This window comes from Pseudofrankia coriaricola (genome assembly GCF_001854805.1).
Taxonomy (GTDB): Bacteria; Actinomycetota; Actinomycetes; order Frankiales; family Frankiaceae; genus Pseudofrankia.
Genome location: NZ_MBLO01000219.1, coordinates 1 through 54,745, shown reverse-complemented (window position 1 = coordinate 54,745; position 54,745 = coordinate 1). Strand labels below are relative to the sequence as shown.

The window sequence follows — 54,745 nt, the reverse complement described above, 5'->3', positions numbered from 1 at the left end:
ACGCCGGGTGGCTCCAGCTCGGGCACCGGCAACGGCGTCGCGGCCGGGATGTTCCTCGGCGGGCTCGGCACCGACACCGGCGGCTCGATCCGCTGSCCGGCGGCGTTCAACGGCATCACCGGGATGAAGCAGACCTTTGGCCGGGTGCCGAAGTCGGGCTGCACCCCGCTCGGCTACAGCTACGACCACATCGGACCGATGGCCCGCAGCGCCTACGACTGCGCCGTCATGCTCGGGGTCATGGCGGGGCACGACCCGTCCGACGCGACCAGCGTCGACGTACCGGTACCCGACTACGCCGCCGCGCTGACCGGCTCGCTCGAGGGCGTGCGCATCGGCCTGGACATGCTTGACGGCCTTCTCGACATCGAGCCCGACCCGGCGCTGGCCGGGCTGATGCAGGCCGCCGTCGCGGTGCTGACCGCCGCGGGCGCCGAGGTCGTGCCGGTGCGCATCCCCCTCTACCGTGAGCTGTTCACCGCCACCATGACGGGCCTCGGGCACGAGGCGCTGGCCTACCACCGGGGCGACCTCGTCAGCCGCTGGGCCGACTATGGCCGGGGCGCCCGGCTGTCCATCGGCGCCGCGGCGCTTACCAGCGGTGCCGACTATGTCCAGGTCCAGCGGGTGCGCCGGGTCGGGCAGCGCCGGATGGCCGAGCTGTTCACCGACCTCGACCTCGTCCTCACCCCGACCGCGGTGCGCGGTGCGCCGCGGATCGCCGGGACGGGGCTCGACGAGCTGCTGCAGGTGGTGCAGACCGGGGTCTGGAACGCGGTGGGCTACCCCGCCCTCTCGCTGCCGATCGGCTTCGGCGAGGGCGGCCTGCCGCTGTCGCTGCAGCTCGCCGGCCGGCCGTTCGAGGAGGCGGCCGTTTTCAACGCCGGCCACGCCTACCAGCTTGCGACCGACTGGCACCTGAAGGTTCCGCCGATCGTCTCGGCGGCGGAGCCCGCGTTCGCCTGACGTAGTCAGGCGTTCCCAGGCCTACCGTTCCCAGGCCCGCCGTTCCCAGGCCTACCGATCCGGCACTGACGCCGTCGATGCGCCACCGCCACCGCCACCGCCATCGTCACCGTCCGTTCGGGCGCCGGCCCGAACGGACGGCCGGACGCATCGCGGCGCACCCAGGTCGTCGACGCGCCGGGCCCCGAACGCCGGCGGTGTTCCGTGTTCCGCACCCCTCGTCCCACACCGCCCGCCCAAGGGAGTTCACGACGTCATGACCGACCACCCCAGCACGCTGACGATCAGCGACGCGGCGGCCGCCCTGCGGTCCGGCGCGACCACCAGCGTCGCCCTGACCCAGGCGTCGATCGACGCCGCCGACCGTCACGACGCGGACCTCGGCGTCTACCTGGCCCGGTTTGACGAGCTGGCGCTGGCGGCGGCGGCGAAGGCGGACGAGGAGCTGGCCGCCGGCGTCGACCGCGGCCCGTTGCATGGGATCCCTCTGGGCGTCAAGGACATCATCGCCGCGGAGGGTGGCCCGACCACCGCGCAGAGCCTCATCCTGGACCCCGCCTGGGGCGAGGGGATCGGCGACGCCGTCGTCGTCGCCCGGCTGCGCGCCGCCGGCGCCGTCATCACCGGCAAGACGACGACGTCCGAGTTCGCCACCGGGATGCCCGACCCCGAGAAGCCGTTCCCGATCCCGCGCAACCCGTGGAACCCCGCGGCGAGCCCCGGCGGCTCCAGCGCCGGCACCGGCAACGGGGTGGCGGCCGGCGTGATCCTCGGCGGGCTCGGCACGGACACCGGCGGCTCGGTCCGGCTGCCCGCCGCGTGGTGTGGCATCTCCGGGATGAAGCAGACGTTCGGCCGGGTGCCGAAGTCCGGCTGCGTGCCGCTGGGCTACAGCTACGACCACATCGGACCGATGGCCCGCAGCGCTCACGACTGCGCGCTGCTGCTCCAGGTGATGGCCGGGTTCGACCCGTCCGACGCGACCAGCGTCGACGTGCCGGTACCCGACTACACCGCCGGCCTGACCGGCTCGCTCGAAGGCGTGCGCATCGGCGTCGACCTGCTCGCCGGCGTGGCCGAGACCGACCCGGCCCTGCCGGCGGCGATGGCCGCGGCGCTCGACGAGCTCGCCGCCGCGGGCGCGACGCTCGTCCCCGTCTCGCTGCCGCTCTACCAGGAGCTCACCGACGCGACGATGATCGGCCTCTACGGCGAGGCGCTCGCGTACCACCGCGGGGACCTGGCCGGTCGGTGGGCCGACTACGGGGCCGGCGCGCGGCGGATGCTCGCCGTGGGCACGCTGGTGACCGGGGCCGACTTCGTCACGATCCAGCGGGTGCGCCGGGTCGGGCAGCGCCGGATGGCCGAGCTGTTCACCGACGTCGACCTGGTCGTAACCCCGAGCACCGCGGTCGCCGCGCCGCCGATCGATCTGACCGAGACGGTCCTCAGCATCGCGCCGATCTTCACTCCGATCTGGAACGCGACGGGTCACCCCGCGCTGTGCGTGCCGGCCGGGTTCAGCGCGACGGGGCTGCCGCTGTCGATGCAGATCGTCGGCCGGCCGTTCGACGACGCGGCCGTGCTCGCCACCGGCTTCGCCTACCAGCAGCGCACCGACTGGCACCTGCGGGTGCCGCCGCTGGTGACCCGCACTCCGACGGCGGCATCGGCGACCTCCCGGGGGTGACCGCGCGGCGCGGGACCGTTGGGCGGTCTTGGACTCGTCGGTCAGGAGCGCATGGGCGCTGAGCCCCATCCCCGCCTACCCGTCGGCGGGGACCCGCGGAAGGGCCGGGGTGGAGGAGCGGGTGGAAGCGCGACGCGGCTGTCAGAGTCGGTAGAGCTTGCGGGCGTTCTCGCCGAGGATCTTGGCCTTCGCCTCGGGCGAGATCGTGTTCATCTTGTCCTCGACGGCCTCGAGCGGGCCGGGGTAGAGGCAGGTCGGGTGCGGGAAGTCGGTCTCGAACAGGATGCGGTCCTCGCCGACCGCCTCGACGAGCGCCGGCAGCCTGCCCTGGTTCTTCTCGAACCAGAACGTCGCGTAGATGTTGCTCTTGAAGTATTCCGACGGCATTTTCTTCATCCCCGCCAGCTGGCGGGGCGCGTTCTCGCTCATCTCGTAGTCGAGCGTCTCGAGAATGAACGGGATCCAGCCGACACCGCTTTCCACCGACACGGTCTGCAGGCCAGGATGCCGGTCGAAGATGCCGGAGAGAATCAGGTTCGTCACCACCCGGGCATTGCCGATGAACAGCAGCGTGCCGCCGATGGCGAGCTTGGTGTTGGCGTCGTGTGACGGCCACGGGTACTTGCCGTAGAACGTCATGCCGGTGACGCTCGCGCCGATGTGGAAATGCACCGGCAGGTGGAGCTCGGTGCAGACCTCCCAGAAGGGGTCCCAGGCCGGGTCGCCGAGATCGGGGGAGCCGAGGTCCTGCGGGTCCGAGGTCATGTTCACGCCGCGCGCGCCCAGCCCGGCCACCCGGCGCGCCTCGCTGACGCAGGTGTCGATGTCCCAGGCCGGCATCAGCGGGAGCGGGAGCAGCCGGTTGCCGGACTGCTCCTGGATCTCGGCCATCTGGTCGTTGTAGATCTGGATGGTCAGCCTGGTGAGCTCGGCGTCGTCGACCGATCCCAGGTCCTGGCCGCCGAGGCCGATGGTGCTGGGGAAGATGATCTGCGCGTCGATGCCGAGATCGTCGAGGACGCCGATGCGGACCTTGGGGTCGTGCGCGCCCAGGTGGATCTCGTCGAACGTCCAGTGGAACAGGGCCTTGTCGGCCTCTTCCTTGGAGCCGTCGCGGGCGATGACGCCGCCCGGGCTGAACCGGCCCATGGCGTGGCCGTCCATGACCCAGGTCGGCACCCCGTTCACGTCGCGTGGCTGGGGTACACGGTCTTTGTAGGCGGCTGGCGCGCGGCTGGTGAAAAGATCGGCTCGTTCGGACCAGTGGGAGTCGGCGTCTACGATAAATAAGCCGTCCTTTGACATAGACATCAATGTTAGATTCTCCCCATGGCATACGCAACCGTAGACGGTTTATCGATCTCCTATGAGATCGTCGGCTCGGGCGACGGTCAGGCATGGGCGGTCACGCCCGGTGGCCGTTACAGCAAGGACACGCCCGGTATCCGTGAGCTGGCCACGGCACTCGCCGAGGGCACCGGCGGGCGCGCACTGATCTGGGACCGGCCCAACACCGGAGCCTCGGATGTGTGTTTCACCGGCGAATCCGAGTCCCAGATGCAGGCCGACGCCCTGGGTGGCCTGATCCGTCAGCTCGGGCTCGGGCCGACGGTCATCGCCGGCGGTTCCGGCGGCTCCCGGGTCTCGATGCTGACCGCGGCCCGCCACCGTGACATCGCCGCGGGGCTTGCGATCTGGTGGATCAGCGGCGGTGTCTACGGGCTGATGAGCCTAGGCGTGCACTACTGCTCCGGTTCGTTCGTCGCGGCGTGGAACGGTGGTATGGAGGCTGTTGCCGCGCTGCCCGAGTGGGCCGAGGTCATCGAGGGCAACCCGGGCAACCGTCAGCGCATCCTCGACCAGGACCGGCAGACGTTCATGGCCGCCCTGGAGCGCTGGATGGCGGTCTACTGCCCCGACGACACCGCGCTGGTCCCTGGCCTGTCGGACGAGGAGGCCGCCAAGCTCGACCTGCCCACGCTGGTGCTCCGCAGCGGCGAGAGCGACATCCACCACCGCCGCGAGACGTCCGAGAAGATCGCCGCGGCGCTGCCGAACGCCGTGCTGCGCGAGCCCCCGTGGGGCGACACCGAGTGGGCCGACCGCCACACCCCCGAGGCGGTCAAGGAGGGCCTGTTCGCCCGTTGGCCGCTGCTCGCCCCGCAACTTCTCGACTGGTACCGCAAGACGAAGATCTGAGCGGTTCTCGAACAGGTACCAGGCTCGCCGCCACGGGGCCTCTGGAGACCGGTGCGCACCGGTCTCCAGAGTGGCGGCGTCTTCGGCGTCTTTCGCCGGCGCGAGAGCGACGCCGGGAGAGGAACGGGTGTTGTATGGCGGCGCCGCTGCGGGTGGGATTCCTCGACGATCTGACGGATGCGCCGCCGAGCCCGACGGACATCGAGTACTGGCTGCGGCTCGCGGCCGACGAGTACCGCGCGGCCGGCCGGCTGGACCGGGATGTCGAGATCGTCGGGTCGCACGGGCTCGGGCTCCCGAGCGGGACCGCGGCCGCGGTAGAGCGGGCGTTCGCCCGGCTCGTCGACGCCGACGTGCTGCTCGTCGTCGGCCCGGCGATCGGCGACAACGCGCTCGTGGCCACCCCGCTCGCCGAGCGGCACCGGATCCCGACCATCAACTGGGCCGGCACGGAGCGGGCCCGTGGGGACTGGATGTTCCACCTGCAGGTCGGCTCGCACGAGGACGAGAGCGTCGTGCTCGCCCGGCACCTGGCGGACCTCGGCGCGCGCCGGGTGGGCATCGCCTACGACCGGTCCCCGATCGGGCGGCGCTACCTGCACTACCTGACGGCCGAGGCGGAGATCATCGGGCTCGCCGTGGCCGCGACGGTCGGGCTGTCCCCGCTCACCGAGGACGCGGCCGCGCAGGTCGGCGAGGTGCTCGACGCGAAGGTGGACGGGCTCGTCTACCTCGGGCTCGGCCGGTCGGCGTCGGCGGTGGCCCGGGCGGCGGCGGGCGCCGGCTGGGACGGACCTCGGGTGATGAACTCCGCGGGGATGTTCGGCCGGCAGCCCGAGGTCGGCCGGGCCCTCGACGGCTGGGTATACATCGACATGTACTCCGACGGGAACGCGACGCTGACCGCGTTGCTCGAACGCCTGGCGGTCCCGCCGGCGCGGGCCGCCGCGGCGGCGAAGGGCTACGACCTGGCCCGCCTGGCCGTCGACGGCCTGGCCCGCGCGCCCGAGCTGACCCGGGCCGGCGTCCGCGAGGGCCTGGAACAGATCAAGTGGCTCCCCGCCGCCGAAGGTCAGGACGGCACCCAGCTCTCCTTCGGCCACCACGACCGCGGCGCCCTGCACGGCCGATACCTCGTCCTGCGCCGCTGGTCCGCCGGCGACTCCGTCGAGGTCCGCTGAGGGCGCCCGCGGCCACGGACGCCCCCAGTCTCATCCGAGGGTCCGCCGGTGGCCGCGCCGGTCAGGAGATCATTTCGATCGCCGGTGGATGCCAGGCGTTGGTCAGCGCGGGCTCGGTGGGGATATACGCGCGGATCATCAGGTTGAAGGGCCCGTCCGGCGCGGGCAGCCAGTTGGCGGTATGCCCGGCCGGCGGGGTCGCCGAGAGGTAGATGTCGATCGAGCCGTCCGCATTCACGGTGAGATCACTGCGATCCCCGAGGGCATAGCGTCGGAGCGTGTTCGGGACGAGGAACATCTCCTCGTCGTACATCGTCACCGACCAGAACCCCGCGGCGTCGACGGGTGGCAACTGTCCGGCGCCAAAGCGCATCCGGTAGGTGTGGGCGCCGGTGAGCGGCTCGCCGTCGAGGTCGGGGCCGGACCAGTAGTAGAGCGATTCCTGCGGAACGTTCGCCCCGAGTCCGACGACGGCGACCGCCGAGCGCACCAGGTAGTCGGTGCCGTAGGTGCCGCCGTTGAAGCTTCCCAGCCAGCTGCCGGACGGGACGAGGACGTTCTCGGCCGCGGCCTGGACCTCGGCTTCGCCCGCAGTGACGCCGGCTTCGAGCGCGGCGACGGTCGCGGGGTCCCCTGTCGACGGAGTCGTACCGGGGACGACGCCGATGCTGGCGAGCGCGGCGAGCGCGGGATCGTCCGCGGCCGGCGGCGGATCCGCGGCGAGCACCGCGGCGAGCTCGTCGAAGAACTCCGCGCCGCCGTCGTTCGGGGTCTGCGGGTCAGGCGGGTTCGCGCAGTCCACTGGGGGCAGCGCGGGCGGAACCGGCCCGGACGCGCCGAGGCCGCTCGTCGCCACGGTGTACTGGCGCTGGACGGCACGCGCGGCGGACAGGTCCTCGTCGCCGTTCACCAGGGTGCGGCCCAACGCCCACACGTCCCAGCTCGGCGCGGCGACCGCGGTGGTGCCGGCGGGCACGGTGCCGTTCCAGCCGGGCGGAGTGATCAGATAGTTCCCGGGCTGTGACCCGTTCAGCCGGGTGCCGATGTCGGCGAAGACATTGGAGTAGATGTCCAGCAGCTCGAACACCACATAGCGGTCGGTCGTGTCGGGCAGCGTCAGCTGGACCGGCCCCTCGCGCAGGTCCAACCAGGCGACCGAGTAGAGCGTGTCGACGTTCGGTGCCACCACGCTCTGGCTCAGCGGAGTGGACAGGACGGGAACGTTGAGGAGCGCGTTCGTGCCGCCGTGACAGACGTGGTCCGCGCGGGTTCGGGCCATCGCCACCGGGCTGTAGCCGTAGACGTAGCCATCCGCGGCGGTTTCCTCGGCCGAGCCGGCTGGCGCTGCCGAGCCGGTCGGAATATTTGTCGCGGTTGCCGCGGCGGATGCGACGGTGGGCGCCGGTGCTGTCGCCGATGACGTCGCCGGCGCCAGGTATCCCAGCGGAGCCGCGTGCGGAGCCGACGCGTCGCCGGCCGCGTGGGTCCGTCCGGCGACGCCCGCCGCCGCCATCGTCAACGCGACCACCCCTGTCGCCGCCAGTCCGACGACGACGGGACCGCGTGTTCGGAGTCTCCGTCGACGGGGTGACGAGGCACCTCCCCGTGCTCGTCCGTGCCCCGATCCGACCTGCCACCGGTCCAGCATCCGCGCTCCCATCCTCGGCGACGCCGTCGCACGAAGCCTTCGCCGCGATCGTGTGAACCGCGTATGGCCGCGGCCGGAAACGCATGTGGCCACAGACAGGAACGACACGACGAGAGAACCGGCCTGGGCGCGGACGGCGGTCGCACCTGCCGCATCACGGCGCCGCGTAGCAGGCCCGGGCCAGCGTCGTCGCGCTGCGTGCCGCCTCGTCGAACGGCTCGAGCGTCCCGGCGGCGCGGCACAGAACATGGGCGCCTTCGAGCAGCATGATGAGCGCCGTAGCGAGGCCGGCCGCCTCATCGCCGCGGTCGGCCAGGCCGGGCGGCTCGCCGACGCCTGACGGCCCGCGAGCCCGGGCCCCTGCCGCCGCGCACGGGGTCCGGGCGAACGGCTCGGTCAGCACCGCCGGCCGGAGCCTCCGGCCGGTCCGCGGGCCGTCGCCGCGGCTCGGGCCCGGTTCACGTCGCGGATGACTACTGGACGGTCCCGGGTCAGGTGCGCGCCGCATGGGCGTTCGTCGTCGTTGCTTGGCTGGTGCGGCGTGCCGGCGTCGAGGGCCGACGTCGCCCCGCTGGAGGACCTGTGGAGCGTCGCACCGAAGACTTCCCCGCCGAGGATCCGACCGCCGAGGACCTGGCCGCGGCGGACCGTCCGGCCGCCGCGCCCCGGCGCGCGATCGGCCGCCGGGGCGTGATCGCGGGCCTGGCCGCCGCGCCCGTCCTCGTCGCCGCGTCCGCCTCGGCCGCCGCCGCGACCGGGTCGGGCCCGGCCGGCGGGCAGGGGGCGCCGGGCCGGCCCGCGACGCTGGTGATCGGGCACCGCGGCGCGTCCGGCTACCGCCCGGAGCACACCCTGGCCTCATACGAGCTGGCCGCCCGGCTGGGCGCCGACTTCGTCGAGCCGGACCTGGTCGTCACGAAGGACGGCCACCTCGTCTGCCGGCACGAGCCCGAGATCGGCGGCACGACCAACGTCGCCGACCACCCGGAGTTCGCCGCCCGCAAGGTGACGAAGACGCTCGACGGTGTTGCCCTGACCGGCTGGTTCACCGAGGACTTCACGCTCGCCGAGCTCAAGACGCTGCGGGCCAAGGAGCGGATCCCGGACGTCCGCCAGCACAACACGCTCTACAACGGCCGCTTCGAGATTCCCACGCTGATGGAGGTGCTCGACCTGCGCAAGCGCCTGTCGGCGGAGCTCGGCCGTCAGATCGGCGTCTACCCGGAGACCAAGCACCCGACCTACTTCCAGAAGGCCGGGCTCGCGCTGGAGAAGCGGCTGCTGGACACGCTGGTCCGCTACGGCCTCAACGACAAGAACGCGCCCGTGTTCGTGCAGTCCTTCGAGACGAAGAACCTGGGCCAGCTGCGCAAGCTCGGCCTGAAGACCCGCGCCGTGCAGCTCCTCAGCGCCGCCGGCGCCCCGTTCGACCTCGTCGACGCCGGCGACCCGCGCACGTACGCCGACCTGATCACCCCTGCCGGCCTGAAGACGATCGCGACGTACGCGAACGGCATCGGGCCGGACAAGAACCAGATCATCCCGCGGGACGCGGGCGGCAACCTCGCCACCCCGACCACGCTCGTCGCCGACGCGCACAAGGCCGGCCTCGTCCTGCACCCGTACACGTTCCGCGCCGAGAACAGCTTCCTGCCCGCCGACTACCGCGTCGGCACGGTGGCCAGCGACTACGGACGGGCCATCGACGAGCAGGTGACCTTCCTCAAGACCGGCATCGACGGCCTGTTCACCGACAACACCGACGTCGGCATCCTCGCCCGCGCCGCGTTCCTGGGCGGCTGACCGCGCGAGCCTTCCAGCACGATGGCGGCCGGCCGGGACCGTCCACCGGATTCCCGGCCGGCGTGCCATCCGTCAGCGCACGCGTGGCCGGACGGAACCGCCGCCTCCCGCTTGGCGGCCGCCGGCATGCGGCTTACCCGACAGGCCGGACGATGATCCGTACCACGACTCGCTGCCGAGAGCAGGGACATGCCGTCTTCGAGAGGCTGGACGCTGACCCCGCGCTGGGCGCGAGCCTCCTTGCGCCGCCGACCAGCGGCGTCCGGGTCGATCCGGGCCACCATCCGGCGCAGCTTGCGCCGCCACTGCGCCGACGACTTCAGGCGGCTGCCGACCAACATCTGGGCTTCAACTGTGGCGCGCTGCTCGTCGGACAGTGCCTGGGTGGTGTCGTGCAGGGCGAGCAGCCGGGGGTAGTCCAACCGGCCAGCGGTGAGCGCGTCGAGTGCGGCGGGTAGCTGGTGGGCGATGTCCCAGGCCCGGGCCAGTCGGTCGGACAACGCACGCGGCGACTGGCCCAGCTCGGCGGCCAGCTCGTCGGCGAGGAACTCCGAGTAGGGCCCGCCGCCCAGCTCGCCGTCGCCCGCCGGGGCCGGCCGTAGCCGGGCAAGCGCGACCTGTGCCTGGATCGTGAGCCCCTGCAGCCGGGCGGCCAGCCGGGCCAGGCCCGCGACCAGGGCAAACGCCGCCTCCTCCGCGCAGTCCGCCAGCTGGGCCACCGCCACGTCGAAGGCAGCCTCTACCACCGCCAACGGCCCCACCAACCCATCGTCGGTCCCGGCAGCTGTGCCCGTGACCTGGGTGTCAGTACCGGAAGGATCTGAACGGGCCGAAGCACCGGGGCCGCTGGGGGCGGCAGGGGCGGCAGGGGCGGTGGTGTTCGGGAAGTCCGGTAGGCCTGAGGCGTCCAGGCCGGCGGCCGAGGTGCCGGAGGCGGTCGGAAATGCGGAGCGTCCTGCCCCGCCACGTCCTGTTCTGACCCGCGCCCGCCGGGCAGACGTTGCACCAGACCTGTCCGACGCGACCGCGGGAGCCGGCACGGCGTCAGTGGCCTGTGGGCAGGCGTACGCCGCCGGACGCGAGGACGACCGATGCGGCGCTGGCGCCGAAGACCGACGCGGTCCGGACCCCGCGGGCCGGGACCCGTGCCCGGAGGCGGCATCCCGCCGCGGCGGCGCCTCGCACACCGCGGCCGCCCGCGGCTCAGGCGACCTCGAAGCAGGCGACCTCGGAGCAGGGCCGCCACAGATATCGAACATGCGTTCACAGTAGCTCGGAACGGAAGAAAGGCAAGCACCTCTGAATGCGGCCCACGTCCGCCTGAAAACGCCGAAGTAGGCAGTCGCGCTGCACCCCCCGAGAAAGACGGAGGGTGCAGCCAGGTAGGGGCCCCAAATGATAGGTGCGCTTTTGCCGAGATCCTCACGTTCATTTCGGCGACAGGAGATGACGGCGGTCGTTGGGCATCGCGACTTTCATCGAGATTGCAACGGGGCGGTGGTGGCGGGCAGCTGACCAGCGAGATTGTCAGCCCGATCGTGTCTTTGCGAGATGGCCAGGAGCTCCAGGGATAGTGACGTGGCCGAAGCTGAGCCGACCTGCTCCGGCACCACCGGCCGGGTGGGACCGCCACGCTCCCGATCCCACCCGGCCGCCCGGGCAGTACTCGTGTTTCGCCGGCCGTGCCAGTCAGCGGGCCCGGGGCAGGTGGCGAGTGTGGGTGAAGGTGCCCTTGCCGAAGGCGAGGATCTTCGTCGGCCTGACCGCGAAGACGAGCGCCAGGCCGCCGCGCTGCTGGTGGAAGCCGTCGTCGGCGACGTCGAACCGCCAGCTGCCGTTCCACTTGGTTCGCCAGGCGGCGGCGAGCCGCGTGAGGGCCGCCCGGTCGGTGACGCGGACCGCCTCGCCCTCGACCATCACGTCGACTCCCCGGTCCCAGGTGTCGCGGCCGGTGGTCAGCACGACGTTGGGGTTCGTGGCAAGGTTGATCGCCTTCTGCTCTGTCGGGCCGGTGCTGAAGTGGAGTGCTCCGTCGAGCCACACCGCGACCAGTGGCGTGACGTGCGGTCGTCCGTCGGCCCGTACGGTCGATATCCAGGTGATCTGGGCCGTCTCGAGCACCTCACGGGCCGTGGCCCAGGTGGTGGGCTGGGCGTCGGGATCGCTGAACCGCTCGTCGAGCTGGGTCACCAGGTCATCCATCGTCGCTCCCATCGTCCGTCGCTCCCATCGTCAGCCGTTGGTCTGCCCGCGCGAGCCGGCGGAGCCGGGAAACGCGTCGGCCACGATCCGGTCGATCTCGGCCGCGGCGGACAGGTCCGGGCTGAACTGGTTCCGCATGACCGCCACGGCGACGCCCGAGTCGATGTCGGCGTACGCCGCCGAACCGTTCGAGCCGACCATGCCGAAGGCCGATCCGGGCCGCGAGGCGACGCCGCCCGGACGGTAGGGGCTGAACCCGAACGCCCAGGTGGCGGGCATCCCCATCACCTCGTCCGGCCCGTCATGGCTGAGCGCGGCCATGGCCGCGAGGCGCGTCGGCGACACCAGGGCGCCGCCGCCCGCGCCGCCGTCCGCCACGCCGCCGAGCAGAGCCGCGTAGACGCGTGCCGCCCCCCGGGCGGTCATGGTGCCGCTGGAGACGATGTCGGCGGTGAGGACGTCGCGGCGGTTGGCGAGGTCCGCGTCGGGGCGGATGCCTGGCGGGACCGCCCGGTCGGCAGGCGAGCCGGTCTCCGGAGGCTCCGGTGGTGGTCCGGTCGGTCGGTGCTGGTGCGCGACTCGGCCGAGCAGGGGCTCGGGGACGCCGAAATGCACGTGGTCCTCGATCCCGAGGGGGATCGTGACCGCCTCACGCAGCCACCACGACAGCGGTCGGCCCGAGGCACGGCGGACGGTCTCGCCGAGCAGGAAGCCGAAGGTCTGGGCGTGGTAGCCGAACCGCGTGCCGGGCACCCACCACGGCTCGGAGCCGGCCAGCGCCGCGCACATGTGGTCCCAGTCGCACAGCTGCTCGACGGTCGTGTCGTATGGCGGCGCCGGCACGCCCGCCGTGTGCAGCAGCACGTGCCGCAGCGTCGTGTGCTGCTTGCCGTGGGCGCCGAACTCGGGCCAGACGTCGGCGATCCGCAGGTCGTCGGTGAGCACGCCCCGCTCGACGAGTACGTGCGCTGTCGCCGCGGCCACCCCCTTGGCGGTGGAGGCCGCGTAGAACAGCGTGTCGGGCAGGACCGGATGCCGCCGGCCGGCGTCGCGCGCGCCGGCCACCGCGTCGACGACCAGGTGGCCATGCCGCACGACGGCCACCTGCAGCCCCACCTCCGCGCCGTCCCGCACCATCCGGTCGATCGCGGCCTGCACGCGTGTCTGGATGTCGTTCGCGCTCATGCGCTCGCCCATACCCGTTGGACCGTCGCGGCCCGCGTGACTCATCGGTCGGGCCAGTCGTCGGCGAGGGGAGTGGGATCGGGAGCGGGCGGGGTGGAGCCGCGCTACTGGGGGGTCAGGTCGTCGCGGCGGGCGCGCAGGATCGAGTCATGAGTGGCCGCATGTCCCCCGGGAACCCCGGCGAAAGGACGGGTCTCGGCCGTTTCGATGGTCCAGCCGGGGCCCAGGGAGGCGGCGACGTCTCCGGCGGTCCAGGCGACCTCGGCCGGGTGGGGGTCAGGAACCGTGGCCCGCGGGCCGTCGGCCCCGCCGTGGGCCTCGTGCGCCGGTCCGTCGTGGTCGTGCCCATGCTCGTGGCCGTGTCCATGGGTCTGGCTTTGCCCGTGCGCGCCGTTCCCATTGCCGTGGCCGTGGCCGTGCCCGCTGCCGTGACCGTTCTCATTGCCGTCACCATGCTCGTCGCGGCGGGCGTGTGCGTGGCCGTCGCTGTCGCCGGGCGCGTGGCCGACGAGGAGGAGGGTGCCGCCGGGGGCGACGGCGGCGGCGAGGTGGGCGAACAGCGTGCGCCGCTGCGCCGGCGGCAGGCACAGGTAGTGGGCGGTGACCAGGTCGAAGGTGCCGGGGGCCGGCTCAACGGCGAGGTCCGCGTGGACCCAGGTGATGTCGTGGCCGAGCCGGGTCGCGCGGGCCTCGGCGCGTTCCAGGGCTTCCTTCGACAGGTCGACGGCGGTGACCTTCCAGCCGCCGGCGGCGAGCCAGCAGGCGTCCGCGCCCGTGCCGGCGCCGGCGTCGAGTGCCGTGCCGGGCGGCAGGTCGACGACCGTCGCGGCCAGCGTCGGGCTCGGGTCGTCGCTGTCGGGGTGCGCGGGCCCGCGCGCCCGGTGCCGGTCGCTCCAGGCCTGCTCGCTGAAGACCCGCTGGTAGCGGTGCGCCTCGACGGCTCGGCGGGTGTCCTCGGCGATGAGGTCGGCGTTGAGCGCGGCGGCGGTCATGACGCCCGAGGCGGCCGACGAGATGACCTGTGCCTGGACGTCGGCGACGTTGCCCACCACCCACACCCCGGCGACCGAGGTGGCGCCGGTCGGGCCGGCCTCGATCCGGTCGCCGATGACCAGTTCGCCCATCCGCGCCTCGACCGGCCGCAGACCCAGCGGCGCGAGCAGTCCGGCGCGCGCCGCGAGTCGCGACGCGACCGTCACCGCCTGGCGTGGGACGACCTCGCCGGAGCGCAGGCGGACGCCGACGAGCCGGTCGTCGGCCACCTCGAGCCCGGCGACCTCGCCGTCGACGACGGCGATGCCGCGGGCGGCCAGCTGCTCGGCCTGCTCCTCGGTGAGGTCGGGCGCGGTGTGGCGGAACAGGACCACGTCCGGGCTCCACTGCCGCCACATCAGCGCCTGGTGGACCGCGAGCTCGCTGGTCGCGAGCACGCCGACCGCCTGGTCGCGGACCTCCCAGCCGTGGCAGTACGGGCAGTGCAGCACGTCGCGGCCCCACCGGTCGGCGACACCGGGCACGTCGGGCTGCTCGTCGACGAGGCCCGTCGCGACGAGCAGCCGGCGGGCCCGTACCGTCCGGCCGTCCGCGAGCGTGACCCGGAAACGCGGCCCGACTCCGTCGCCCACGTCGTCGCCGACGCCCTGGGCGTCGTCGAGGCGCTCGGCGGCGGTGACCGTCCCGGTGACGACCTCGCCGCCGTAGCCGGCGACCTCGACGCGGCCGATGGCGAGCAGCTCGGCCGGTGGGGTGCCCTCACGGCCCAGGTAGTTGTGCACGCCGCCGGCGCGAGCGTTGCGCGGCTCGCCCGCGTCGACGACCAGCACCGCGCGCCGCGCCCGCGACAGGGTGAGCGCCGCGGAGAGCCCCGCCGGGCCACCACCCACGACGAGGACGTCGTACGCCCGCTCCTCGGCTGTCACGGCGTCGACCGACGGGTCGTGTCCGGTCTCGATCGTCATGTGCTCCTCCTCGGATCCGCGGCGACGCGGGCGGGCCGGCGTCGCCGGCCGGCGCCGTCGTCGACGCCCTCGGCGCGGACGTCGCGCGTCCGCGGTCGGACTGTGCGGCACCGACGGGGGTTTTGACAAACAACCTTGCCGGGATGGCAAACTCCTGGCATGGCGGACTGCGGGGCACAGGACACGGGGACGGGGAGGGCCGACGCGCCGGGGATGCCGGCCTTCCCGGACGCGTGGGCGCCCGACGACGAGGAGATGGATCTCGACGGGATGCTCGCGGCCGTGGGCCCGCGGCTGCGAGCGTTGCGCCAGGAGCGCGACCTGACGCTGCCGAGGCTGTCGAAGGCCACCGGGATTTCGGTCAGCACGCTGTCGCGGCTGGAGTCCGGCCAGCGCCGGCTGACCCTGGAGCTGCTGCTCCCGCTGGCCCGGGCCTACCGGGTCCCGCTCGACGAGCTGGTCGGCCACCCGCAGACCGCCGACCCGCGCGTCCACCCACGCCCGTTCGTGCGGAACGGGATGACGGTCATCCCGCTGTCCCGCCGGCCCGGCGGGCTACAGGCATTCAAAATGATCATCCCGGCCCGCTGGCCGCCGTACGAGCCGGAGCAGAAGGTCCACGAGGGCTACGACTGGCTCTACGTCCTGTCCGGGCGGCTGCGCCTGCAGCTCGGCGAGCACGATCTCGTCCTCGCCGCCGGCGAGGTGGCGGAGTTCGACACCCGCGTCCCGCACGCCTTCAGCAATCCGACCCCTCACCCCGCCGAGATCCTCAGCCTCGTCGGTCCCCAGGGCGAACGCGTCCACATCCGTGCCCGCTCGGCCGCACGCCCGACGCGCGACGCCTGAGCACGGCACCCGGCCAGACGCCCCGGCTGATGATTACCCGGGGATGTCGGAGGCGGCGGGGAGGCGGCAGGTGAGGGTGAGGATGCCGCCCGCTCGGCGGGTGGGGCCATCGGGGAAGACCGAGCGGAAGAGGGCCAGGGCGGGCGTGTTCTCGGCAAGGACCTCGGCGGTCAGGTGGGTGAGACCGAGCTCGCCGGCGCGCTGGCCGATCGTCGTCAGCAGGAGGCGGCCGATGCCCTGGCGGTGCAGCGCGTCGGCGACCTCGATGGCGACCTCCGCCTCGCGCGGCCCGGTGCGGGCCAGCCGGACGATCCCCGCCGTGCGGGGGCCTTCCGGCGTGCAGACCACGGCCACGAGCGTCAGCCGGTCACGGCCGTCGACGTCGAGAAGGGTCGCGCGGAAACGGCTGGACAGCTGGTGCAGCGGAGCGTGGAAGCGCAGGTAGCGGCTGCGTGGTGACAGGCCGGCGAACACCTCGTCGAGCGCCGCGCCGTCCCGCGGCGTCAGCTCGCGGACCAGCGGGACGGCCCGCCGGATGGCGCGGCGCGAACACGGCGCGGCGGCTCGCCGGCGGGTCTCGCCACGCTGACGGGGTACACCGCCGACCTGGCCGGCGCGGGCCTGCGCCTGGGTACGGTCTGGCGAGCAGAGGGAAACCGTCATGGCCCCAGTCCAGCCCTGGCAACCCGGAGCATCCGTTCATCGTCGCCTCCCGGACGCCTCCCTGGCGCGTCGCGAGGTCGACAGCCGCCCGCGGGAATATCCGGGAGCGGCGTGACAGCCGCTCCCACCGCGTCTAGGACGTGGGGGTGCCGACGCGGGGGCCGGGGCGGAACGTGATGGGGAGGGTGTGCGGGGAGCGGGTGAGGGTGTTGTGGAAGTGGATGTCCGCGCCGTCGGCCAGCCTGATGTCGCCGAGCCGGCTGGTGAGCTCCTCGAGGGCGATCCGCAGGTTCAGGCGGGCGACGTTGGAGCCCAGGCAGCGGTGCGGGCCGGCGCCGAAGGCGACGTGCCGGTTCGGCGAGCGGCCCGGGTCGAACGCGTCGGCGTCGGGGAACTCGGCGGTGTCATGGTTCGCCGACGCCCAGTACAGCAGGACCTTGTCGCCCGCGTGGATCTGCCGGCCGCCGAGCTCGACGTCGCGGGTGGCGGTGCGGGCGATGGCGATGAACGGCGAGTCGAGGCGCAGCAGCTCCTCGACGGCGGTCGGGATGCGTTCCGGGTGCGCGCGCAGCAGCGCGGGGATCTCCGGCTGGCGGGTGAAGCGCAGCATCATCAGCCCCAGGGCGCCGGCCGTCGTCTCCAGGCCGCCGAGGACGAGCAGCTGGACGATGCCGACGGCCTCCGCCTCGGTGAGCGGCCGGCCCTCGTACTCGGCCGCGAGCACGGCGTCGACCACGTCGCCGCGTGGCGCCGCTCCGCGCCGCTCGGCCAGCAGGTTGGTGATCCAGGCCGACAGGCCAGCCCAGGACTCCTGGGCCCGTGGATGGTTGGGCACCGAGGACGCCGACGCCAGCTCGGCGACCTTCGCGATCTCGTCCCGCGGGGCGTGCAGCGCGAAGTCGAAGAACGACGTGCTCGGGAAAGGGCGGGCGAAGTCGTCCATGAACTCGCACGCGCCGCGCTCGACGAAGTCGTCGATCAGCCGGGTGACCAGCGCGCGGGCCGGCGTCTCCCAGTGCGCGATCGCCTTTGGCGTCAGATGCGCGTTGACGAGCCTCTTGTAGACCCGCTGCTCGGGCGGGTCCACCTCGACCGGGATGTTACGTACCGTGCCGCGGTACGGCGGGATGTTCAGCCCCTCTTCCGAGGTGAAGGTCTCCCAGTCCTGGGCGACCCGCAGCACGTCCTCGTACTTCGTCACGACCCAGAAGCCGCCGTGCGCCTCGCTGTGGGCGACGGGGCAGAGCGATCGCATCCGCGCGAGTGTCTCCGGCAGGACCGGGGCTAACGCGGGGGAGACGTGGTTGAACTCCCGCAGGCACCATTCGTCGGGCATCGGCCCGCCGGCCGCCGCCGGGCCGTCCGGTGTCACCGAGGACGTTGGCTGCATTGTTCCTCCAGGACAGGAACGTTCGGAAACCCAGGAAAGCGGACGGGGCCGGGCCGCGGCCCGAAAAGCACGGGGCGCGGCGTGCGGTGTTGTCAGTCGGTCTTGATCCAGACGGATTTCACGTTGAGATAGGAGTCGAGCGCGTGCTCGCCCATCTCGCGGCCGTAGCCGCTCATCTTGTAACTGCCGAACGGCACGGCCGGGTCCATGTCGAGTTGTAACCGCCGAATGGCACGGCCGGGTCCATGTCGAGCATGGTGTTGACCCACACGGTGCCGACCCGCCCCCGCCCCTGCCGCGGCCTCAGGCCCAGCCGCGGCAGGTGAGCGGCGCGGGCCGCGCCGCTCACCTGCCGCCGCGCGTCATGCCTCACGCGGTGACCTCGGTGACCTCGGTGAGGAGCTCGTAGATGTAGGTGACGGGCGGCGGGTTCATCCCCAGCGCGTCGCTCACCTTGCCCCTGTCGGGGCGGGTGCGCATCGCCCGCAGCGCCGCGTCGAGGTCGTCCGCCTCGATCTCGTAGATGGCGAGGTAGCGGGGCGTGCCCTCGGCGGCCCGGACGTGGCCCCCCTCCCGTAGCCGGAAACGGCGAGCGGCGACGAATCCCGGGATGGTGAGGAGGTCGGGGAGGTGGTCCTCGTCGTACCACCTGTTGAACTCGTCCTCGACCTCCGGGCTCGCCGGGCTCGCCTGGACGAGCATGATCCCCTTAGCCATCCCGCTCTCCCTCTTCCCTTCGTGCCTGCCGCTCCGCCGCCACGCCCCGGGCTAAGCGCCGGGGATGAGCGACGGCGGGAGACCGATGCTGCGCTTTTCCAGGAAGCTTTCCAACCCCTCCGGGCCCAGCTCCCGGCCGATGCCCGACTGCTTGAAGCCGCCGAACGGCACCATCGGGAAGGGCGGGTAGCTGCCGTTGACCGCGACGCTGCCGGTGCGCAGCCGGCGTGCGACGCCGAGCGCCCGCGCCGCGTCGCCGCTCCAGACCCCGCCGGACAGGCCGTAGTCCGAGTCGCCCGCGATCCGGACCGCGTCGTCGGCGCCGTCCGAGTCCTCGTAGGGAATGAAGCTCAGGACCGGGCCGAAGATCTCCTCGCGGGCGATCCGCATCTCGTTGTGGACGTCGCCGAGGATCGTCGGCGCGACGTACCAGCCCTTCGGCAGGTGCGCGGGCCGCTTGCCGCCGGCGACGACGCGGACGCCATCGGCGACGGCGCCGGCGATGAGGCCCTCGACGCGGGTGCGCTGGCGCTCGGCGACCAGCGGGCCGACGATGACCGCCGGGTCGTGCGGGTCGCCGACCGGCTCCGCGTCGGCCGCCGCGCCCGCGATGGCGAGCGCCTCCTCGTAGCGGGACCGGGGCACCAGCACCCGGGTGTGCGCGCCGCAGACCTGGCCGGACAGGTGCATGCCGCCGTGGACGACGGCCGGGATGACCGTGGCGAGGTCGGCGTCGTCGAGCAGGATCGAGGCGGACTTGCCGCCGAGCTCCAGCGACACCCGTTTGATCTGTTCACCGCACAGGCTCATGATCCGCTTGCCCGCGGCGGTCGAGCCGGTGAAGGCGATCTTGTCGGTGCCGGGGTGGGTGACGAGGTGCTCGCCGACCTCCCGGCCGCCGGGCACGAGGTTGACCAGGCCGGCGGGGACGCCGGCCGCCTCGAGCGCCTCGACGAAGACGTAGGCAGACAGCGGCGATTCGGGCGCGGGCTTGAGCACCACCGGGCACCCGGCGGCGAGCGCCGGCGCGGTCTTCCAGGCGGCCAGCGTGATCGGGGCGTTCCACGGGACGATCGCGCCGACGACGCCGACCGGCTCGGAGGTCACCAGGCCGGCCCGGGGGCCGGCGGTGACGACGCGCTCGAACTCGTAGGACCGGATCAGCTCGGCGTAGTAGTCGAAGACGACGGCGACCAGGCCCGTCTGCGCGGCCTTCGACTGGCTCGCCGCGCAGCCCATCTCGTCGGTGGTGATGCGGGCGATGTCGTCCTCGCGCTTGCGCAGCTCGGCGGCGGCGCGGCTGAGCACCTCGGCGCGCTCGGCCGGGCTGGTGCGGGCCCAGGAGCCCTCGTCGGCCGCGGCCCGGGCCGCGGCGACGGCACGGTCGATGTCCGCGGTCGTGGCCAGGGGGACCGCGCCCGCCGGCTCCTCCGTGGACGGTGAGATCACCTCGAGCACCTCGGTGCTCGACGGCTCCACCCAGGCGCCGTCGATGTAGAACGTGCGCCGGTACATCAGCGGGTCGCTCACGCCGCCTCCCAGGGGTCGTTCGGCCGAACGTAACACTACAGAGCGAGCACTCGCTAGCTTGCGTCACAAGGGGTGACGGGCCGACTATGGCCCGCTAGCGGCCGGGTGGCGGCTCACCTGAGCCTCTTTCCGATCTGCTAACTATGTGAGGGCTCACTTGCGACCGTGTGTGATCGCGGTTACACTACACTCCGCGATCTCCGGCGTGAGGCGTGCCCGTCGTGGCCGGCCCTCGCCGCCCGTCGCCCGTCGGGGCTGGCGCGAGCCACCCCTCCCCGCCGAAACGTGCCTGACCCTCCCACCGGGGCGGGGGCGCAGCCGAGAGGAAAGCCCGTTGTCGCAGCTGTGGCAGTTCGCCCTGATCGGCTTAGCCGGCGGCGGCGCGTATGCGCTCGTCGCGCTCGGCGTGGTCGCGGTCTACCGGGGCTCGGGAATCCTGAACTTCGCCCAGGGTGCCATCGGCATGGTGGGCAGCTACATCTTCTGGGACCTGCACGCCGGCGGGGCGGGCGGCGGTGGGCTCTACTCGGGAACCAGCAGTAGCGGGGGCGCGCACGCGTCGTTACCCGTCGCCCCGGCCATGGCCATCGGGGTGGCGTCCGGCGCCGTGCTGGGCCTGCTGTTCTACCTCGTCGTGGTGCGGTTGCTGCGCAACAGCCCCGACATGGCCAAGGTGGTCGCCACCCTCGGGCTGATGCTGCTGCTGCAGAGCGTGGTCGTGAAGCGTTACGGCACCGAGTCCCACCTTCTTCCGCCGCTGTTCGGGCACGGCAAGATCACCATCTTCAGTGGTGTGATCACGAACGACACGCTCGCCATCCTGATCGTCACGCTCGCGCTCGCGCTCGGCCTGTGGCTGATGTTCGGCAAGACCAAGCTGGGGATGAACGCCACCGCCCTGCGGGAGAACCCCGTCGCCGCCAGCGCCATCGGGATCTCGCCGCACCCGACCGGCCTGATCACCTGGGGCGTCGGCGGGGCGGTCGCCGCCTTCGCCGGCATCCTGCTCATCCCGGTCATCGGCCTCACCCCGGACGCGCTCACCCTGCTGGTCATCCCGGCCATGGCCGCGGCCCTCGTCGGCCGGTTCAACGCCGTGTGGATCACCGTCGTCGTCGGGCTCGCCCTCGGCGTCGCCGAGTCGGTGATGCGCCGCTACGACGTCAACCTCGGCATCGTCTCCTCGCTGCCGTTCGCGGTGATCATCGTCTCCGTCATCCTCGGCGGCGCGGCGCTGCCGGGCCGGGGCGAGGCGCTGACCGGCCGGCTGCCACGAGCCGGAACGGGCCGGTTCAAGCCGGTGACCGCGCTCGTCTGGGTGGTGGCCGCGGTCGCCATCCCGCTGTTCGCCTCGCCATCCTGGTCGGCGGCGACCATCAACAGCACCCTGTTCGGCCTGCTCGCCCTGTCGATCGTCGTCGTCACCGGCTATGCCGGGCAGATCAGCGTGGCCTGCGCCGCGCTCGCCGGCTTCGCCGCGTTCATCGCCGCCCGGATGAGCAACGACCTACACCTGCCGTTCCTGCTCTGCGTGCTGCTCGGGACCGTCGCCGCCGTCGTGCTCGGCGTGGTCTTCGGTGCCCCGGCGGTGCGGGTGCGCGGGGTCAACCTGGCGATCGTCACGCTCGGGCTCTCGCTCGCGGTCGAGAACCTGGTGCTCACCCAGCCGTCGATGACGGGCGGGCTCGACGGCCTGACGGTGCACGACCCGTCACTGTTCGGCCTGAACATCAGCCCGTCCGCGCACCCGAACCGGTTCGCGCTCGTGTGCCTCGCCGCCTTCGTGCTCGCCTCGGTCGCGGTGCTCAACCTGCGCCGCGGTGAGGCCGGGCGGCGCTTCCTCGCGGTGCGGGCGAACGAGCGGGGAGCGGCGTCCGTCGGCGTGTCGGTGCCCGGCGCGAAGCTCGGCGCGTTCGCCATCTCGGCGGGGATCGCCGGGCTTGCCGGGGCGCTGTCGGCGTTCCAGTTCCGGATCGCGGACTTCACCAGTTACGGGGTGTTCCGGTCGATCTCGGCACTGGCGTTCACCGTCGTCGGCGGCGTCGGATACGTCGCCGGGGCGGTCTTCTCGGCGTCCGCGGCCGCGGGCGGCGTGGTAGCCAACGCCGTGTCGGACTGGCTGTCCGTCGGCTCCATCGACGCGTGGCTGCCGATCGCGACGGGTCTGGTCGTCCTCGACGCCATGGTCCGCTCGCCCAGCGGCATCATCCCGGCGCAGGCCGCGATCAAGGACGGCCTGGTCCGCCTCGTCGTCCGGCTCACCCGCCGCCCAGCCGAGCCCGCGGAGCCGGCCGCGGCAGGCGCTACCGCCACGGCCGACGGGATCGGGGCGACAGGCGAGACCGGCTCCGCGGCGGCCGATGAGGCCGCGGTGAGTGGCGGCGCGGCGGCCAACGGCGGCGCGGCGCGGCGGCCATTGGCGTTCCAGCCGAGCTGCCCGGTCCCGGCGGGGGAGACCGTGCTCGTCGCGCGCGACATCGAGGTGCGCTACGGCAACACGGTCGCCGTCGGCGGGGTGTCGTTCGAGCTGACCGCCGGACGGGTCGTGGGTGTGATCGGGCCGAACGGCGCCGGCAAGACCAGCCTCATCGACGCCCTCACCGGCTTCGCCAGGACCGCCGGTGGCACCGTCGAGCTGCTCGGCCGCGACGTCACCGCGCTGCGTGCTCCCGCCCGCGCCCGCCTCGGCCTCGGGCGGACGTTCCAGAACCTGGAGCTGTTCGACGACCTGAGCGTCCGGGAGAACATCCTCACCGCGCTCGACGGCCGCGGCGCGCTCGCCTACATCCGCGACCTGGCCTACCCGCGCCGCGGCAGCCTGTCCGACACCGCCTCGGCCGCGGTGACGATGCTCGGCCTCGACGACGTGCTCGACACCGTCGTCGCCGACCTGCCACAGGGCCGGCGCCGGATGGTGGCGATCGCCCGGCTGGTCGCCCAGCGCCCGGCCGCGGTGCTGCTCGACGAGCCGGCGGCCGGCCTGGGCGGCGCCGAGCGGCGCACCGCGAGCGCGCTGTTCCGCCGGCTCGCGGCCGAGTCAGGCGCGGCGGTGCTGCTGGTCGAGCACAACATCGACGTGGTCGCCTCGACCTGCGACCACGTGGTGGTGCTCGACTTCGGCAGGGTCATCGCCTCCGGCCGGCCCGACGAGGTGCTGCGCGACCCGGCGGTGCGCGCCGCCTACCTCGGCCAGCTGAGCTCCGAGGCCGCCGAGGCCGCCGCGCCCGAACCGGTCGCGGCCGAAGGCGTCTGACCCCAGCGGGGGCCGGTCTGCCGGCCCCCGCTGGGCGCGTCGTGGTTACCGGCGGCGGCGGGTGGGCTCGATGGTGGGGAAGAAGCCCTTGACGGTGCTCTGGGTGACGAGGCTGATCGCGCGGTCGCGGTTGAAGAGGTCGTTGTGCCGGCTCTCCAGGGCGAGCACCAGGGCGATGCCCATGACGGCGCGGGCGGAGATGTCCGGGGACTCGAACTCGAAGCCGTAGCGGTCCTCGACCTCGCGCCAGGCCTCGGCCAGCCGGTCCATGGCGACGGTGAAGTGCTTGCGGTAGAAGCGCCGCGCCACCTTCGGGTCGCCGAAGAGCACCAGGCCCAGCAGCGGCAGGATCTCCTCGAGCGTGGCGATGAGTTGGCGGTACAGGCCGTTGAGGGTTTCCAGCTGCCGCTCGGGCGTCAGCGGCTCGTTGAGATCGACGACCTCGGAGGCGGCCACCAACTCGTCGATCGCCTGGCGCAGTGGCTCGAAGACGGCCTCGTAGAAGAGCTGGTCCTTGCTCTCGAAATGGCGGTAGATCACGCCTTCGCTGATGCCACCACGTTCGGCGATCTGCTTGATAGTGGTGCCATTCATGTCGCCGGTCTCGACGAACGCCTGGCGGGCAGCCTTCAGAATGGAGCTCTTGCGCGCCTCGGCGGTCAGCCGCCGCGGCCGCGGTCTGACCTCGGGCTCCGCCCCGGCAGTCGGAGCCGGGCCGGACTCCGAGACAGTCTGCTCCGCCGTCGAGTCGGCCATCGGTCCTCCCGGTACGGCGCCGCGGCGCCAGGTGAATGAACGTACGCTATCTTACCCGGTCCGATCATGGTGCTCGTGTTATTGGTGCTGTGAGATCGTGTCCCTGATCTCGACGTCGACGTCGGCGACTTGACGCGCGGGTGGCGGCGATCTTAAGTTCAATAGAAAATGAATGCTTACTTACTCCATGATCGCAGGTCGCGGCGTCCGGCGGGAGCGATGCCATGGACGACGAGCCGACACAGTCCGGAGGAACGGTGCCAGAGACAACGCCGCTCGGAGAGACGCTGCCGGGAGAGGGTTTCCGGCTCGACGGCAGGGTGGCGGTGGTGACGGGCGCGTCCTCGGGGCTCGGCGCCGCCGTCGCGAGGGCGCTCGCGGCCGCCGGCGCGCGGGTCGCGATCGTCGCCCGACGGGCGGACCGGCTGGCGGCGCTCGCCAAGGAGATCGACGGGCTCGCCGTCGGCGCCGACCTGCTCGACCCGGCCCAGGTCGACACCGTCGTCCCGCGGGTGGCCGCCGAGCTCGGCGGCCCGGAGATCCTCGTCAACGCGGCGGGCAACATCTTCTCCCGCGACCGGGCGGAGGACGAGTCGGCGGACTCCATCCTGAGCACGCTGGGGCTCAACCTGGTCGCGCCGTTCCGGCTGAGCCAGGCCGCATTCCCGCACATGAAGGCGGCGGGGCGCGGCGCGATCGTGCACGTGTCGTCGGTCAGCGGCATCGTCGGCATCCCGAGCATCCCGCAGGCGTCCTACGCGGCGAGCAAAGCCGGGCTCTCCGGCCTCACGGTGGAGCTCGCGGTGCAGTGGGCGCGGCACCGGATCCGGGTGAACACCGTCGCCCCCGGCTTCTTCCGCAGCGAGATCACCGACGACCTTTACGACACCGAGCGTGGTCAGAACTGGCTGCGGCGCAACACTCCGCTGCCGGACGACGCGAGCCCCGAGGACATCGTCGGCGCGGTGCTGTGGCTGGTCAGCGACGCTGCCCGCTATGTCACCGGCCAGACGATCGCCGTCGACGGCGGCTGGACCGCGCGCTAAGGAGCTCACGCCGGAGCGGCAACGGCCGCGAGTGGGGCGAGTTCGGCTTCCACGAGTACCTGGAGACCAAGGGCATCCTCGGCTACAACCCCGCTGGGGCCGCCTGACCGCCGGAGGCCCCGGGCTGGCGCGGGTGCGGGTCTCCGGTCTCAGACGCGGCTGGAGACCCGCGCGCCGCCAGCCGGGCCGACGGCCTGCCAGGACCGCGTCGACGCGGCGTGCACGTCGCTGTCGAAACGGTCGACGAGCAGCGCCTGCGACGCGGCGAGATGGGCGCGGGAAAGGCGTTCGGCCTCGGCCGCCCGGCCGGCCTCGATCTCGGCGAGGAGGCGCCGGTGCGTGCGCACGACGGCCTGGGCGTCCTGGAGGGCCGGATACTCGCCGCGGCTGGTCAGCAGCTCGGCCCAGCGCACCTCCTGCGCCGACCACAGGGCGACCAGGCTGCTGACGACGAGGCGGACCGTCGCGTTCGGGGTGAACGCGACGATGAGCTCGTGGAAATCCCGCGCCGTCTCGGTGAAGGCGACGCCGGAGTCGACGAGCCCGCTCCCGGCGAGCCCGGACCCGACCAGCTCGGCGGACCTCTCCACGTTGACGCGTAGCGCCGGCACGACCTGCGCGACGCGGTCGTCGCGGCGGGCGCACTCGGCCGCGCACAGCGGCTCCAGCAACTGCAGGCCGCCGGCGAGGTCGCCGAGCGTGACCCGGCCGGCCTGCAGGACCAGGCCCAGGTGGTAGGCGGCGGACGACGGGTCCGGGCGGTGGACCTCCGCGCCGCCGACGTTGCCGCGCCGGACGGTGACGAGCCCCTCGGTCTCCAGGATCCGGATCGCCTCCCGTACGGAGGGATAGCTCACCCCGAACTCCTCCACGAGCTGCTCCTGTGTGGGCAGGCGGTAGCCGTCGCCGTCGGCGCCGGCCAGGATGCGCTCGCGCAGCGTCGCGGCGATGGCTTCCGCGACGCGAAGCTGGGGGATGGCCCTGCGGCGGCTCGTAGGCACCCATCAATCCTACTATCCTTATAAGTGTTGACCGTGCTGGCGCCCCTGCACTACGGTCTGGCGTCCATGGAGTACGACCTGGGACCGGAGGCGGCCGCGTTACGCGGGCGGCTGCGAGCGCTGGTCCGCGAGCACGTGCCCGCCGACTACCTCGGCGCGTTCACCGCCGACCCGGCGGATCTCGCCGTCGCGCAGGACTTCTGCCGGCTGCTCGCCGACGAGGGCCTGCTGTGCATGGCCTGGCCGGAGGAGTTCGGCGGGCGCGGCGCGTCGCTGTGGGAGCAGACGGTCGTCCGCGAGGAGATGTGGGCGCGCCACGAGCCGCGCGGCGCCCAGTACATGGGCGTCAACTGGGTCGGGCCGACGATCATGCGTCACGGCACGCCCGAGCAGCGCGCCCAGCACCTGCCGCCGATCGCGCGCGGCGAGGTGATCTGGTGCCAGGGCTTCAGCGAGCCCGGCGCGGGCTCTGACCTCGCCTCGCTGCGCACCGCGGCCCGTCCGGACGAGAACGGTGACGGCGCCGACGACCCGCCACCGCGCGACCCGCCACCGCGCGACAATGGCGAAGCCTCGCGTGGCGGCGGGTCCACCAGCCGATATGGCCGCGCCTGGCGGATCCACGGCCAGAAGATCTGGACCTCCTACGCCACCATGGCGCAGTGGTGCTTCCTGCTCGCGCGGACGTCGACGTCCGGGCGCAAGCAGCAGGGCCTGACGATCTTCCTGGTGCCGATGGACGCGCCGGGGATCGAGGTCCGCCCGATCGCCTGCATGATGGGCCCGCACCACCTGAACGAGGTGTTCTTCGACGGCGTGCGGGTCACCGAGCGGGACGTGCTCGGGGAGGTCGACGGCGGCTGGGCCGTCGTGCAGGAGGTGCTCGCCTTCGAGCGGGTCGGCATCGCGCGCTACGCCCGCTGCGAGCGGCTGCTGCAGGAGGCGCCCGAGGCGCTCGGTGACGCCTGGGAGGAGCTGCCGGCGGAACTGCGCGGCCGGTGGGCCCGGATGCTCGTGCATGCCCGGCGCGCCCGGCTGCTGGCCTACCGGGTCGTCTCCCGGCAGGGCACCGGCCAGGTCAGCCCGGTCGACTCGGCGGCCTACCGGATCGCGGTGACCAGACTCGACCAGGAGAGCGCCGACGTGCTCATGGAGATCGTCACGGCGGCCGAGACGGCCGGCGACGACGGCGCGCGGTTCCGACGCGCGGTCGAGGACCACGCGCGCTACGCGGTCGCGTCGACCGTCTCCTCCGGGAGCATCGAGATGCAGCGCATCCTGTTGTCCCGGGCGCTGCTGGCCGCCTCCGGCGCTCCGTCGTCCGGGCAGCCCAGGGCGGCGGCCCCGGCGAAGGCGGGAGCGGCGTCATGACGACTGTCACCCAGGGCGCCGTGGACGGCCTCGCGGCCGGTGGCGGCGTACTGATGGAGCTGTCGGACGAGGCGGCCGAGTTCGGGCGGACGGCGCTGCGCGCGCTGGAGGCGGCCGGCGGCGACGAGCTCGCCCAGACCGCCGAGCGGGAGCCCGCGCGCCGCGCCGAGCTCGTCGTGCCAGTTCTCGACGAGCTCGGCGCGTGGGACCTCGACCCGCGGGGGAGCGCCGACGAGCTGGAGGCGGCCGCGGCGCTGTGCCGGGCCGCTGGCTGGTGGGCGGTGCCGTACCCCGTGGCCGAGCGGCTGTGCCGGCCCGTGGGCGGCGGCGCGGACGCGCTGGTCGTCGTCGCGCCCGCGGCGCCGGCGGCACCGGTCGCCGGACTCGACCTGCGGCTCGCCGCCGTCGCCCTCGACGGGCGGCGGTACGCGGCGACCGCGCGCGAGCCCGACGGCCCGGCGCGCAAGTCGGCGTTCGTCGTCAGCCTGGACCTCGCGCCGCTCGCCGGCGCCATCGCCGGCGCGCCAGCCGGCGGGGACGCGGGCGACGAGGACGGGGCGGGTGCGGACGGGGCGGGTGACGTCGCGCTCGGGATGGTGCTGGGGTGCTGGACGCTGCTCGGGATGCTGGACCGGGCGATGGTGCTGACCAGGACGTACATCCTGGAGCGCGAGCAGTTCGGGCAGCCGCTCGCCCGTTTCCAGGGCGTGCAGTTCCAGCTGACCGACGCCGAGGTAGAGCGGGCCGGGGTCGCCGAGCTCGCCGGCTACGCGCTGTGGAGCGTCGAGACCGGGCGGCCCGAGGCCGTCGACGACGCGCTGGCGCTGCGGCTGGCCGCCGTCGAGGCGGCTGAGACGGTCTTCCGGGTCACCCACCAGCTGCACGGCGCGATGGGGTTCTGCGACGAGACGACGCTGTCGTGGCTGTCGCGCTACAGCCAGCCGCTGCGCCGGCTGCCTCTCGGCCGTTCGGCCACCCAGGACGCGCTCGCGAGCCGCCTGGGCCGGCGCGGCCTCGCCGGCATCTTCGGCCCGAACGCCGTGATGGGCGCGGGATGAACGCGACACTGGCCGACCTGGCCGAGCTGCGGGCCACGATCCGGGACTGGTGTCGGGCGCACGTGCCGGCCGACTGGCGCCGGGCGCAGACCGGCGTCGGCGACGACGAGTTCGTCGCCTTCCAGCAGGCCTGGTTCCAGGAGCTGCGCCGCGCCGGCTACGCCGTGCCGCACTGGCCCGCCGAGTGGGGCGGCGGCATGTCGGCCGCCGAGCAGATGGTGCTCTACCAGGAGCTGGCCGCGGCCGACGCGCCCCGGCTGGTGCTCGCGTTCGTGTCGATCCACCACGCGGCGGCGACGCTGCTGACCGCGGGGACCGACGAGCAGCGCCGCCGACACCTGCCAGGGATCCTCGACGGCGAGATCTGGGTCCAGGGCTTCTCCGAGCCGGAGGCGGGCTCGGACCTGGCGAGCCTGCGCACCACCGCCCGCCGGGAGAGCCGCGCGGGCGGCGACGTCTTCGTCGTCAACGGCCAGAAGCTGTGGGCGAGCGGCGCGGCGCACGCCGACTGGTGCCTGCTGCTCGCGCGCTCCGACCCGGCCGCGCCGAAGCGGCGCGGCATCTCCTACCTCCTGATGGACATGCGCTCGCCCGGCCTGGACGTGCGGCCGATCCGTAACGCGCTGGGGGACTCGCACTTCTGTGAGATCTTCCTGAACGACGTCGAGATCCCGGCGGAGAACCTCGTCGGGCCGGAGAACTCCGGCTGGCAGGTGGCGCAGGCGACGCTCGCCGCCGAGCGCGGGATGACCATGCTGGAGCTCGCCGAGCGGCTCGGCAACGTGGGGCTGCGCTCGCTCGTCGAGACCTGCCGGCGGCCGGACGCGGCCGGGCACCGGCCGATCGACGACACGCTGGTGGCGGACCGCCTGGCCGGGTTCGACACCGAGATCGCCGGGCTGCGGGCGCTGTGCCGCGACCTGGTCGAGCGCCACGACGCCGGCACCGTCGGCGATGCCAGCCAGGCGCCTCCGGCCATGCGGAGAAGCCAGGATCGCACGGCCTTCGGCGATGCCGGCCAGGCGCCTCCGGCCATGCGGAGAAGCCAGGATCGCACGGCCTTCGGCGATGCCAGCCAGGCGCCTCCGGCCGTGCGGAGAAGCCAGGATCGCACGGCCTTCGGCGGGGCCGACGCCTCCGTCGTCAAGGTCTACTACAGCGAGCTGCTGCAGCGGATGACCGGTTTCGGCGCCGAGATCGCGGGGCTCGCGGCCCAGACGGAGCTCTCCAAGCCCGCGTCCAGCGGCTGGGAGTCGGGCAGGTGGCTGCTCGACTTCATCGGCTCGTGGGAGTGGACGATCCCCGGCGGCACGAACGAGATCCAGCGCACGATCATCGGGGAGCGGGGCCTCGGCCTGCCCAGGGAGCCGTGAATATATGAGCGCTCATTCATCTGAGTTGGCCGTCGCCGCGCCGGCGGACGCGCCCGGAGTCGATGCCGGCACCGACGAGGGAGCCGATGAGGAGCTGCGGGCAGAGCTGCGCGCTGTCTCCCGCGACCTGCTCGCGGCCGCCGCCGGCAAGGACGACGCCCAGGTCGACTGGGCACTGCTCGCCGAGGCCGGCTGGCTCGGGCTGGAGGTGCCAGACGGGCTCGACGGCGCCGGCGTCACCGTCGCCGAGACCGCCGTCGTCTGCGAGGAGCTGGGCCGGGCCGCGGCGCGGGCACCGTACCTGGGGACGGCCGTGCTGGGTGCGGGCGCGCTGCTGGCGCTGGATCCTGGCGACGACCGGGACGAGCTGCTGCGGGCGCTCGCCACCGGCGCGCCGCGGTTCGCGGTCGCGCTTCCCACCGGCGACGCGCCGCTGGGCGCGGCCGGTGTGCCGGGCGCGGTCCCGTTCCGGCTGGCCCGGTCGGGCGGCGCGGTGAGGCTCACCGGGCGCGCGGAGTTCGTGCCCGACGCCGCCGAGGCCGAGACGCTCCTGCTACTGGCGCTGGACGAGGGCGACGAACCCGTCGTCGTGCGGGCCGCGCCCGGCCAGCCGGGTGTGGAGGTCACGGCCACGCCGGTGCTCGACGTCAGCCGGAGCCTGGGCACGGTGGCGGCCGTCGACGCGCCGGTCGAGGCGGGGTCGGTGTGGCGGTTCCGGGGCGACGGGCGGGCCGGCGGCCGGCTGCTGCTCGCGCGGGGCGCGCTCGCCGTCGCGTGCGACAGCCTCGGCGCCGCCGAGGCGATGCTCGCGGCCACCGTCGAGTACGCGAGCGTGCGCCACCAGTTCGGCCGGCCTATCGGCTCGTTCCAGGCGGTCAAGCACGGCTGCGCCGACATGCTGGTGTCGGTCTCCGTCGGCCGTGGGCTGGTCACCGAGGCCACCCGCGCGCTGGCCGCCGCGAGCGCCGTCCACGTCGCCGATGGTGCTGACGGCGTCGACGATGCCGCCATGAGCGCCGTCGAGGTCGCGGTGTCGCGGGCCAAGTCGTACATGTGCGCGGCGGCCGTCGACGTCGCGGGCAAGGCGATGCAGCTGCACGGCGGCATCGGCTACACCTGGGAGAGCGGCGTGCACCGATATCTCAAGCGCGCCGCCCTTTCCCGCGCGCTGTTCGGCTCACCGACCGCCCACCGTGCCCGCCTCGCCCGCCATCTCGACGCCGACGGAGCAGGTGGGGCTCGATGAGCCTCGCCGTGCCGTCGGGGCGGTGCGCCGGGACGGGCTGGCAGGCATCTGCCATGTCCTTCGGTCTGGATCTGGCGTCCGTGCGTCCCGCTCGGTAGGATGTGAGCGTTCGCTCTCTTAGAGGGCAGGTCCACCGTATGCCCGAAACCACCGCACGCCCGTAACTCTGTCCGACCTTTCGCCCAGCCGAAGGTGTCCCCGCGATGCCCGGCTGGGCGGACCGCCCGCTGGAGGCCCTGTGTCGTTCAACTGGTTCGTCTCGGTCGACGACCACCTCATCGAGCCGGCCCGGCTGTGGCAGGAGCGGCTGCCCGAGCGCTGGCGGGACACCGGGCCGCGCATCGTCCGGGACGGCGCTTCCGAGTTCTGGGTCTACGAGGACCGCCAGATCGTCACCACGGGCCTGAACGCCGTCGCCGGCAAGACGCGCGAGGAGTTCTCGCCCGAGCCGATCACCTACGAGGACATGCGCCTCGGCTGCTATGACCCGGCCGCCCGCGTCGCGGACATGGACCAGGGCCACGTGCTCTCGTCGATCCTGTTCCCGAGCTTCCCGCGCTACTGCGGCCAGGTCTTCCACGAGGCCAAGGACAAGGAGCTCGGCCTGCTCTGCGTCCAGGCCTGGAACGACTTCATCCTGGAGGAGTTCGCCGGCGACTTCCCCGGCCGCTTCATCCCGATGATGATCATTCCGCTGTGGGACCCGGCGGCGGCGGCGGCCGAGATCGAGCGGACGGCGGCGCGCGGCGGCAAGTCGATCGCGTTCTCGGAGAACCCGACGAAGCTCGGCCTGCCGTCGATCCACACCGACTACTGGGACCCGGTGTTCCAGGCCTGCAACGACACGAACTACGTCATCTCGATGCACGTCGGCTCGTCGTCCAACCTGATCCGTACCTCGGCGGACATGCCGACGCTCGCGTTCATGGCCTATTCGGCGGCGGCGAACCAGGCGGGCACGCTGCTCGACTGGCTGTTCAGCGGGATCTTCCCGAAGTACCCGAACCTGAAGATCGCCCTTTCCGAGGGCTCGATCGGCTGGATTCCGTACTTCCTGGAGCGGGCCGAGCAGGTCATCGACAAGCAGCGTTTCTGGGCGTCACGCTTCGACATCGACATGAATGCCTCCCACGAGCGCGGCGAGGCGAAGGGCGCGGCGTCCTTCGACCTGGACACCGACATCCGCAAGCTGTTCCACGACCACGTCTTCGGCACGTTCATCGAGGACCAGGCCGGCATCCGGCTGCTGGACATCATCGGCGAGGACAACGTGATGCTCGAGTGCGACTACCCGCACTCGGACTCCACCTGGCCGGACACCATCTCGATGGCCAACAAGTGGCTCGGCCACCTGCCCGAGGACGTCCAGTACAAGATCACTGTCGGGAACGCGGCCCGCGTCTACAACTTCACCCCCGCCGACCCGGCGGTCATCTCCTAGCGCTCACCCGGTCGACAGTCATGGCCGGCCGGTCGGCATCTCGACCGGCCGGCTCCCTTTGTCGCGTTCTACGATACGGAGAAACGAAAATGCCAGCAATTCAGCCGAGCTCGGCTGGAAGACCCCAGGTGCGCTTACCCCGCAAGCAGTTAGTGGCGGCGCTCTTAGGCGTGACGCTCCTCGTCGCGGCCTGCGGCGGCTCGTCGGACTCGGACAAGCCCGACGCCGGCGCCGCCACCGCGCCCAAGCCCACCGGCGCCCCGATCAAGCTGGGGCTCATGACCGGGATCCAGACCGACGCGGTGTCCCAGCCGTGGGTCGCGCAGGCCGCGAAGATCGCGGCGGCGTCGGTCAACGCGAACGGCGGGATCCTGGGCCGGCCGGTCGAGATCGACGTCTGCGACGATCACAACACGCCGCAGGGCGCCTCGGTGTGCGCCCAGAAGCTGTTGGTCGAGGACAAGGTCCTCATGATGGCCGGTGACGACGGCACGATGGAGCCGAGCCTGCTCCCGACGCTGGACACGGCCAACACGATCTCCTGGGCGAGCCTCGGCGCCGCGTCGGCGTCCCTGCAGAACCCGCGGGTCTACGTCATCGAGCCGGTCCTGGTGTCCTTCCGGATCCTGCCGCAGATGCTGCCGGCCAGCACGAAGCGCGTCGCCTACATCTCTGCTGACTCGGCCATCGCGCAGTCGTCGGCGAAGGTCTCCGCCAGCTACTACCCGCCGTCGGTCACGGTCGACCAGATCAAGCTGGGCCTGACGGCCACCGACTTCCAGCCGACCTGCCTGCAGATCAAGCAGAGCGGCGCGGACACCGCGGTCCCCGCGATCAACCCCCGCCAGCTCGCCCCGCTGATCCAGACCTGCAACCAGATCGGCCTCACCAAGCTGACGTGGGCGCTGCCGAGCATCGTGCTCACGCCGCAGGTCGTCGAGACCGTCACGAACCTCAACCAGCCGAACCTGGTCGTCCTGTCCTTCGGTGAGGGCGCCATCAGCGCGTTCAACGACGACGTCCAGAAGTACGCCAAGCAGGTCGGTGGGATCACCAACACCATCGGTGACACCGCGATCAACGCCTGGCTCAGCGTCAAGCTGCTCGCGGACATCATCCCCAAGGTCGGCGTCGTCGACGCCGTGAAGATCCGGGAGTACCTGGACAAGCAGACCGCGCTCGACACGCAGGGCGCGACCGCGCCGATCGACTTCACTTCCCCGGGCGTCCAGGGCATCCCGCGGGTGAAGAACCAGTCGGCGTCGCAAGGCGAGATCAAGGACGGCAAGCTCGTCGTCACTGTCGAGAAGCCGTTCGTTGTGGGTAAGCCGCAGCAGTAGCCGCGAGCTCCGGCACGACGCGCCGGGCCGCGCCGCCGTGACATCACGTCCGGCGGCGCGGCCCGGCACCGCCGTATAGCGGGCCTGCCCCGGGCCTGGGGCCTGGGGCCTGGCCGGGGGCACGCGGTCGGGGCGAACCGAACAGGAAGGACTGGCGGTGGACAGGGAAGCACTCGAACGCAGCCTCGCGCGCCGGTTGCTCGATCACATCGACAACCGCACGACGGACATGGCCGATGACGTCATGGAACTGCCGACCGACATTTACTCGGCCGAGCGGCAGGCAGAGGAGATTGAGGCGCTGTTCCTCGACCAGCCTCTCGTGCTCTGCCTTTCGGGCGCGCTGCCGGAGCCGGAGACCTACCGGGCGGTCGACCTGCTCGGCACCCCGGTGTTGCTGACCAGAGATGGCGACGGCCAGGTGCACGCGTTCCTCAACGCCTGCCGCCACCGCGGGGTGCGTCTCGCCGACGGCGCCGGGGAGGCCATCCGGCTGACCTGCCCGTTCCACGCCTGGACGTACGGCCTGGACGGGAAGCTCGGCCGCATGCCGGTGCCCGACGGCTTCACCGGGCTGGACAAGAGCCGCAAGGGGCTGATCCCGCTCGAGGTCACCGAGGGCTACGGGCTCATCGTCGGCCGGCTGCGGCCCGGCCCGGCGGTCGACATCGACGAATACCTCGGCCCGGAGCTGGCCGGCGAGCTGGCCCTGCTCGACTTCGCCGACTGGGAACCCCACAGCGAGCCGCACGTGCACAAGGTGGGCGGCAACTGGAAGGTCACCCTGGACACCTTCCGGGAGAACTACCACTTCAACTACCTGCACAAGACCACGCTCGCCACCTACGCCGTCGGCGGTGTGCTGACGTTCGACCCGTTCGGCCCGCACCTGCGCAACAGCTCCGCGCTGAAGTCGATCGTCGAGCTGCGCGAGCGCCCCGAGGCCGACTGGGGCGACGTCGGCCGGCACTTCAGCTACCAGTACGCGCTGTTCCCCAACGTCAGCCTCACCTTCGACGCCCGGCACGTCGAGCTGTGGCAGATCCTCCCGGTCGACGAGAGCAGCTCCGAGGTCGTGCACACCTCCTACCTGCGTCCCGGCCTGACGGACGAGGAGCGGTCGAAGGCCGTCGACATGGCGCCGTGGATCTGCGAGACCGTCGTCGACGGCGAGGACTTCTGGGTGGCCGGCCGCACCGAGCCGGGCGTGCGCCTCGGCCTGCTCGACACGGTCGTGTTCGGCCGCAACGAGCCGGCCCCGCAGCACCTGCACCGCGGGTTCGAGGCGGCACTCGAGGCCTACCGCGCCCGTCACGCCGCCGGGGCGGGGTCGGCATGAGCCAGACCTCTCCTGCCGGCTCCGCCGATCCCGCCGGCACCCCGTTGCCGACTACCCCGTTGCTGACTGACGAGCCCGAGCCCGAGCCCGAGCGCGTCGATGTGTCCGCGGCGGACGCGGCCACGGTGGTGACCGAGATGGCGCGCCGCTTCCAGTCCGGCGACGTTGAGGGCGCGTTCACGTTGATGTACCCGGAGATCCGGGTCCAGCAGCCGGAATCGCTGCCGCACGGCGGCTGGCACGAAGGCCCGGCCGGCATGGCGGCGATGAACGCCGAGGCGGGCCGCCACTGGGACCGCACGATCACCAACCCGCTGGTCTTCGGCGACGCCACCCGCGCCGTCCAGCTCACGACCCAGACCTGGACGGCGAAGGCGACTGGCCGCTCGGCGACGGTCGACGTCATCGAGGTGTTCACCGTCCTCGGCGGCACCATCCGCGAGATCCGCGTCTTCCAGCAGGACACCCACCTCCTGCTGTCCCTCCTGACGGCGCAGTAGTGGCGGCCCGCTGACGGCGGGTCAGCGCCTCCAGAACGCGGTCCGTGACCTGCGCGTCGGGTCGCCCGTCACCGGGCGGTCGCCGGTGAGCTGGTCGGCGCGTCCGTCGCGGATGGCCTCCAGGGTCGCGCGGGCGTGCTCCCAGAGCCGGGCCGCGTCCGACAGGTCCGGGGACGCGGCGGCGAGCTGGCTGGCGAGCCTCTCCAGCGCCGCGCATGCGGCCTCGTGCTCGCCGGCCCGTCGCCACGCGGGCAGCGCCGCACGGATGCGGCCGGCGAGCGCGGCCAGGTCGGCCGCCCCGGGACGAGGCGAGGGCCCGGCGCTCGTGGACAGCACCGCCAGCTCGGCGGCGACGAACGCGGAGAGCGTGCCGGCATCCGGGTCGACACCGGCGCCAGACGGTCCGGCAGCGGTGGTCAGTTTGGCCTTCTGCCGGCCACGGCCTGTCCCGCGGCCGGGCCGCGGGGCGGCTCGTGGGCCCGAGATTCCGCCGGTGAGGAAGTCGGGCACGTCGAGGTCGTCCGGGCCCGCCGGGGCGCCCCGCCGCGCTTGGATGGGCGCCGGCCCGGCCGGCGCGGGAGGAACGATCGACGGGGGCATCGGCTGGTACATCGGGGGCGGTGGCCCGGCGGGCGCGGCAAAACTGGCGGCGACGGCGCTGCCGGCGAACAGCGGCGCGCTGGGCGGCCCGCCGACGGCCAGAGCCTCGTCGGACCAGCCACTGGGGAGGTCGACGGGCTGCGTCACCCGGCGGACCGTGCCGCCCTCGTTGACGACGCGCTGGTCGACGGCGACGAACGCGGTGAAGCGGGACAGCACGCGGTAGCGCAGCGACGTCTCGACGATGCGCCTCTCCAGGCCGTCGTGACCGCCTCGGCCCGACGGGCCGGCCACATATGCGTCCTCCAGATCCCGGATGCGCGCCCGTGCCCACAGGGCCGTCAGGGCCGGATTGCCGCTTGCCGTCGCCGTGACCGACGCCCGCCACGGCGCGTCGGTGTCGGCCTGGCCCGTGAAGGCGATCGTGCCCGTCGGCTGGCCGGTGAACCTGCCCCGGATGACCACCGGGGCGCCGGCGAACAGGTCAGGCAGCGGCGTCGGGGTCAGCGAGTCGGTGTCGACGGCCAGGTCCGCCGGCCCCGCCGGGAGCAGCCGCAGGCCGGTGACGACGGGCGCGTCGATGCGGTGGTGGATGTGGCGCATCGCGTCGTCCAGCCGGTCCTCGGACTCGACCAGCTCGCAGCGGCCGGTCGGGCCGGACAGCCGGCGCAGGAACGCCTCGTTCACCGCCCGGTCGATGCCGACGGTGTGGACCCGCGCCCCGGCGAGGCCGGTGGCGAGCTCGCGCAGCAGCTGGTCCTCGTTGCCGACCTGACCGTCGGTGACCAGCACGATGACCCGGTCGCGCTCGGGCGCCTCGGCCCGCGGGCCGAGCAGGGCGGCGGCCTGCCGCAGGGGCTCCAGCATGTCCGTCCCGCCGCGGGCCTCCAGGGTGGCGAGGAACTCGACGGCCCGGAACCGGGCGCGGTCGCTGGCCGGCGCGAGCCCTCGGGGGAGGGCGGGCGGAGTCTCGACCTGGTGGTCGAAGGCGAGAACCGCGAAGCGGTCGCCGCCGCGGAGGGTGTCGACGATCCGGCCGGCGGCACGGCGCGCCGCGATCATCTTCCAGCCGCCCATCGAGCCGGACCGGTCGAGGACGAGCACCAGGTCCCGGTCCCGGGCCCGAGTGGTACCGGCCGGCGGCAGGATCGTGAGCGCGAACGTCCCGCTGGCTGCTTTGCCGCCCGCCTCGTGGTCGGTGGCGGCTTGGCCGCTCGCGGCCGGCTCGTCGGACCGCACCGACAGCGACGTGCTGACCGCCTCGTCCGCGTCGAACGTGAGGCGCAGCAGGAAGTCCCGGTCGGCCCTGTCGCCCGGCTCCAGCCGGACACGGAGGCCGTCCGTACGCCGCTCGGTGATGACCGAGTGCAGGCTGGCGTCGACGGCGGCCAGCGGCAGGCCGGCCGGGTCGACGTCGACGTCCACCGACAGGCGCACCGGGTTCGGGAAGCCCGGCAGCAGCACCGGTGGGCTGATGCGGGACGCGTCCGGTACGGCGTCGGTGTCGGCCGCGACCCCGTCGCCGACCCGTCCGCCCGCGAGCGGAGCGCCGGGGATGTAGCGAGGAGCGACGACCAGGGGGAAGCGAAAGGTCGCGGCGCCGTCCTCATAGGGCAGCTCGCCGGCCAGCGTCAGGCGGACGGTGACGCGCTCGCCGGGCAGGATGTTGCCGACCCGCATGGTGAAGACGCCGGGGCGCTCCTCCTCGGCGATCGACGCGCGCTTGCCCTGGGTGATCGCGGTGTCGTAGTCCGCCCGCGCCTGGCCGCGTTCCTTGAGCTCGGCCTCGACCACCCGGCCGTCCGCCTCCATCCGCAGCGCGGTGACGGCGGCCCGCGGCGGCAGCGGGAAGATGTAGGTGGCCTCGAGCGGCTCGTCGTACGGGTTGTGAAAGCCCTGACTGAGGGTGATGGTCGACGCGAGGCCGGTGACCGCGGCCTGGACGTCGATCGCGTCGAGCGGCAGGTTGCCGCGTCCCGTTCGCAGGCAGCCGAGGCCGTCCTCCTCGTTGTCCCGTCGCGGCGCGTCCGCCTGGGCCGGTGGCTCCGGCTCGATCAGGTCGACCATGCCGACGGTGCTGATCCGTTCGAGGTCGGTGCTCACCGTTCCCCTTCCTCTGCCGCCTGTCCTCGCCCGCTCGACCCGTGAGCGGCGTTCCCTGGCGCGCCTCGTCATCTTGACAGTGTCACGATGACACTGTCAAGATGACCGCATGAGGTCGCGCTGGGATTTCGATCAGGGATCATGACTGTGGACCCTGACGCCGAGGCTGCGGGGGAGTACGCGGACGCCGGCCCGTGGACGCTCATGGAGCTCCCCGGTCGGGTGGCGGTGCTGCTCGCGGGTAACTACGCGGGCCAGAGCAGCGGCCGGGTCGGCGAGCTGCCGACCGAGCGGACCGTCCGCTGGTACGCCACGATCGGCCTGGTCGACCGGCCGGTCGCAACCCGTGGCCGCGTCGCCCTCTATGGCCCTCGGCACGTGCTCCAACTCGCCGCGATCAAGAAGCTTCAGTCCGAGGGGCGATCGCTCGCCGAGATCCAGCAGCGGCTGCTCGGCGCGTCCGACCCTCAGCTCGCCGAGCTTGTCGGAGCGCCGCGCCCCGTCCGCGCGTCTATGGCCGTCCCGCCCGTGGCGGCGCCCGCTGAGTTCTGGAAGCGTGGCGCGCCCACGCGCCCGGTCGCGCACCGCCCCGAACCGCCCGCCGTGCCCGCGAAGGATGACGCCGACGCTGGTGCGGGGGCGGCCGAGAGGCTCGGCGCCGATGGCGGGCCTGGCACCGTCGCCAGCTGTGGCGCCGCCGGGAACGGCGACCTCGCCACGGTGGACGACGCGGGGGCCGACCGCGCGAACACCGGCGCCGTGACCGCCGTGACCGCCGTGACTGCTGTGACCGCCGTGCCGGCCGTGCGGCTGGGTGACAGTGTCACGCTCGTTCTGGGCGCGGCCTCCCGGACGCCGGACGCCGACGAGCTCGCCGCCATCGCCGCGGCGGCGGCTCCCCTGCTCGGCCTACTCGGCCGCCTCGGCCTGGCATCCGAGGCGCGGTCCCCCGCCCCGGGGCCGATGCGAGGTCGATGAAGACCGCGTCGGACCCGGACCGGCGGGCCGCGTCCGGGCGCGAACGGCGGCCGACTCCGCCGCGCGCAGCAGGCGGCGGAAGGTGGAGCATTCCAGGTGGCTCGGCGCGGGACAGGCCGCGGCGTGCCGCAGGCCGTCGCGCATGGCGGTCAGCTCGCGGATCTTCCCGTCCAGCTCGTCCGCCTTGGCCGCGAGCATCCGCCGGTCGATGCGCAGCTGCCCGTCTGGCGCGAACATGAGCGCGATCTCGTCGAGGGAGAAGCCGGCGGCGCGGCCCATCGCGACCAGCGCCAGCCGTTCCAGCACGCCAGGATCGAAGACCCGGCGCTGGCCCCGCCGGCCGACCGAGACGATCAGCCCCTTCTCCTCGTAGAAGCGCAGCGTCGAGGCTGGCAGCCCGGAGCGTCGCGTCACCTCGGCTATGTCCACGTTCACCGCCGTCTTGACCTCAAGTTGACTTGAGCTGGAACGATACGGTTTCGGCAAGGGACGCCAAGGGATGGGGACGGCCATGGAAGTCGCGCCCGGGGGCGATGACGCGCAGAAAGCACTCTGGAACGGCGCCGGTGGACGAGGCTGGACGGCGGCGCAGGACCTGCTCGACGAGATGTACCGGCCGTTCGAGGCTCTGCTCGCCGACGCGGTGGCCACGGGCTCGAGCGTGCTCGACGTCGGCTGCGGTACGGGCGCGACAACGGTCGCCGCCGCGCGGCGGGCGGGCTCGGCGGGACGCTGCGTCGGCGTCGACATCTCCGAGCCGATGGTCGAAGCCGCTCGGGCACGGACCGAACGGGCGGGCGTGTCGGCCAGCTTCATCCACGCCGACGCCGCCACCCACACCTTCGAGCCGGCCAGTTTCGACCTGCTCGTATCTCGCTTCGGCGTGATGTTCTTCGACGACTTCCCCCGGGCCTTCGCGAACCTGCGGCGGGCTGGGACGGACACCGCCCAGGTCCGGTTCATCGTCTGGCGGAGCCCCGACGAGAATCCGTTCATGACGACGGCCGAACGCGCCGCGGCGCCGCTCCTGCCGCACCTGGCGCCCCGCGACCCGGAGGCACCCGGCCAGTTCGCTCTCGCGCGGGCGGACCGGGTCCGTCGCATCCTCGACGAGAGCGGCTGGACGAACATCGATATTCAGCCGATCGACGTGGAATGCGTCCTGCCGGAGACGGAGCTGGTTCGTTACCTCACCCTGCTCGGCCCCGTCGGCCGAGCCCTGCAGGGGGCCGACGAGCGGACCCGCGCCCAGGTCGTCGAGACCGCCCGCGCCGCCTTCGGTCCCTACCAGCGGGGCGCGGAGATCCGGTTCACCGCCGCGTGCTGGATGGTCGGCGCGCACGCATCCGCCGGGCGGCGTCCCGCGGGGTAGAGAACCCTCGGTCTCCGCGGGCCTGAGACTCCTCAGGTTCATCCCACAGCACACCGTCGGCGCCGTCATCCCCCGACCGAGGTGAGTCGGCCCAGCCCCGCCGAACAGCCCGACTCATACAGCGACAGGCGCAGCGGTAACGCTGGCCAAGGCTTGATGAACCCAAGGCTTGATGAACAAGGGGTGAAGTAGGCGAAATCTCGTCGGCATCGGGCTTCGGGCCGCGGTTGCGAAGCCGAGTGGGGCCGGCGAGCATACCTGGATGGTTCGCTGGCGAGGATGGCGCGTGGGAATATCGGCGCCATTCCTTCATCGTCACGATTATCCGGCCGATTTCGGTAAGGATCATTCCCTGGACGGCAGGGTTTCCCGATCTCGCCGGACAGCCGCCCGTGCCGCGCTGGTGTGCTTCGCCGGGGCAGTCGCCGTCGTGCTGGCACGGCTGGCCGACCGGCCGATCGCCTTGCCTGTCTCGGTCGTCGCCGTGTCCGTGACGGCGATGGCGGGCTGGACGGCGCTCGTCGGGCGGGGGCGACGCCGCGTGGCGGCTTCTCTCGTGGCCGCCGTCGCGTTCAGCGGGCTTATTGCTTTCGCTGGGGTGGCTGGCCTTACGAGCATGCTCGTCGTCACGGCTCTGCTGTTCGCGTCGGGAGGCGCGGCGCGCGCGGCTTTCGGCCGGCACCGGCCGAAGGGGACGATCGTGGGACCCGCCCAGCGCGGCGTCCTGTTGGTGAATCCGCGGTCCGGTGGTGGCGCCGCCGACCGCCATCATCTCGCGCAGGAGGCGGCCCGGCGCGGAGTCGAGGTCGTCAGCCTCGCCCCGGGCGCGGACCTGCGCGCCCTCGCCGAGCACGCCGCCGACGGTGGCGCCGACGTGGTGGGCATGGCCGGTGGCGACGGTTCGCAGGGTCTGGTCGCCGACGTGGCCCGGCGGCGCGGGATGGCGTTCGTGTGCGTCCCAGCCGGGACTCGTAACCACTTCGCCCTCGATCTAGGCCTTGATCGGAACGATGTGGCGGGCGCGCTCGACGCATTCGACACGGCCGTCGAACGGCGTGTCGATCTTGGCCAGGTCGGCGACCGCGTCTTCGTCAACAACGTCTCGCTCGGTGTCTATGCGGAGATCGTGCGGTCCGACAGCTACCGTGACGCCAAGGCGAGTACGGCCGCCGCCATGCTTCCCGACCTTCTCGGTCCAGATTGCACACCGCCGGATCTTCGTTTCGCCGGCTCGGACGGTCGTGCCGAGTCGAGTGCGGATGTCCTCCTTGTGTCCAACAATCCTTACCAGCTACATAGCCTCGGCGGTCTCGGTACCCGGCCCCGGCTGGACAGCGGCCGGCTTGGTCTGGTGGCGCTGCGGGTCGATCGGGCTCGCGATCTACCCACCCTCGTCGCGCTCGAGTCGGTGGGCGCCATCAGCCGATTCCGCGGCTTTCAGCAGTGGAGCAGCCCCGTGGCGCGGGTCGATTCCGCTCAACCGGTCAGCGTCGGCGTGGACGGAGAAGCGCTTTGTCTCACGCCGCCCCTGCTTTTCCGATCGCTTCCCGGCGCTGTGCGCGTAAGAGTTCCGCGGCACGCACCCGGGGTGCCGATCGCGCGACCGGGTACCTGGGGCACGGTTCCCGCGCTGATCCGCATCGCCGCCGGGAGGCCGGCGGCGATGAGTCGCCGGGTCCGCGGGGGCGACGAGAAAACAGTCCGTCCAGTCGAGCCGTTGACCTCGTTACTTTAGCCGGAGCGCGTTCAGGTCAGGATTCTCGACTTCTCCCGCTGGTACTCCACGTCGGTGATCTCACCTTGCTTGCGGAGGTCGGCCAGCTTCGTCAGCTCATCGGCGACCGCGCGAGTCTGCACCGCGGAAGGCCGGAAACCCTGATACAGGCCCTCGCGTCGCCTCGCCACCTCGGCCGACCGCTCACTCATACCCTCGCCGCGGAAGGCCGCATAGAATAGAACGCCCAGCAGGGGAACGACGATGACACACGCCAGCCATCCAGCCTTACCCCAGCCGGACAGGTCCCGGCTTTGGAATATATCGGCCACCACCACAAACAGGGTATATACCCATATGGCAAACAGGAAGAACCAGAGCATTGTCAAGAAAGCGCCGAGAAACGGGTAACTCATCGACTGTCGCACCTCCCTGGGCCTACGGTCCATCCCAATGATTCCACCTCGCGCCGAGGTTCACACGCGAAACGGTCCACCGCGGCGCGACCGCCCCACCGCGGATCGGCGAACCGGGCCTCGACGCGACCGTGGCACATCGTCACAGCCGGACCGATTGCACCTGGCGGTCTGGCGTCAGACGGGCGGCGCCGGCACGGTCGAACCGCGGTGAAATACCGCGCGTGTGAATATCGAGGTTAGGTGGCGCGCTCGGAGTCGGGAGCGAGCAGGGCCAGTGGGTTCCGACCGCCCCATCGGCCGCGAGTAGGCACCCCGGGCGGCCGCGACGGCTCAGCCGCCGCCGCTGATGGCGAGGGCACGCAGGGCCAGGTCCGGGGCGCTCTTCGTGGCGTTCTCGGGGGAGGGGGGCTCGCCATAGACGAGGACCGGAAGGTCGCGGGCGGCTGGAGCCCACGGACTCCGACACCTAAATGATCATCAGTTGGCCACCGTGCTCTCCGGCTGCCGAGCGCGGGTAGGCCGGCCTGCCCGCGCCGTGCCCGTGTCGTTCGTCGTGGTGGGGTTGCCGGCCCCGTTGACGAGATTCATCATGACGATTAGGGTGACCTGCGTCATAGATACCTGGTCTCCAGGAGGGCTGGTCGGCTATGGCCAACAAGGCAGACGACTCTGTCGAGGGTGTCGAGAAACCCGCGCGTGTCCCGAGCGGATGTCCGGTCGTCCACTTAGACGTCTCCCCAGCCCTCGAAGCGGGCAGCTACTGGCGCAAGGCCGACGAGCTTCGGGAGATGGGCCAGGCCATCTTCAACACCATGGCCCAGGGCTACTGGATGTTCACCCGGTATGACGAGGTCCGGGAGATCTACCAGCGTCCCGAGATCTTCTCCAGCGAGTCGATCACGCCGTGGGAGCCGGAACCGGTGTACCGCTTCGTGCCCACTCAGATCGACCCGCCGGAGCACAGCAAGTACCGCCAGATCCTGAGCCGCTGGTTCGCGCCGGCCGCGATCAACGGGGTCGGCCCGGCGGCAGAGGTGATCTGCCGACGCCTGGTCGCCCAGATCGCGCCGCACGGCGGGTGTGACTTCGTGGCCGAGTTCGCGATGCGGTACCCCACCGAGGTGTTTCTGACCGTTCTCGGTCTGCCAGCCTCCGACGCCGACCTGTTCGTGCCGTGGGTCGAGGACTTCTTCCGCGGGTTCGGTGGCGACCTCGCCCAGCAGGAGGCCATGGCCCAGGCGCTCGGCGCCATGCGTCAGTACTGGATCGACGCGCTGGACGAACGACGCGATGAGCCGGTGCCGCGGGACGGTGACCTCGCCTCGCACCTGCTGCACGCCACGCTGGACGGCGAGCCTCTCGACGAGACCGTGATACTCGACATTCTGACCGTGCTCGTGCTCGCCGGGCTCGACACCACGCGGGGAGAGCTCGGCTACCTGTTCCGGCACCTCGCCACCAATCCGGACGACCGGCACCGGCTCCTCGCCGAGCCCGAGCTCATCCCGTCCGCGGTCGAGGAGACGTTGCGGCTCTACACCATCGTCTTCGGTGACGGACGCAAGGTGACTCGTGACATCGAGTTCCACGGCTGCCCGCTTCGCACGGGCGACATGGTGTATGGGCTTGTCTCCGGCGCCAACCGGGACCCCAGGGTCTACGACCGGGCGGACCAGTTCGTGCTGGGCCGCATGGCCAACAACCATCTCGGCTTCGCGGCCGGACCGCATCGCTGCCTGGGCGCGCATCTGGCCCGCCGGGTGATGCAGATCGCCCTCGAGGAATGGCTGAAGGTCATCCCAGACTTCCGAGTGACGACCGACGCGCCGCTGCTCGAACGCGGTGGGGGTTCCATGATGACCCTGCTCACTCTCCCGCTTGCCTGGGAGGCCACCACATGAAGATCACTGTCCGTGGCGACCGCTGCACCGGTCATGGGCGCTGTTACAGCATCGCGCCGGACTTTCTCGACTACGACGATGAAGGTTACGTCACGATCCGTGATCAGATCGTCGACGTGCCGGTTGATCAGATGGCAGCGTCTCGGGACGCGGCGAGGACCTGCCCCGAACAAGCCATTGAGCTCGTCGAGGACTGAACACCTGTCCTGATAGGCCGCTGAGGCCCTTACCGGCCGGCTGTTTCGATGAGCGCGACTGACGTCGCGCGGCCGAGTTCGACTCCGCAAGATGGCGGATAGTGAGCAGGAGACCAGATTGGACGCGGCACATCCGGGCGGTGCGCTCGAGGACTTCCGGCGGCGTGCACGGAGCTGGCTCGCCGAACACGCGGTGTTACGGGACGATGCCGACCGACGGGATGCCGGCTCCGGGGACGCCGGCCCTGAGGATGCTGGCTCGGTGCCCTGGGCTGGTGCCGGGCAGGGGTCCGACGACGTCTCGGTCTTCCACAACCTGTCCTTCGCGCAGGAGCTGGCGCTGATCGAGCGGGTGGCGGCCTGGCAGCGGCAGAAGTTCGACGCGGGGTTCGGCGCGCTCGGCTGGCCGCCCGAGCACGGTGGCGCGGGGCTGGGTTCCGAGTTCGTCGAGGCGTTCGCGGCCGAGGAGGAGCGTTACGCGATCCCGGCGGCCCACGAACTGGTGTCCGTGACCGTCAGCCTGATCGCCCCGACGATCCGCCTGGTCGGCACGCCGGAGCAACGCGATCTGCTGATGCGGACCTTCCTGCGTTGCGACAGCCTGTGCTGCCAGCTCTTCTCGGAACCGGGAGCCGGATCCGACCTGGCGGCTCTCGCGACCCGGGCGGTCCGGGACGGCGACGAGTGGGTGGTGGGCGGCCAGAAGGTGTGGAGCTCGGGGGCACAGTTCGCCGAGTGGGGAATGCTGCTGACGAGAACCGATCCGGACGTCCCCAAGCATGCTGGCATCACCGCGTTCCTGCTGCGGCTCGACGCACCTGGTGTGACCGTCCGGCCGCTGCGTCAGATGTCCGGGGGCACGTCGTTCAACGAGGTGTTCCTCGACGACGTGCGCATTCCCGACTCGCTTCGGCTGGGCGACGTGGGGGCGGGCTGGAAAGTCGCTCTTACGACGCTCGGCTTCGAGCGGGAGGGCTCCGGCGGGGGACATGCCAGGGTGGGCGGCGGATGGCGGGAACTGGCCCCGCTGGCCCGCGCGCTGGGCCGCCTCGACGACCCCCTCGTCCGCCAGCGGCTGGCCGATGTCTACATCAGCGAACGCCTTGCCGAGGTGGCGGCGCTGCGTGAAGCCCACGACCGGCGAGCCGGCCGGCCGCCCGGGCCGGAGGGCTCGTTCCGCAAGCTGCACTGGGTGAAGGGCATGGCGCTTGCGTCGCGGGCGGCGGAACTGCTGCTCGGGCCGCGCCTGGCGGCAGACACCGGCGAGTGGGGGACCTTCGCCTGGACCAGCCACGTTCTGGGCGCGCCCGGCTACCGGATAGCGGGTGGCTCGGACGAGATCCAGCGCAACATCATTGCCGAACGGATCCTCGGGCTGCCGGGCGACGTGCGGGTCGACCGGGACAGGCCATGGCGTGAGATCCCCCGCTGAGCTCCGCTCCTCACCGCCCTGGGCAGGGGCATCCGCATAGCTTCGTCCGGGCCGGCGGGCCATTGCCGTTGTCACCGAGAAAACCTCTGTCGTCGACAAGGACATTTGTCATCGAAGAAGAACGTCTGTTGCCGAGAAGGACGTTCGAGTAACCGTGGGAGGCGAGGCGGCATGGCCTGGGACTTCGAGACGGATCCGGAGTATGCGCGCGAGCTGGACTGGGCCGAGGAGTTCGTCCGCGAGGAGGTCGAACCGCTCGACTTCGTCATCGAGCACGCCTGGGACGTGCGTGACCCGGTGCGCGCGAAGCTGATCCCGCCGCTGCAGGACCGGGTCCGGGAACGGAAGCTGTGGGCCTGCCATCTCGGCCCGGAGCTGGGTGGCCCGGGCTACGGGCAGGTGAAGCTGGCGCTGCTCAACGAGGTCCTCGGGCGTACCCATTCCGGCCCGGTCGTTTTTGGCTGCCATGCGCCGGATTCGGGAAACGCCGAGATCCTCGCGCACTACGGCACTGACGACCTGAAGAAGACCTATCTGGAACCGCTGATCGAGAACCGGATCGTCTCCTGTTTCTCGATGACCGAACCGCAGGGCGGCTCCGATCCGACCGGGTTCACCACCCTGGCCCGCCTCGACGGTGACGAGTGGGTGATCGACGGGGAGAAGTGGTTCTCCTCGCACGCCCGGTTCGCCTCGTTCCTCATCGTGATGGCGGTCACCGACCCGGACGCGCCGCCGCATCAGCGGCTGTCGGCGTTCGTCGTCCCGGCGGACACCCCCGGCATCAACATCGTCCGCAACGTGGGGGTGTCCGGGCACGACGAACATGAGGGCACCCACGCCTACATCCGTTACGAGGGCGTACGCGTCCCGGCGGATCATCTGCTCGGCGAGCGGGGCGCCGGCTTCGCCGTGGCGCAGACCCGGCTGGGCGGCGGCCGCATCCACCACGCGATGCGGACCGTCGGGCTGGTCAGGCGCTCGTTCGAAATGATGTGCGAGCGGGCGGTCTCCCGGACTACCAAGGGCGAGATGCTCGGACGCAAGCAGCTCGTCCAGGAGATGATCGCCGACTCCTGGATCCAGATGGAACAGTTCCGGCTGCTCGTCCTGCGTACCGCCTGGCGCATCGACAGGTACAACGACTACGACAAGGTGCGCGCCGATATCGCCGCGGTCAAGGCGGCGATGCCCAAGGTGCTGATGGACGTCGCGTCCCGCGCGCTGCAGGTGCACGGCTCCCTGGGCGTCTCCACGGAGATGCCGTTCGGCCGGTGGGTGCTGGAGTCGTTCCACATGGGCCTGGCCGACGGCCCGACCGAGATTCACAAGGTGAACCTGGCCCGGCAGCTGCTGCGCGGCGTCGCGCCGGCCCCGGGGTTGTTCCCCACCGGCCACCTCCCGTCCCTGGCCGCCGATGCCCGGGCGCGGTACGCCGTCGAGCTCGAGCTCGCGGATTCGGAGTGAGCGGCTCACCCGTCGCGGGCCGCCCGTCGAGCGGCTGGGAACTCCGCGGTTCTGATCGGCCGAAGATCGCGCGATCATGGCGTGGCCGCACGCCCGGAGGCCCTCCGCCCAGTGCCATGCAAGGGGGTACCGGAGCATGAATCTTGCACCGAGCGAGGAACGCGCCGAGCTGAGGCAGGCCGTGCGGTCGTTCCTGGCCGCGCACTCCTCGGAAAACGAGGTCCGGCGACTGATGGAGACGCCGGAGGGCTACGACCGGGGGCAGTGGGCGAGGCTGGCCGGCGAGCTCGGCCTCACCGGGCTGTGCATCCCGGCCGAGYACGGCGGCAGCGACGCCACSTTCGCCGAGGTCGGCGTGGTSCTCGAGGAGATGGGGCGCACCCTGAYGTGCGCGCCGTACCTGTCCACCGTCGTGCTCGCGACCGGCGCGTTGCTGCACATCGACGACGAGGCGGCMCGCAAGGATYATCTGCCYGGCATCGCCGCGGGGGAGACCATCGCGACCGTGGCGGTCRYGGAGGAGTCGGGGCGCTGGGATGCGGCCGAYGTCGCCRCSACCGCGACGCGCGGCGCGGCGGGCTGGGAGCTGCACGGGACGAAGATGTTCGTCCTCGACGGACACATCGCCGACCTCGTGCTCGTCGCCGCGCGGACGGGCGACGGCGMGGGATCCGCCGTCAGTCTCTTCGCGGTCGACGGAACCGCGCCGGGTCTGACCCGCGGCGCGATGCCGACACTCGACCTCACCCGCMGCCAGGCGCGCCTCGACCTGGACTCCGTGCCGGGCCGGCTCGTCGGCCCGGAGGGYGGCGCCGGACCGACCCTCGAGCACCTCGGCCACCTGGCCGCCGTCGCCCTGGCCTGCGAACAGGTAGGCGGCGCGGCGCGGGTGCTGGAGACGGCCGTCGCGTWYGCGAGGACGCGGGTGCAGTTCGGGCGTCCGATCGGGCAGTTCCAGGCGATCAAGCACCGCTGCGCGGACATGGCGCTCGAGCTGGATGCCGCTCGGACCGCGCTGGCCCACGGGCTGTGGGCGGCGGCGACCTCGGACCCCGAGCTGCCCGTCGCCGCCTCCATCGCGAAGATCCGCTGTTCGGAGTGCTTCGATTTCGCGGCCGCCGAGAACGTCCAGATCCACGGCGGTATCGGCTTCARCTGGGAGCACTCCGCGCACCTGTACTTCCGCCGGGCGAAGAGCAATGCGCTGATGTTCGGCGACCCGACCTACCACCGGGAGCAGCTGATCCGCCAGCTGGAGGCGGCCGGGAGGCTTTGACGAGCTGTGGTGGTCCCGGCCGGAACCGCGAACGGTCCGGCCGTGTCGAAGACGACCGCGACGTCGACTCTTCCGAGCCGCGTCGGCACCATGCCCACTTCGTCCTGCGGCTCACAGACCTCGACGGCCTGGTCAGGCCGGGTCACCTCACCTCCCTCCGCGAGACCGTACCGGCCAACCTCCTACGCCGTGCGCGTACGACCAGCCATCGCCCTGAGCGACGGGCCCCCGCGCTTCCTGGCGCGTGTTCGCCATCGATGTGGGGCTTCAGTAGGGAGCGGCGCCGCCGTCCACCGACAGGCAGGCCCCCGTGATGCCAGCGCCCGCTGGCGAGCACAGCAGCACCGCCATGGCGGCGACCTCGTCCACCGTGTTCGGGCGCTTGATAGCCGATCCGGACACGATCATCGAGACGTAATCGTCGTATGCCATGCCGGCGCCGGTCGCGGACGCGGGGCCGTTCTCGGCCCACACGTCGGTGAGGACGACGCCCGGGCACAGCGCGTTGCAGGTGATGCCCAGCGTGCCCGTCTCGTGGGCCACGGCTTTGGTGAACCCGTTCAGCGCGTGCTTGGTGGTCACGTAGTGCGCGAAGCCGGCGAGCGGGAGCTTGCCGTACATCGAGGACATGTTGATGATGCGCCCCCAGCGCCTCGGGATCATGTTCCGCAGCGCGGCGCGGGTACACCAGAAGGGGTGGTTGAGGTTCCAGTCCAGGCTTTCGTCCCAGTCCTCGTCGGTCATCTCGGCGACGGTGGCGGTACGACCGCCGCCGCCGGCGTTGTTGACGAGGATGTCGATTGCGCCGAAGCGTTCGACGGTGCCCTGCACGAGAGCCGCACAGTCGACATTCCGCCGGACGTCGCCGGCGAGGAAGTGCGTCCGCTCCGGTACGCCGATCTCCTCGAGAGCGAGCCTGCCTTTCTGTTCGCTTCGCCCGTTGACCACGACCCGGGCGCCCTCCGCCAGCAAGGCCTCGGCGATGCCACGGCCGATGCCCCGCGTTCCCCCGGTGACCAGAGCCACCCTTCCCTCGACCACGCCCATGGACGTCTCCTGAGTTCCTCTTTGATGATGCGCGCCGTGCGGTCAGGCGCGTCCGACGGCGTTGAACCCGCCGGTGACGGCGTTCTCGTGGTGTCGGCGTTGTTCGAAGAGCCGATGGACCTCCCGCCGGCACTCGGCATCGCCGTGCTCGAACGCCGCTTCGGCGGCCCGGGACAGAACCTCCCCGGCGCGGGCGTAGTCGGCGTACGCGTCGACGACGCTCACGCTGCTGCCCTTGGCCGCCTGGTAGGAGCGCAACGCGTCAGCAAGCGCGCCGGCGTCCGGCAGCCGCCCGACCAGCAGCCGCGCAACGGCCTCGATCGCCTCCGCCTCCTCGCGCATCCAGGCCAGTTCGTCGGCCGCGCGGACGGCCGCCGAGCGCAGCACCGAGATGGCCATGGCAAGCGCGATCTCCGCCACCTGCTCGGTGACCGCCGGACGCACCTTCGCTTCCAGCTCATCGCACGCCACCTCGATGAGCCGCGCCGTAGTGGGTTGGGAGATCATGCGTCCTCTCCAGTGCCGGCGGTGTGGGTGGCGATCGCTTCCATGAAGACGTTGTGCATGGCGGCCACGGCGCAGGACGTGTAAGCGACGCTGATGTTCGACGTCTCGCCGCGGATAAGGGCGGCCAAGCTGACGATCTCACCGAGGAAGACGTCGGTCGCGCCAAGCACGGTGAAGTACGCGATGGTCGCCGGGTTGACCTCATCGGCGCCGAAGCCCGTCGCCTTGCGGTACCGCTCGTAGAAGGTTTCCGGGTCCTCGGCGATGAGCCACGGTGGCTGGTTCGCCCCGCACAGCACCATCCACCCGAGGTCCTCGCGAGGGTCCCCTACATGTGCCAGCTCCCAGTCGACCATGCGGTAGGTCCCGTCGACGTCCACCACCGCATTGGTGGGCTGGAAGTCCCCGTGCACCAGCGACAGTGGCAGCGGCGCCGGCTTGTTCTTCGGTAGCCAAGCCGCGATCATCCGCATGAACGGGTCGCCACCTGGATATGTCCGCTCCGCGTCGACCCACTGCCGGATCCGTGCGTCGATGTAGGCGTCCCACGACGGGGGAACCGCCACGCCGGGCGGCAGGGCGCCGAGCTCGAACGTGTGAATGGCGGCTGCGACGTCCGCCAGCTGCGCGCTCATCGCCAGGTGTTCCGACCGGTCCCGGGTCAGCGCCGCGCTGTGCACCGACGGGCCCGGCACCAGCTCGGTGAAGATTGCGGGGCTGCCCACCTCGTCCCCGGTCGGGTCGAAAAAGAGCGGCGCGGGAAGCGGCACCGTGCCCGCGTCCCACAGCGCGCACAGCAGCGCCCATTCCGCGCGACGGTCGGTATCGATGATCGACTGGCCCGGCGGCGGGTCGGCGCGCATCACGTAGCCCCGCCGGCCGCCCGAGTCCTCGACCCAGACCCGGGACATGAGCCGGCTGTAACCACCCGTGATGGGTTCGCAGGCGGTCAGCCGGAATGAGCCGCGATCCTCACTACGAGCCCGCAGGAACATCTCGACACGAGTGTGTACGTCGTCGATGGCAGGCAACCGGTGATCTCCCCTCAACCGGGCCGGTGACGCCCGGACGGCCAGGATAGGCCCGACAAGTATCATGATGAATACGGCGCCGAAAGGCTAGAGTCCAGCCCATGTCGGCGACCCGGTTACCCAGCGGCAGCGTCAGCGCCTTCGACTACTCTCAGTACGCCTTTCTCACCGGCGGCCAGCCGCACACCCGGCTCGTCCTGGTCCGGCACGGCCAACAGGTCCCCGGCCGGCCGGGCGGGCCGTTCGGGGACGTCCTCGATCCTCCGCTGTCCGAGGTGGGCGATCGGCAGGTGGCCTCCGTGGCCGAACGCCTGGCCCGGGAGCCGGTCGACGCGGTCTACAGCAGCGCGCTGCAGCGGGCGCATCGAACGGCCACGGCGATTGGGAAGCGCCACGGCGCCCAGCCGGTGGTCATGGCCGATCTGCGCGAGGTAGAGGTGTTCCGGGACATCCCGCCCGAGCAGAGCCCGGAGAGGTTCCTCGGCCGGACGCTGCTGGCGGGCGTGCGCGAGCGGATGATGTTCGAGAAGCGCTGGGATGTCTACCCGTACTCCGAAAGCAGCCACGACTTCCGCAAGCGGGTCGTGAATGCGATCGAGGGGATCGCGGCCAGCCACGAGGGCGAACGGGTGGTGGTCGCCTGTCACGGCGGCGTCATCAACGCCTACCTCGCCCACCACCTCGGCATCCCGTTCGACATGTGGTTCCGCCCCGCCCACACCGCGGTCAACGTCGTGCTGGCCGGGCAGCACGGGGTCCGGGCGGTGGTGTCCCTCGGCGACACTCACCACCTCGACGCCACCCCCGGCCTCCTCACCTACTGACAATGCCGAGGGACGTCATGGGCACAGGCCACGCCGACTCCGACTTCACGCTGCTTGCCGACGGCTTCGTGTCCCTCGAGGGCCCAACGATGAGCGCGGACGGTGCCCTGTTCTTCAGCGACCTGCGGGCCGGCGGTATCCACCGGCTGTCGCCCGACGGGCGGGTCGAGGTCGTCGTGCCCGACCGCCCGGATGTCGGCGGTACCTGCCTGCACGCCCAAGGAGGGCTGGTGGCCACTGGCGCCGACGTGTCCCACGTGGCTGCCGGGCGGACACGCCTGCTGCTGAGTCTGGGTGACCTGCCCCCAGGCCGGGGCGGCGAGGCCTACGCGTTCAACGACTTGGCGGCCGACGGCGAAGGCAGCATCTACGTGGGCGTGCTCCGCCGGGACGAGCGCGGGAACCCGGAGCCCGGCGAACTGGTGCGGGTAACCGGCGAGCGCGCCTGCGAGGTGGTGTATGACGACGTCCACCCCAACGGCGTCGCACTCTCCCCGGACGGCACGGTTCTCTACCTGGCGGACACGTTTCGGCGGCGGCTGCTCGTCTTCTCGTTCGACGAGGGCGTCACGCCTGTCCGGACCGGCGTGATCTCAACCGAGGACGTGCCCGGGCTGCCGGACGGGATCGCGGTGGACGCCGAGGGCTGCATCTGGGTCGCGTTCTACCGCGGCGGCTGCGTTGCGCGCTTCGCGCCGGACGGCAACCTCCGCGCGCGGCTCGCGATGCCGGCGCTCAAGCCGCTGAGCCTGTGCCTAGGAGCGGGTGGGCACGACGACCTCTTCGTGGTCACCGGCCGCAGTGCCCCCGGCGCCGAGGACACCGGAAGCGTCTATAGGACGACCGTCGGGGTGACGGCCGCGCCGGTCCACCCGGCCCGGGTGTGACGGCGACACGACCGCAATTCCCTCTTAATCCTCATGATGATAATGTTGGAGGCATGACCGCGTCCAAGGTGCCGGCCCGTCTCGTCGGCCGTCGGGTGCTGGTCACCGGCGGAGGCAGCGGGATCGGCCGGGCCTCGGTTCTCCGTCTCGCGGCCGAAGGCGCCGCCGTCGCCGTGACCGACCTGCGCGCGGAGTCTGCCGAGGCCGCCGCTGAGGAGGTCGCGCGTGGAGGCGGACACGCCGTCGGCCTGCCGGCCGACGTCGCCGACGAGCAGTCCGTTGCCGCGGCCGTACGCGCGGCCGCCGGGCAGTTCGGCGGTCTGGACACCGTAGTGGCGTGCGCTGGACTTCTGCACTCGGCGGCGACCCATGAGACAAGTCTCGACCTGTGGGAGTTCATGCTGCGGGTGAACCTGACGGGCACCTTCCTCACCGTGAAACACTGCCTTCCCCACCTATTGACAGCCGGCGGCGGCAGCATCGTGACGGTGGGGTCCGTCGCCTCGTTGGTCGCCGGCGGCTGGGCATCCTGCTACGACGCATCTAAGGGAGGCGTGCTCCAGTTCACGAGGGCGGTGGGCGCCGAGTACGCCGACCGCGGCATCCGGGCCAACTGCGTGTGCCCCGGCCACATTGGCACCAACCTGCGGGCGCACAGCACCGCGGCCGTCGGGCCACCCGCTACTCCGCCCGTATCGAGAGTCACCGCACCCATGAACCGTCGCGCGGACCCTGCCGAGGTTGCCGGGGTGATCGCATTCCTGTGCTCCGACGACTCCTCATTCATGACCAGCTCCGCCGTGATGGTCGACGGCGGGTTCACCGCGGTCTGAGCCGCCACCGGCTCCGGAGGAAGCTCCGGCGGATCGCCGCAGTGGATCGCCACGATGAGGATGCGCGAGGGCCAGTCGCCGGCTGGAGGCTTCGAGCGAAGTGGCCGGTCAGGCGCTTTGGAAGCCCCGGCGGTTGGACCGCCGGCGGGGCCGAGCGCGGATGCCCGGCCCCGGTTTCCTGTCGCCCGGCGGATGCGGTCGCCGACGCGGCCGCTCGGTTTGGGTGGTGGTTATTTCGCGAGTTGTCCGGCGTCGACGGGCAGGACGATGCCGGTGACGTGGCGTGCTTCGTCGGAGGCCAGCCASAGCACCGCCTCGGAGATGTCCCKKGCCTCGTTCCAGGGGACTGGCATGATGTTCATGGCTTGGAAGGCGTCGATGGTGTCCTCCTTGGTGGGTGCGGTGAGGTCGGGGCGGAACAGCTGGTAGATCGCGTCGTTGAAGATCATGTC

General features: G+C 72.1%; 49 protein-coding genes. 27 read left to right on the top strand and 22 right to left on the bottom strand.

Annotated elements, in window-relative coordinates:
- Both BCD48_RS25540 and BCD48_RS25535 read left to right on the top strand, forming a co-directional pair.
- Positions 1-966, top strand: a 966-nt coding sequence (locus BCD48_RS25540; RefSeq protein WP_071050909.1) for an amidase, incomplete at its 5' end; no start/stop codon positions are given.
- A gap of 256 nt (positions 967-1,222) precedes the next feature.
- The gene (locus BCD48_RS25535) at positions 1,223-2,656 is read left to right on the top strand and encodes an amidase (protein ID WP_071050908.1); all 1,434 of its coding nucleotides are present in this window, start codon (positions 1,223-1,225) and stop codon (positions 2,654-2,656) included.
- Between the two features lie 141 nt (positions 2,657-2,797).
- Here the strand turns inward: BCD48_RS25535 and BCD48_RS25530 are convergent, their stop codons facing one another.
- Positions 2,798-3,961: an amidohydrolase family protein gene (locus BCD48_RS25530; protein WP_071050907.1), complete on the bottom strand. Its 1,164-nt coding sequence runs from the start codon at positions 3,959-3,961 to the stop codon at positions 2,798-2,800.
- Positions 3,962-3,985: 24 nt separating this feature from the next.
- Between BCD48_RS25530 and BCD48_RS25525 the strand changes: the two genes are divergently transcribed.
- Together BCD48_RS25525 and BCD48_RS25520 are read left to right on the top strand one after the other, a co-directional pair.
- Positions 3,986-4,855 (top strand): alpha/beta fold hydrolase, encoded by an 870-nt coding sequence (locus tag BCD48_RS25525; protein ID WP_071050906.1) that lies wholly within the window; start codon positions 3,986-3,988, stop codon positions 4,853-4,855.
- Positions 4,856-4,989: 134 nt separating this feature from the next.
- Positions 4,990-6,036: an ABC transporter substrate-binding protein gene (locus BCD48_RS25520; protein WP_071050905.1), complete on the top strand. Its 1,047-nt coding sequence runs from the start codon at positions 4,990-4,992 to the stop codon at positions 6,034-6,036.
- A gap of 61 nt (positions 6,037-6,097) precedes the next feature.
- Here the strand turns inward: BCD48_RS25520 and BCD48_RS25515 are convergent, their stop codons facing one another.
- Both BCD48_RS25515 and BCD48_RS54060 read right to left on the bottom strand, forming a co-directional pair.
- Positions 6,098-7,549, bottom strand: a complete 1,452-nt coding sequence (locus tag BCD48_RS25515; RefSeq protein WP_083419182.1) for a DUF1254 domain-containing protein — start codon at positions 7,547-7,549, stop codon at positions 6,098-6,100.
- Positions 7,550-7,838: 289 nt separating this feature from the next.
- Positions 7,839-8,087, bottom strand: a complete 249-nt coding sequence (locus BCD48_RS54060) for a hypothetical protein (RefSeq protein WP_071050904.1) — start codon at positions 8,085-8,087, stop codon at positions 7,839-7,841.
- Between the two features lie 272 nt (positions 8,088-8,359).
- Between BCD48_RS54060 and BCD48_RS25505 the strand changes: the two genes are divergently transcribed.
- Complete coding sequence (locus tag BCD48_RS25505) at positions 8,360-9,487, top strand: glycerophosphodiester phosphodiesterase (protein WP_071050918.1); 1,128 nt, start codon at positions 8,360-8,362, stop codon at positions 9,485-9,487.
- On the opposite strand, the gene BCD48_RS47215 is transcribed toward BCD48_RS25505, so the two are convergent.
- From BCD48_RS47215 to BCD48_RS25490, 4 genes are all read right to left on the bottom strand, one after another.
- Positions 9,373-10,233 (bottom strand): DUF222 domain-containing protein, encoded by an 861-nt coding sequence (locus BCD48_RS47215; RefSeq protein WP_241841976.1) that lies wholly within the window; start codon positions 10,231-10,233, stop codon positions 9,373-9,375. The two genes, BCD48_RS25505 and BCD48_RS47215, sit on opposite strands and share 115 nt — an antisense overlap.
- A gap of 943 nt (positions 10,234-11,176) precedes the next feature.
- On the bottom strand, positions 11,177-11,689 hold the full coding sequence (locus BCD48_RS25500; RefSeq protein ID WP_071050903.1) for a pyridoxamine 5'-phosphate oxidase family protein: 513 nt from the start codon (positions 11,687-11,689) through the stop codon (positions 11,177-11,179).
- A gap of 30 nt (positions 11,690-11,719) precedes the next feature.
- Positions 11,720-12,874, bottom strand: a complete 1,155-nt coding sequence (locus BCD48_RS25495; RefSeq protein ID WP_071050917.1) for a serine hydrolase domain-containing protein — start codon at positions 12,872-12,874, stop codon at positions 11,720-11,722.
- A gap of 104 nt (positions 12,875-12,978) precedes the next feature.
- A complete protein-coding gene (locus BCD48_RS25490; protein ID WP_071050902.1) occupies positions 12,979-14,832 on the bottom strand; it encodes a bifunctional NAD(P)/FAD-dependent oxidoreductase/class I SAM-dependent methyltransferase in 1,854 nt (617 codons plus the stop codon).
- Positions 14,833-15,045: 213 nt separating this feature from the next.
- Between BCD48_RS25490 and BCD48_RS25485 the strand changes: the two genes are divergently transcribed.
- Positions 15,046-15,681 carry a helix-turn-helix domain-containing protein gene (locus BCD48_RS25485; RefSeq protein WP_071050901.1) on the top strand — a complete coding sequence of 212 codons (636 nt, stop codon included), beginning with the start codon at positions 15,046-15,048 and terminating at the stop codon, positions 15,679-15,681.
- Between the two features lie 33 nt (positions 15,682-15,714).
- Here the strand turns inward: BCD48_RS25485 and BCD48_RS25480 are convergent, their stop codons facing one another.
- From BCD48_RS25480 to BCD48_RS25465, 5 genes are all read right to left on the bottom strand, one after another.
- The gene (locus tag BCD48_RS25480; protein WP_083419178.1) at positions 15,715-16,344 is read right to left on the bottom strand and encodes a GNAT family N-acetyltransferase; all 630 of its coding nucleotides are present in this window, start codon (positions 16,342-16,344) and stop codon (positions 15,715-15,717) included.
- Between the two features lie 133 nt (positions 16,345-16,477).
- On the bottom strand, positions 16,478-17,734 hold the full coding sequence (locus BCD48_RS25475) for a cytochrome P450 (protein ID WP_071050900.1): 1,257 nt from the start codon (positions 17,732-17,734) through the stop codon (positions 16,478-16,480).
- 92 nt (positions 17,735-17,826) lie between these two features.
- Positions 17,827-17,943, bottom strand: a complete 117-nt coding sequence (locus BCD48_RS55895) for an aldehyde dehydrogenase family protein (RefSeq protein WP_116271656.1) — start codon at positions 17,941-17,943, stop codon at positions 17,827-17,829.
- Between the two features lie 160 nt (positions 17,944-18,103).
- The gene (locus tag BCD48_RS25470) at positions 18,104-18,451 is read right to left on the bottom strand and encodes a DUF4286 family protein (protein ID WP_071050899.1); all 348 of its coding nucleotides are present in this window, start codon (positions 18,449-18,451) and stop codon (positions 18,104-18,106) included.
- A gap of 51 nt (positions 18,452-18,502) precedes the next feature.
- Positions 18,503-19,981 (bottom strand): aldehyde dehydrogenase, encoded by a 1,479-nt coding sequence (locus BCD48_RS25465; protein WP_071050898.1) that lies wholly within the window; start codon positions 19,979-19,981, stop codon positions 18,503-18,505.
- Positions 19,982-20,315: 334 nt separating this feature from the next.
- On the opposite strand from BCD48_RS25465, the gene BCD48_RS25460 reads away from it, so the two are divergent.
- On the top strand, positions 20,316-23,234 hold the full coding sequence (locus BCD48_RS25460) for a branched-chain amino acid ABC transporter permease/ATP-binding protein (RefSeq protein ID WP_071050897.1): 2,919 nt from the start codon (positions 20,316-20,318) through the stop codon (positions 23,232-23,234).
- 45 nt (positions 23,235-23,279) lie between these two features.
- On the opposite strand, the gene BCD48_RS25455 is transcribed toward BCD48_RS25460, so the two are convergent.
- Positions 23,280-23,990: a TetR/AcrR family transcriptional regulator gene (locus BCD48_RS25455; protein WP_071050896.1), complete on the bottom strand. Its 711-nt coding sequence runs from the start codon at positions 23,988-23,990 to the stop codon at positions 23,280-23,282.
- Between the two features lie 257 nt (positions 23,991-24,247).
- On the opposite strand from BCD48_RS25455, the gene BCD48_RS25450 reads away from it, so the two are divergent.
- Positions 24,248-25,036: an SDR family NAD(P)-dependent oxidoreductase gene (locus BCD48_RS25450; protein ID WP_241841975.1), complete on the top strand. Its 789-nt coding sequence runs from the start codon at positions 24,248-24,250 to the stop codon at positions 25,034-25,036.
- 149 nt (positions 25,037-25,185) lie between these two features.
- Here BCD48_RS25450 and BCD48_RS25445 read toward each other — a convergent pair whose 3' ends face one another.
- Complete coding sequence (locus BCD48_RS25445) at positions 25,186-26,037, bottom strand: FadR/GntR family transcriptional regulator (RefSeq protein WP_071050895.1); 852 nt, start codon at positions 26,035-26,037, stop codon at positions 25,186-25,188.
- Between the two features lie 66 nt (positions 26,038-26,103).
- Here BCD48_RS25445 and BCD48_RS25440 point away from each other — a divergent pair, with 66 nt between their 5' ends.
- The 8 genes from BCD48_RS25440 to BCD48_RS25405 all read left to right on the top strand — a co-directional run bounded on the left by BCD48_RS25440 (position 26,104) and on the right by BCD48_RS25405 (position 35,705).
- On the top strand, positions 26,104-27,408 hold the full coding sequence (locus BCD48_RS25440; protein ID WP_071050915.1) for an acyl-CoA dehydrogenase family protein: 1,305 nt from the start codon (positions 26,104-26,106) through the stop codon (positions 27,406-27,408).
- Positions 27,405-28,466, top strand: a complete 1,062-nt coding sequence (locus BCD48_RS25435; RefSeq protein WP_071050894.1) for an acyl-CoA dehydrogenase family protein — start codon at positions 27,405-27,407, stop codon at positions 28,464-28,466. The genes BCD48_RS25440 and BCD48_RS25435 overlap by 4 nt, the downstream gene beginning before the upstream one ends.
- Entirely contained in the window at positions 28,463-29,839 is a 1,377-nt protein-coding gene (locus BCD48_RS25430) for an acyl-CoA dehydrogenase family protein (protein ID WP_083419176.1), read from the top strand. Before BCD48_RS25435 ends, BCD48_RS25430 begins: the two co-directional genes overlap by 4 nt.
- A gap of 4 nt (positions 29,840-29,843) precedes the next feature.
- Positions 29,844-31,085 carry an acyl-CoA dehydrogenase family protein gene (locus BCD48_RS25425; protein WP_083419175.1) on the top strand — a complete coding sequence of 414 codons (1,242 nt, stop codon included), beginning with the start codon at positions 29,844-29,846 and terminating at the stop codon, positions 31,083-31,085.
- A gap of 238 nt (positions 31,086-31,323) precedes the next feature.
- Positions 31,324-32,526, top strand: a complete 1,203-nt coding sequence (locus BCD48_RS25420; RefSeq protein ID WP_071050893.1) for an amidohydrolase family protein — start codon at positions 31,324-31,326, stop codon at positions 32,524-32,526.
- 128 nt (positions 32,527-32,654) lie between these two features.
- Positions 32,655-33,866, top strand: coding sequence for an ABC transporter substrate-binding protein (locus tag BCD48_RS25415; RefSeq protein ID WP_241841974.1), 1,212 nt, complete (start codon positions 32,655-32,657; stop codon positions 33,864-33,866).
- 157 nt (positions 33,867-34,023) lie between these two features.
- The gene (locus BCD48_RS25410; RefSeq protein WP_071050891.1) at positions 34,024-35,205 is read left to right on the top strand and encodes an aromatic ring-hydroxylating oxygenase subunit alpha; all 1,182 of its coding nucleotides are present in this window, start codon (positions 34,024-34,026) and stop codon (positions 35,203-35,205) included.
- Positions 35,202-35,705, top strand: coding sequence for a nuclear transport factor 2 family protein (locus tag BCD48_RS25405; protein ID WP_083419174.1), 504 nt, complete (start codon positions 35,202-35,204; stop codon positions 35,703-35,705). Before BCD48_RS25410 ends, BCD48_RS25405 begins: the two co-directional genes overlap by 4 nt.
- 21 nt (positions 35,706-35,726) lie before the next feature.
- Here the strand turns inward: BCD48_RS25405 and BCD48_RS25400 are convergent, their stop codons facing one another.
- The gene (locus tag BCD48_RS25400) at positions 35,727-38,408 is read right to left on the bottom strand and encodes a VIT domain-containing protein (protein WP_071050890.1); all 2,682 of its coding nucleotides are present in this window, start codon (positions 38,406-38,408) and stop codon (positions 35,727-35,729) included.
- 141 nt (positions 38,409-38,549) lie between these two features.
- Here BCD48_RS25400 and BCD48_RS25395 point away from each other — a divergent pair, with 141 nt between their 5' ends.
- Positions 38,550-39,386 carry a helix-turn-helix domain-containing protein gene (locus BCD48_RS25395; RefSeq protein WP_071050889.1) on the top strand — a complete coding sequence of 279 codons (837 nt, stop codon included), beginning with the start codon at positions 38,550-38,552 and terminating at the stop codon, positions 39,384-39,386.
- Here BCD48_RS25395 and BCD48_RS25390 read toward each other — a convergent pair.
- Positions 39,318-39,821, bottom strand: a complete 504-nt coding sequence (locus tag BCD48_RS25390; RefSeq protein ID WP_198543385.1) for a helix-turn-helix domain-containing protein — start codon at positions 39,819-39,821, stop codon at positions 39,318-39,320. The two genes, BCD48_RS25395 and BCD48_RS25390, sit on opposite strands and share 69 nt — an antisense overlap.
- A gap of 76 nt (positions 39,822-39,897) precedes the next feature.
- Here BCD48_RS25390 and BCD48_RS25385 point away from each other — a divergent pair, with 76 nt between their 5' ends.
- Positions 39,898-40,758, top strand: coding sequence for a class I SAM-dependent methyltransferase (locus BCD48_RS25385; protein ID WP_071050912.1), 861 nt, complete (start codon positions 39,898-39,900; stop codon positions 40,756-40,758).
- A 430-nt stretch (positions 40,759-41,188) separates the two neighbouring features.
- A complete protein-coding gene (locus tag BCD48_RS25380) occupies positions 41,189-42,493 on the top strand; it encodes a diacylglycerol/lipid kinase family protein (RefSeq protein ID WP_241841973.1) in 1,305 nt (434 codons plus the stop codon).
- 11 nt (positions 42,494-42,504) lie between these two features.
- Here BCD48_RS25380 and BCD48_RS25375 read toward each other — a convergent pair whose 3' ends face one another.
- Together BCD48_RS25375 and BCD48_RS51545 are read right to left on the bottom strand one after the other, a co-directional pair.
- Positions 42,505-42,888 (bottom strand): SHOCT domain-containing protein, encoded by a 384-nt coding sequence (locus BCD48_RS25375; protein ID WP_071050910.1) that lies wholly within the window; start codon positions 42,886-42,888, stop codon positions 42,505-42,507.
- A gap of 480 nt (positions 42,889-43,368) precedes the next feature.
- On the bottom strand, positions 43,369-43,506 hold the full coding sequence (locus tag BCD48_RS51545) for a hypothetical protein (RefSeq protein WP_157910560.1): 138 nt from the start codon (positions 43,504-43,506) through the stop codon (positions 43,369-43,371).
- 32 nt (positions 43,507-43,538) lie between these two features.
- Here BCD48_RS51545 and BCD48_RS25370 point away from each other — a divergent pair, with 32 nt between their 5' ends.
- The 5 genes from BCD48_RS25370 to BCD48_RS25350 all read left to right on the top strand — a co-directional run bounded on the left by BCD48_RS25370 (position 43,539) and on the right by BCD48_RS25350 (position 49,164).
- On the top strand, positions 43,539-44,792 hold the full coding sequence (locus BCD48_RS25370) for a cytochrome P450 (protein WP_071050888.1): 1,254 nt from the start codon (positions 43,539-43,541) through the stop codon (positions 44,790-44,792).
- Positions 44,789-44,989: a ferredoxin gene (locus BCD48_RS25365; RefSeq protein WP_071050887.1), complete on the top strand. Its 201-nt coding sequence runs from the start codon at positions 44,789-44,791 to the stop codon at positions 44,987-44,989. The genes BCD48_RS25370 and BCD48_RS25365 overlap by 4 nt, the downstream gene beginning before the upstream one ends.
- 118 nt (positions 44,990-45,107) lie before the next feature.
- Complete coding sequence (locus BCD48_RS25360) at positions 45,108-46,421, top strand: acyl-CoA dehydrogenase family protein (protein WP_083419171.1); 1,314 nt, start codon at positions 45,108-45,110, stop codon at positions 46,419-46,421.
- Between the two features lie 171 nt (positions 46,422-46,592).
- Positions 46,593-47,888: an acyl-CoA dehydrogenase family protein gene (locus tag BCD48_RS25355; protein ID WP_071050885.1), complete on the top strand. Its 1,296-nt coding sequence runs from the start codon at positions 46,593-46,595 to the stop codon at positions 47,886-47,888.
- Between the two features lie 136 nt (positions 47,889-48,024).
- The gene (locus tag BCD48_RS25350; protein WP_071050884.1) at positions 48,025-49,164 is read left to right on the top strand and encodes an acyl-CoA dehydrogenase family protein; all 1,140 of its coding nucleotides are present in this window, start codon (positions 48,025-48,027) and stop codon (positions 49,162-49,164) included.
- Between the two features lie 267 nt (positions 49,165-49,431).
- On the opposite strand, the gene BCD48_RS25340 is transcribed toward BCD48_RS25350, so the two are convergent.
- From BCD48_RS25340 to BCD48_RS25330, 3 genes are read right to left on the bottom strand one after another with little or no spacing between them, the layout of a single operon-like run.
- Positions 49,432-50,211: an SDR family NAD(P)-dependent oxidoreductase gene (locus tag BCD48_RS25340; protein ID WP_071050882.1), complete on the bottom strand. Its 780-nt coding sequence runs from the start codon at positions 50,209-50,211 to the stop codon at positions 49,432-49,434.
- A gap of 42 nt (positions 50,212-50,253) precedes the next feature.
- On the bottom strand, positions 50,254-50,718 hold the full coding sequence (locus BCD48_RS25335; protein ID WP_071050881.1) for a hypothetical protein: 465 nt from the start codon (positions 50,716-50,718) through the stop codon (positions 50,254-50,256).
- A complete protein-coding gene (locus tag BCD48_RS25330; RefSeq protein ID WP_071050880.1) occupies positions 50,715-51,749 on the bottom strand; it encodes a phosphotransferase family protein in 1,035 nt (344 codons plus the stop codon). Before BCD48_RS25330 ends, BCD48_RS25335 begins: the two co-directional genes overlap by 4 nt.
- Before the next feature lie 101 nt (positions 51,750-51,850).
- On the opposite strand from BCD48_RS25330, the gene BCD48_RS25325 reads away from it, so the two are divergent.
- From BCD48_RS25325 to BCD48_RS25315, 3 genes are read left to right on the top strand one after another with little or no spacing between them, the layout of a single operon-like run.
- The gene (locus tag BCD48_RS25325; protein ID WP_071050879.1) at positions 51,851-52,573 is read left to right on the top strand and encodes a histidine phosphatase family protein; all 723 of its coding nucleotides are present in this window, start codon (positions 51,851-51,853) and stop codon (positions 52,571-52,573) included.
- Between the two features lie 17 nt (positions 52,574-52,590).
- Positions 52,591-53,460 (top strand): SMP-30/gluconolactonase/LRE family protein, encoded by an 870-nt coding sequence (locus tag BCD48_RS25320; protein WP_157910559.1) that lies wholly within the window; start codon positions 52,591-52,593, stop codon positions 53,458-53,460.
- Positions 53,461-53,513: 53 nt separating this feature from the next.
- Entirely contained in the window at positions 53,514-54,293 is a 780-nt protein-coding gene (locus BCD48_RS25315; protein WP_071050877.1) for an SDR family NAD(P)-dependent oxidoreductase, read from the top strand.
- Positions 54,294-54,523: 230 nt separating this feature from the next.
- On the opposite strand, the gene BCD48_RS25310 is transcribed toward BCD48_RS25315, so the two are convergent.
- Positions 54,524-54,745 (bottom strand): SDR family oxidoreductase (locus tag BCD48_RS25310; RefSeq protein WP_116271655.1); only part of this gene is annotated, 222 nt, incomplete at its 5' end.

Coding starts and splice junctions, on each gene's coding strand:
- BCD48_RS25365 (WP_071050887.1), top strand. CDS start 44,789: ATGAAGATCACTGTCCGTGGCGACCGCTGCACCGGTCATGGGCGCTGT.
- BCD48_RS25355 (WP_071050885.1), top strand. CDS start 46,593: ATGGCCTGGGACTTCGAGACGGATCCGGAGTATGCGCGCGAGCTGGAC.
- BCD48_RS25485 (WP_071050901.1), top strand. CDS start 15,046: ATGCCGGCCTTCCCGGACGCGTGGGCGCCCGACGACGAGGAGATGGAT.
- BCD48_RS25395 (WP_071050889.1), top strand. CDS start 38,550: ATGACTGTGGACCCTGACGCCGAGGCTGCGGGGGAGTACGCGGACGCC.
- BCD48_RS25425 (WP_083419175.1), top strand. CDS start 29,844: ATGAGCGCTCATTCATCTGAGTTGGCCGTCGCCGCGCCGGCGGACGCG.
- BCD48_RS25495 (WP_071050917.1), bottom strand. CDS start 12,874: ATGAGCGCGAACGACATCCAGACACGCGTGCAGGCCGCGATCGACCGG.
- BCD48_RS25325 (WP_071050879.1), top strand. CDS start 51,851: ATGTCGGCGACCCGGTTACCCAGCGGCAGCGTCAGCGCCTTCGACTAC.
- BCD48_RS25370 (WP_071050888.1), top strand. CDS start 43,539: ATGGCCAACAAGGCAGACGACTCTGTCGAGGGTGTCGAGAAACCCGCG.
- BCD48_RS25490 (WP_071050902.1), bottom strand. CDS start 14,832: ATGACGATCGAGACCGGACACGACCCGTCGGTCGACGCCGTGACAGCC.
- BCD48_RS25430 (WP_083419176.1), top strand. CDS start 28,463: ATGAACGCGACACTGGCCGACCTGGCCGAGCTGCGGGCCACGATCCGG.
- BCD48_RS51545 (WP_157910560.1), bottom strand. CDS start 43,506: ATGACGCAGGTCACCCTAATCGTCATGATGAATCTCGTCAACGGGGCC.
- BCD48_RS25530 (WP_071050907.1), bottom strand. CDS start 3,961: ATGTCAAAGGACGGCTTATTTATCGTAGACGCCGACTCCCACTGGTCC.
- BCD48_RS25515 (WP_083419182.1), bottom strand. CDS start 7,549: ATGGCGGCGGCGGGCGTCGCCGGACGGACCCACGCGGCCGGCGACGCG.
- BCD48_RS25315 (WP_071050877.1), top strand. CDS start 53,514: ATGACCGCGTCCAAGGTGCCGGCCCGTCTCGTCGGCCGTCGGGTGCTG.
- BCD48_RS25385 (WP_071050912.1), top strand. CDS start 39,898: ATGGAAGTCGCGCCCGGGGGCGATGACGCGCAGAAAGCACTCTGGAAC.
- BCD48_RS25455 (WP_071050896.1), bottom strand. CDS start 23,990: ATGGCCGACTCGACGGCGGAGCAGACTGTCTCGGAGTCCGGCCCGGCT.
- BCD48_RS55895 (WP_116271656.1), bottom strand. CDS start 17,943: ATGGACCCGGCCGTGCCGTTCGGCAGTTACAAGATGAGCGGCTACGGC.
- BCD48_RS25525 (WP_071050906.1), top strand. CDS start 3,986: ATGGCATACGCAACCGTAGACGGTTTATCGATCTCCTATGAGATCGTC.
- BCD48_RS25320 (WP_157910559.1), top strand. CDS start 52,591: ATGGGCACAGGCCACGCCGACTCCGACTTCACGCTGCTTGCCGACGGC.
- BCD48_RS25440 (WP_071050915.1), top strand. CDS start 26,104: ATGGAGTACGACCTGGGACCGGAGGCGGCCGCGTTACGCGGGCGGCTG.
- BCD48_RS25375 (WP_071050910.1), bottom strand. CDS start 42,888: ATGAGTTACCCGTTTCTCGGCGCTTTCTTGACAATGCTCTGGTTCTTC.
- BCD48_RS25435 (WP_071050894.1), top strand. CDS start 27,405: ATGACGACTGTCACCCAGGGCGCCGTGGACGGCCTCGCGGCCGGTGGC.
- BCD48_RS25520 (WP_071050905.1), top strand. CDS start 4,990: ATGGCGGCGCCGCTGCGGGTGGGATTCCTCGACGATCTGACGGATGCG.
- BCD48_RS25480 (WP_083419178.1), bottom strand. CDS start 16,344: ATGACGGTTTCCCTCTGCTCGCCAGACCGTACCCAGGCGCAGGCCCGC.
- BCD48_RS25335 (WP_071050881.1), bottom strand. CDS start 50,718: ATGATCTCCCAACCCACTACGGCGCGGCTCATCGAGGTGGCGTGCGAT.
- BCD48_RS25535 (WP_071050908.1), top strand. CDS start 1,223: ATGACCGACCACCCCAGCACGCTGACGATCAGCGACGCGGCGGCCGCC.
- BCD48_RS25470 (WP_071050899.1), bottom strand. CDS start 18,451: ATGGCTAAGGGGATCATGCTCGTCCAGGCGAGCCCGGCGAGCCCGGAG.
- BCD48_RS25500 (WP_071050903.1), bottom strand. CDS start 11,689: ATGGATGACCTGGTGACCCAGCTCGACGAGCGGTTCAGCGATCCCGAC.
- BCD48_RS25340 (WP_071050882.1), bottom strand. CDS start 50,211: ATGGGCGTGGTCGAGGGAAGGGTGGCTCTGGTCACCGGGGGAACGCGG.
- BCD48_RS25475 (WP_071050900.1), bottom strand. CDS start 17,734: ATGCAGCCAACGTCCTCGGTGACACCGGACGGCCCGGCGGCGGCCGGC.
- BCD48_RS25405 (WP_083419174.1), top strand. CDS start 35,202: ATGAGCCAGACCTCTCCTGCCGGCTCCGCCGATCCCGCCGGCACCCCG.